This window comes from Meridianimarinicoccus sp. MJW13 (genome assembly GCF_014901205.1).
Classification (GTDB): Bacteria; Pseudomonadota; Alphaproteobacteria; order Rhodobacterales; family Rhodobacteraceae; genus Meridianimarinicoccus.
Genome location: NZ_JACNMU010000007.1, coordinates 168,828 through 222,771, shown reverse-complemented (window position 1 = coordinate 222,771; position 53,944 = coordinate 168,828). Strand labels below are relative to the sequence as shown.

The window sequence follows — 53,944 nt, the reverse complement described above, 5'->3', positions numbered from 1 at the left end:
GTCGCCTTTGCCTTCGGCCTGACCGTGCTGACCATGGCCTATGCGGTGGGCGGTATCTCGGGCGGGCATTTCAACCCTGCCGTCACCCTGGGACTGACCGTCGCTGGCCGGTTTGAATTCAGGGAACTGCCGCCTTACTGGATCGCCCAGACGCTGGGCTCGGTGGCGGCAGCAGCGGTGCTCTACCTGATCGTCTCGGGCCAGCCCGATTTCGCCGGGGTTGGCGGGTTTGCCTCAAACGGTTATGGCGAGGCCTCGCCCATGGGCTATTCGCTGACGTCCGCACTGGTCATCGAAGTGGTGCTGACCGCGGCCTTCCTGATCATCATCCTGGGGGCCACGTCGTCGAAGGTGCCAGCGGGCTTTGCGCCCATTGCCATCGGGCTGGGGCTGACCCTGATCCACCTGATCTCGATCCCGGTGACCAACACCTCGGTGAACCCGGCCCGGTCCACTGGTGTGGCCTTCTTCGCCGAAGGTCCGGCGCTGGAGCAGCTTTGGATGTTCTGGGTGGCGCCGCTGGTTGGCGGCGCACTTGGCGCGTTCATCTGGGGCGTGATGAGCGACGAAGACTGATCCCATCGGCGGTGGGGCTGGTCCTCACCGCCGCGTGTTCGCAAACTGATGCATTCCCGTGCATGGTGGGAGCGGATCACGTTCGGCAAGTCCATGCTGGTGGGGAAGCTAACGGGCACGATCGCGGGGCTTGCGGCCATCCCCCCCCGCCCGGGGCATCGTCGGCCCGGTCAAGGCACTGTTGATCGGTGCGGTGGCCGGGGTGCTGTGTCAGGACGCGGTCAACCCGATCCGCAACATCTGGAAGATCGACGACCTGCTGGGCCTGGACGCGCGCGGCGCGCGCGCCGACGACAAGCATTCTGCTTTCCTCATGACCTTGTGCTCCAATGGCGGGGCGGGTGTGCTGCCCCGGCTTGACCTCTGCTGCGCGCTCGCTCAGGGTCCGCGCGAGCAGACAGGCAGAGACGTATATGGCCCAGACACCACCCTTTTCCCGGTTCGAATGGATGATCGCCTGGCGCTATCTGCGCGCGCGGCGGGCCGAAGGTGGCGTCAGCGTGATGACATGGATTTCGCTGGTGGGCATCGCGCTGGCGGTGTTCGCCCTGATTGCCACGCTGGCCGTGCGCTCGGGCTTTCGGGCGGAATTCGTGGATACGATCCTGGGCGCCAACGCCCATGTCACCTACTACAACATCACCCGGCTGAATGACGCGGGCGAGCCCGAGCGGCTGATCCCCGATTACCTTGAGGTGGCCGACCGTCTGCGCGCCGTTCCCGGCGTCACCCGCGTGGCGCCGCTGGTCAAGGGGCAGGTTCTGGCCGGCGGGCGCGGCCGCAACGCCGGGGTGCAGGTGTACGGGATGGCGGCCGAGGATCTGGCCGCCCTGCCGCGCATTGCCGATCCCGAGATGGGCACGGGCGACCTGGCCCGCTATGGCGAGGGCGTGTCCATCGGCGCGGGCGTGGCGCGGATGCTGGGGTTGCTGCCCGGCGACCAGATCAAGCTGATCTCGCCTGACGGTGCCAAGACGCCTTTCGGCACTTCGCCGCGTGTCGGCGTCTACGAGGTGGTGCATGTGTTCAGCGCCGGCCGCTATGACATTGATTCCACGCGGGTCTACATGCCCTTTGCCGAGGCCCAGTTGTTCTTCAACCGTGACGGGGTGGCCGACGAGATCGAGATCATGCTGGCCAACCCCGAAGATGTGGCCAGGGTCATGCCGGACCTGTGGCGCGAGGCAGGCAACGACGGGCTGTTCCAGACCTGGCAGGATGCCTCGGGCGCTTTCCTGCGGGCGCTGGCGGTCGAGGACAACGTGATGTTCGTGCTGCTGTCGGTGCTGGTGCTGATCGCGGCAATGAACATCGTGTCGGGACTGATCATGCTGGTGAAGAACAAGCAGGGCGACATCGGCATCCTGCGCACCATCGGGCTGACCGAGGGCGCGGTGCTGCGGGTGTTCTTCATCTGCGGCGCTTCGGTCGGGGTCATCGGCACGCTGGCGGGCGTGGTGCTGGGCTGTCTTTTCGCAATTTATATCGATCCGATCTTCGCGCTGGTCAACGGGCTGTCGGGGGGCGGGGTCTGGGATCCGTCGATCCGGGGCATCTATTATTTGCCCGCGCAGCTGCATCTGGACGACGTGCTGACCGCCATGGGACTATCGCTGTTCCTGTCCTTCGTGGTGACGATCTTTCCGGCCCGACGTGCGGCGCGGATGAACCCGGTGGAGGCGCTGCGTCATGGCTGAGCCGATGCTGGAGCTGACCGGGATCACGCGGGTCTACAACAAGGGGCGGCCGGGCGAGGTTTCGGTTCTGCGCGGCGTAGATCTGCGCATCGCGCCGGGGGAACTGGTGGCGCTGGTGGCGCCCTCGGGGGCCGGCAAGTCAACGCTGCTGCACATCGCGGGGCTGCTGGACCGTCCCGACGCGGGCCGGGTCAGTATCGACGGGCGCGACACCGGGGCGCTGCGCGATGGCGCGCGTACCCGGATGCGGCGCGAACGGGTGGGCTTCGTTTACCAGTTTCACCACCTGCTGCCGGAATTCTCGGCGCTGGAAAACATCGTCCTGCCTCAACTGGCCAATGGGGTGGGGCAGGCAGAGGCCGCCCGTCGGGCGGAAGATCTGTTGGGGCGCGTCGGGCTGACCGCCCGGGCCGGGCATCGGCCCGCGGCCCTGTCGGGTGGCGAGCAGCAGCGCGTGGCCTTCTGCCGGGCGCTGGCCAACGCGCCGGGGCTGTTGCTGGCGGATGAACCCACCGGCAACCTTGATCCCGACACGGCGGAAACGGTGTTCGACGTCATGGTCGCCATGGCGCGGGATACCGGTCTGGCCGGTCTGGTGGCCACCCATAACCCGGATCTTGCGGCGCGCATGGACCGCGTGTTGCGGCTGGAGGGCGGGCAATTGGTGGCGGCCTGACGGCCGCGGATTTCCGCCTTCGGCGGGAGTATTTCTGCCAAGAAGAAGGGCGCGGGTCAGCCCTTGAGGGCGAGGCCGAGGCCCAGGGCCATGGTGGCGATGCCTGCCAGACGCAATGGGCTGAGGTCGGTCATCGGCGCGCCCAGCAGCCCGAACCGGTCGATCAGGGCGGCAGAGACGAGCTGTCCCAGCAGCACGAAGAACACCGCGTTGCCGACGCCGAAATGGGGCGCGGCCCAGGTGATGGTCAGCACGTAGAAGGCGACCAGCGTTCCGGCAAGATAGAGAGGCCAGGGGTGGCCGGTGAGGATCGCGGGCGCCCGGGGCGCGCCGCTGAGCAGCACCACAAGCGCTGTGGCCGAAAGCGCGACACCGAACAGCACGAGGGCCGCGGAGATCGGCGATCCGATGCGCTGCCCCAGCCCGGCGTTCAGCGCGGCCAGCACCGGGATGCCGAGACCGGCCAGGAACATGACGGCGGCGTATTTGAACATCTCGGGCATTGCGATCTCCTTCCGGGATCACAAAGCACAGGGGCCGGGGGCAGGCAATGGGGGGTCAGTCGGCCAGGGCCTGTTCGGCGACACCGGCAAACAGCGCGTCCAGTTCGGCGGCGGCGGCGGCCAGATCCGTGCCGCCTTCGTCAAGATAGGGGGCGAAGACATGGCTGGGGGTCTTGTAGGACAACAGCGCCGTGCCGTCCGGTTCCTCGGTCACATAGACGCGGATCGGGGCTTCGATCATCGCTGCGGTTGACAGGCCAAGGATGCGCACCGCGAAGACGTTGTTGAACAGCCCGATAACCTGGTTGCCGGGAATGGTGATGCCGCGCGCCTTGGCGGCCCCGGTGGGACCGGCCTGGGTGACGACGCCAAGCTGGTTTTCGGCGGCGGCGGCTTTGACCGCGTCGATCATCTGGTCATAGGTCTTGGCGCTGGCGTGGATGGCCCATCCGTTACGCGGGGCGATGCTGTCGGCAAAGGCGGGGCTGGCGAGAAGGGTAAGGGCGAGGGCGATGCGGCGCATGGGAGGATCCTTGTTGTTTGCCCCACCCTAGCGCCGATCCTGCGAGCCCCTCATCACGCTTGGGTGAAGGCGTCAGACCGACAGGGCCAGCACGCGGCAGACCTCGGTCAGGGAGCGGCCGGATTGCGCCATCCAGGTGTTGAAGGCCTCCTGCACCGCCGCCATGGCCTTTTTCGAGGTGGGCGGTTTGTCGATCACTCCTTCGGCGATCAGCCGGGCGACCACATCCTTGGACAGGATGAAACTGTCGACGCCCATCTTGCGCAGGGCGTATTGGCCGGTGGTGCCACCAATGCGGGCGCCGTGTTTTTTCATCAGCGCCAGCAGGCCGATGAAATCGGTGGCGGGCCATTCGCCGAAGACCTGTCCGGCGCCGCCCTGCGCGCGCAGGGATTGCAGGAACACCGCGTTGTCGCGCACCGAGGTGACCTTGGCGCCGTTGCGGATGATGCGGGGGTCGGACATGAGTTCATCGAACCAGCCGTCATCCATCATGGCGCAGGCGTTCACGTCGAAGCCCTTGTAGGCCGCCAGAATATCCGGCCATTTGTTTTCCACCACGCGCCAGTTCAGGCCGGTGGAGAAGATTGCGCCGGAAAAGGCGGCCAGCCAGTCGGCTTCGGGGATCTGCGCGATCTCGGCGGGTGGTTTGGGGCCGTGGACCTGGTATTTCACAGACTCGGGCGAGCCCTTGCGGGTGACGGCGATGGTGTAGATGTCGTTGAAGGCGCGCATAGAAACTCGCAGGTTAAGAGCGTTCGGTTCTACTGAAATGGATCGAGTTCTTGGCCCCGGCCTGTGCCCGCAAATGGATCTCCTGACTTTGAAACAGCGTCGTTGTACGACTTTTGGCATTCAACTACTTCTTTGAATGCGAGACCCGACCCCTTCAGAGAGAACACGCCGAGACTGTTTCCCTCAAAACTCCACGACATATTGATTTCTCTCATGAACTCGTCAACAAACAGCCCTGCGGACTCAGACATTGCATCTATTTGAAAATGTATGCCAAAAAGCGGATCGCTTTTTGTGCCAATCATGTCAAGATTCCAAGGTATTTCGTTCCCAAATTTTACATCTATCGGATATTCTTTTCCCTCTTCAAGCGACTTCCAGTTTTCGCTTACGAGATTGACATGAAATAGCAACTCATCATCCACTCTCATCAAGCCGATAGAAAACGCCGTGCCTCCGTCAAATGATGCAAATGCCGCGCAGCCGTTTGAATCAGGGTAAAAGTCGATCTCCCACCACCCAACCGACTTCCACGAAAGCGGATCCGCGTAGACCGGACCGGACCCTATACAACAAAACAAAACACATCCGAACATTGAGGATGCGACGAACTTTCTTCTAATAACGTTCTTGCAACCGTAAGACAAAGCAATCTCGACTTTTTTCGATGTGAGCATACCGTCTGTCTTACAGTCGGTCAAACATCCAGTTCCTCGACAAACCGCGCGTTGTCCTGGATGTACTCGAACCGCTTTTCGGGTTTCTTGCCCATCAGCCGTTCGACAAGATCGGCGGTTTCACCCGGTTCGTCGTCGTCCACGGACACCCGGATCAGTTTTCGGGTGGCCGGGTTCATGGTGGTGTCTTTCAGATCCTTGGCGTCCATCTCGCCCAGACCCTTGAAGCGGCTGACGTCGATCTTGCCCTTGCCGCCCAGTCCCTTGGCCAGCCATTCGTCGCGCTCGACCTCGTCCAGGCAATAGACGCGCTTGGCGCCTTGGGTCAGCCGGTACAGTGGCGGGCAGGCGAGGTAGAGGTGGCCGTTGTCGATCAGCGGGCGCATCTGGGAAAAGAAGAATGTCATCAGCAGTGCTGCGATATGGGCGCCGTCGACGTCCGCATCGGTCATGATGATGATCTTCTCATAGCGCAGGTCGTCGACGCGGAACTTGGTGCCCATCGAGACCCCCAGTGCCTGCGACAGGTCGTTGATCTCGGCGTTCTGGGTCATCTTCGACGAAGCTGCGCCCAGCACGTTCAGGATCTTGCCACGCAGGGGCAGCAGGGCCTGGGTCTTGCGGTCCCGCGCCATCTTGGCCGAGCCGCCGGCGCTATCGCCCTCGACGATGAACAACTCGGTGCCGGCGCGGTTGGCGGCCGAGCAATCCACCAGCTTGCCGGGCAGGCGCAGCTTCTTGGTGGCGGATTTGCGGGCGGTTTCCTTTTCCTGGCGGCGGCGCAGGCGTTCCTCGGCGCGCAGCACGAGGAAGTCGAGGATTGCGCCGGCGGATTTCGTGTCGGCGGCCAGCCAGTTGTCGAAGTGGTCGCGCACGGCGTTTTCCACCAGGCGGGCGGCCTCGGTGGTGGCGAGGCGATCCTTGGTCTGACCGACGAATTCCGGTTCGCTGATGAAACAGGACACCAGCGCGCAGCCGCCGGTGATCAGGTCTTCGCGGGTGATGTCCTTGGCCTTGCGGTTGCTGGCCAGTTCGCCATAGGCGCGGATGCCCTTCAGGATCGCGGCCCAGAAGCCGGCCTCGTGGGTGCCGCCTTCGGGGGTGGGGACGGTGTTACAGTAGGACTGGATGAAGCCGTCGCGGGCCGGGGTCCAGTTGATTGCCCATTCGACCAAGCCGGGTACGCCGAAACGTTCCTGGAACTGCACCTTCCCTGCGAAAGGGCGGTCGGCATAGGTGGCCGCGCTGCCCAGGGTTTCGGTCAGATAGTCCGACAGGCCGCCGGGGAAGTGGAACACCGCCTCGGCCGGGGTTTCGCCATCGTCGATGTGGGATTTCCAGCGGATCTCGACGCCCGAGTAAAGGTAAGCCTTGGAGCGGGCCATCTTGAACAATCGCGCGGGCTTTAACCTTAACTTACCGAATATCTCGGCATCAGGATGGAAGGTGACCGAGGTTCCACGGCGGTTGGGGGCCTGCCCGACCTCGGTCACCGGTCCTTGTGGGATGCCGCGGGAAAACTCCTGCGCGTAGACGGTCTTGTTGCGCGCGACCTCGACCCGGACGTGATCGGACAGGGCGTTGACGACCGACACGCCGACGCCGTGCAGACCGCCCGAGGTTTCATAGGCCTTGCCCGAGAACTTGCCGCCCGCGTGCAGGGTGCACAGGATCACTTCCAGCGCGGATTTGTCGGGGAATTTCGGATGCGGATCCACCGGGATGCCACGCCCGTTGTCCTTGATGGTGACCGAGCAATCGCCGTGCAGTTCGATCTCGATACGGCTGGCGTGGCCCGCGACGGCCTCGTCCATCGAGTTGTCCAGAACCTCGGCCACCAGATGGTGCAGGGCGCGCTCATCGGTGCCGCCGATGTACATGCCGGGCCGTTTGCGCACCGGCTCCAGCCCTTCCAGCACCTCGATCGAGGCGGCGTCATAGGCAGGCGACGGTTGCGCCCCGGTCAGAAGGTCATCGGCCATGGAACTGCTCTTTTGTTGGTATTTCGGGCCAGTCTACAGGCAGCGGGCAGGGAAGGGCAATCACTCCTGCGCCCTCACTTGCGTTGATTCGCCTCTCGTGCCACAAGATGTGGGAGGCGAACGCATGGGAAAAACACGATGCGAGCAGTAGGTTTTGGGACGGTTCTTGCCGTCCTGGCGGGCATTTCGGCGGCCCATGCACAGAACGCCGAATTCGACGCGGCGCTGAGCCACGCGGCGCGCGAAGAGGTCACCCAACCGGGCGATTCCGACAAGTCCGACAACGACATTTCCCGGCTGGCCATGGCGCTCAGTTGGGATGCGGGCGGCGACGGACGAATGCGGGCGGCGCTGGAACTGGGCGTGGGCAACGAGGATTTCGATGGCCCCTATCCGGCCCTCAACGGGTTCGAACTGGCGTTCGGGCGGCGGGTCGGCATGCAGCGCTATGCCGCCGGGGCGCGGATCCGGTCCGACGATGATTTTTCGACGACGACAGAACTGGCCTACAGCGCCGAGCATTTCGGCCGCTCCATCGACTGGCACGGGCTGTTTGGAATGCAGTTTGTCGCCGATTCCGACGATGTGCCGGGGCGGGACGGACCGGGGTTGTTCGGTCAGGTCGACGGCGATTTTTATATCAATGACAACTGGTTGCTGATGGCCGGGGCGTTGGCCGATACCGATGGCGCGGTCTACGGCTTTGGCACGGAGTACCGTTTTGACGGCGCGCCGATCAGCCTGTTCCTGGACTATGCCGAGGCCTTCAACGATTATCGCGGCCAGCAGAAATACGACTCCCTGTCGGTGGGCATCCGCATCATGCCAAAGTCCAAGTCCTTGCGATCCTTCCATCAGAGCAACCTGAGCCGTGCAATGTTCCGGCTGGTTGAAGTGCAGTAGCACGCGCTCCCACGGCCCTTGAGGGGGCACGGCAATCGGAGTAAGGGCCGGGGATGTCCCGACCCTTGACCTTTTCCGCGCATCTGAAAGCGACCCTGACCCTTGGCCTGCCGTTGATCGGCGGGCAGTTGGGTCAATTGCTGATCCATGTCACCGATACGGTGATGATGGGCTGGTACGGCATCACCGAGCTTGCGGCGCTGGTGGTGGCAACCTCGGTCATCTTCGTGTTCCTGATCCTTGGCTCCGGGTTTGCCTGGGGCGTGATGCCCCTGGTGGCCGCGGCCGCCGAAGAGGGCGACGACATCCAGGTGCGCCGGGTGACCCGCATGGGGCTCTGGGCGTCGATGGGGTACTGCGTGGTGGTTCTGCCGCCGCTGGTAATGGTGCAGGATCTGTTCGGCATGCTGGGGCAGGTGCCCGAGGTGGCGGTGCTGGCCGACCAGTATTTTGCCATCGGCCTGTGGATGATGGTGCCGGCGCTGGTGATCATGCTGTTGCGCAGTTACCTTTCAGCGCTGGAGCGCACGCAGGTGGTCCTCTGGGTCACGCTGGCGGCGGCGGCGGTGAACGCCGTGATGAACTATCTGCTGATCTTCGGCACCTTCGGATTTCCCGAAATGGGGGTGCGCGGTGCGGCCTGGGCCTCTATCGGGGCGAACGTCGCGGCGGCCATCTTGCTGATCATCTACGCGCGCTGGAAAGAGCGGCGGCGCGAGATCTTCGTGCGCTTCTGGCGGCCCGATTGGGCGGCGCTGCGGCAGGTGTTTCGCATCGGTGCACCGATCGGGCTGACCAGCCTGGCCGAGGCCGGGCTGTTTTCCTTCGCCTCTGTCCTGATGGGCTGGATCAGCGCCGAGGCCCTGGCCGCCCATGGCATTGCGATGCAATACGTCACGGCCACCTTCATGGTGCATCTGGGCCTGGCACAGGCGGCGACGGTGCGGGCCGGGCGTGCCTATGGCCGCAAGGACGCCGCTCTTCTGGTCGGCGGGGCCAAGGCGGCAATGGCATTGTCGGCGGCGGTGGCGATTGTCACCGTAATTGTCCTCGTGGCGCTGCCCGAACCCCTGGTCCGGCTGTTCCTTGATCCCGATGATCCGCAACTGCCCGCAATCGTGGCCATCGGTGTCGGCCTTCTGGCGGCTGCCGCGATCTTCCAGGTGACCGATGCGGCGCAGGTCATGGCCCTCGGGTTGCTGCGCGGGGTGCAGGATACCCGGGTGCCGATGATCTATGCGGCGGTCAGCTATTGGGGCGTTGGCGCGCCGGTGGCCTGGTTCCTGGGCTTCCACATGGGTTTTGGCGGGGTCGGCATCTGGCTGGGTCTGGCGCTGGGTCTGACCACGGCGGGCATCCTGATGATGCGCCGGTTCTGGACCCGGATCGTTCCGAAAGTGGCGGCGGCGCGCAGGGCACCGGCCGCCTGATCTGGTCGTTTACGACAGTGCCGCGCAGAACGACTTGATCCGCCCGCAGGCCTCGGTCAGCGCGTCGTCCGAGGTGGCATAGCTGACCCGGAAGCAGGGCGAGGTGCCGAAGGCCGCGCCGAAGACCACGGCAACGCCGGTTTCCTCAAGCAGGGCCGTGGCGAAGGTTTCGTCATTCTCGATGACGGTGCCTGCGCCCGACGTCTTGCCGATGCACGCCGCAATCGACGGGTAGACGTAGAAGGCGCCTTCCGGGGTCGGGCAGGTGATGCCTTCGCAGTCGTTCAGCATCGAAACCACAAGGTCGCGGCGGCGTTTGAAGGTCTGGTTGTTGACCGGAATGAAATCCTGCGTGCCGTTCAGGGCTTCGACCGCCGCCCATTGGCTGATCGAGCAGGGGTTCGAGGTGCTTTGCGACTGGATCTTCCGCATCGCGCCGATCAGCTCCTTGGGGCCGGCCGCATAGCCGATCCGCCACCCTGTCATCGCATAGGCCTTGGACACGCCGTTGACGGTCAGGGTGCGGTCGTACAGCGCCGGCTCGACCTCGGCCGGGGTGCAGAAGTCGAAGTCGTCATAGACGAGGTGTTCGTACATGTCGTCGCTCATCACCCAGACGTGGGGATGGCGCAGCAGCACATCGGTCAGGCCTTTCAGTTCGGCGCGCGAATAGGCCGCGCCCGACGGGTTCGACGGCGAGTTGAAGATCAGCCATTTGGTCTTGGGCGTGATCGCGGCCTCCAGCGCCTCGGGCGTCAGCTTGTAGGCATTCTCGGCGGTGGCTTCGGCAATCACCGGCTCTCCGCCGGCCAGCAGCACCATGTCGGGATAGCTGACCCAATAGGGGGCGGGGATCACCACCTCGTCGCCGGGGTTCAGCGTGGCCATCAGGGCGTTGTACAGGATCTGCTTGCCGCCGGTGCCGACCGAGACCTGTGCCGGTTCATAGTCCAGCCCGTTGTCGCGCTTGAACTTGGCGCAGATCGCCTGCTTCAGCTCGGGGATACCATCGGGGGCGGTGTATTTGGTCTTGCCCGCGGCGATTGCCGCGACGGCGGCATCCTTGATGTTCTGGGGCGTGTCGAAATCCGGTTCGCCCGCGCCCAGGCCGATCACGTCCTTGCCGGCGGCGCGCAGTTCCGCGGCCTTTGTGGTGACCGCGATGGTCGGGCTGGGTTTCACGCGGGCAAGGGTTTCGGACAGGAAGCTCATCGGTCTCTCCGGTTGTCATGGGGGTAGGCTATGCTTAGGGTGCGCCGCATGACGGATCAAGAGACCACGGACATGAGCGGCGCTGAAAATCCCGAAGAATGGTTCAGTTCTGAAACTTCGACCTTCGGAGACCGGCTGGCCGGCGCGCGGGAGGCCGCCGGCATGAGTCGCGGGCAACTGGCCCGTCGGCTGGGTGTCAAGGAAACCACGGTCGCCAAGTGGGAAGACGACTTCTCGGAACCGCGCGCCAACAAGCTGCAGATGCTGTCGGGCATCCTTGGCGTGTCGCTGACCTGGCTGCTGACGGCCGAGGGCGAAGGGCTGGACGGCCCCGCCGTCGAGGACACGATCTCGGACGATCTGGCCGCGATCCTGACCGAGATGCGGGTGCTGAAATCCGAGATGCAGCGTAGCGCTGACCGCGTGGGCCTGCTGGAAAAGCGCCTGCGTCAGGTGCTGAAAGAGGACAAGTGATGGCGGAAACGGCAGAGGCCCGGATCAAGCGCATGAAGATGCGCTCGATGCGGCGGGGCATCAAGGAAATGGACCTGATCCTGGGTGGCTTCGCGGATCGTGAGCTTGAAGGGCTGAACGAGGCCGATCTGTTGATCTATGACGCGCTGCTGTCGGAAAACGATCACGATCTGTACCAGTGGATCAGCGGCCAGAAACCGACCCCGCCCGAGTATCTGGAACTGATGACCCGCATCGCCGCCAGCCAATCGACCGCAGTCTCGCACGGTTCGCGCCCAGTTTAACGTGATCTTGGGAAAATGCGCTGAATGTTTTCGCCAGTTGCTTATTGGCGGAGGTTTTCAGGATGAGTGTTCACCCAGGTATCGGGGAAAAGGCGGAACAGTCGGTGATGTCCAGCTATCTGGATGTCATGTCGCTGGTCGAACGGCTGCACCGGCTGCTGCTGGATGTGATCAAGGATGAGTTCGAACGGCTCGGGATCATCGAGATCAACGCGGTGCAGGCGCTGCTGTTGTTCAACATCGGCGACAATGAGGTCACCGCAGGCGAATTGAAAAGCCGCGGCTACTATCAGGGCTCCAATGTCTCCTACAATCTCAAGAAGCTGGTCGAGATGGGGTTCATGGACCACCAGCGCTGTCAGATCGACCGCCGTTCGGTGCGGGTCAAACTGACCGAGAAGGGGCGCGAGATCCGGGCGATCATGCAGGATCTGTTCGCGCGCCATGCCGACGGTCTGGAAAGCCACGGGGTAATGGGTGCCGATGGCATGGCCCAGATCAACACCTCGCTGCGCCGGGTCGAGCGGTACTGGAGCGACCAGATCCGCTACATCTACTAAGCATCGTCCGGGCGCCGACACGCCGCCCGAACCAGGGACCAGAACGGTCCGCGCGCATCCAGATCACCAGTGACCGGTGTTCTCCATGCTCGCCCAAGGCTCCTGCGGGGGCAGAGATTTTCCCTTCTGAAGCAATTCGATCGACACGTTGTCCGGCGACCGCACAAAGGCCATGTGCCCGTCACGCGGCGGACGGTTGATCACCACGCCGTTGTCCATCAGGTGCTGGCAGGTCGCATAGATGTCGTCGACCGCATAGGCCAGGTGCCCGAAATGGCGGCTGTCCGAGGGCAATCCCTCGTCCCCATCCCAGTTATAAGTCAGTTCCAGCGGGCAGTCCGGCTGATCCGGCGGCGCCATGAAGACCAATGTGAAACGTCCGCCTTCGCTGTCCGTGCGTCGGGTCTCTTCCAGTCCCAGCAGGCGGTAGAAGGCCATAGACGCCTCAAGATCTTTCACGCGCACCATGGTGTGGAGGTATTTGATCGTCATCGGGATCCCCTGTTGTTGATGGCGCAAACATAGGCGGAGCGGCGGCGGTTGCAAATGCCCTGGCGCCTCTGCCGGGCCCGCGATCTGCTTTGCCGGTCGGGGTGGAACGGGTACACATCGGAAAACGGCATCCGGCACCCGAGTCGCGCCGGTGCAGGACAGCCCGCAGGGAGGGAAACGTGCAGGAATATCTCAACGCATTGCAAACGGTGCTGCAGAAGGGTGTCGACTCCTCGGATCGCACCGGCACCGGCACCCGGTCGTATTTCGGGCTGCAGTGCCGCTATGATCTGCGCGCGGGATTTCCGCTGGTCACCACCAAGAAGCTGCACCTGCGGTCGATCGTGCACGAACTGCTGTGGTTCCTGTCCGGCGATACCAACATCCGCTACCTGAAAGACAACGGGGTGCGCATCTGGGACGAATGGGCGGATGAAAACGGCGACCTTGGCCCGGTCTATGGCCACCAGTGGCGGCATTTCCCCAAGGTCGAGACCGGCTCCGCCGGTCCGATCATCGGCGAGGTGGACCAGATCGCCAAGCTGGTCGAGGCCATCCGCACCAGCCCCGACAGCCGCCGGCTGATCGTCTCGGCGTGGAACCCCGGCGAGGTCGACGTGATGGCGCTGCCGCCCTGTCACACGCTGTGGCAGGTTCGGGTGCAGGGTGACACCATGCATCTGCAACTCTATCAGCGCTCGGCGGACATGTTCCTGGGCGTGCCCTTCAACATCGCCTCTTACGCGCTGCTGCTGGCGATGCTGGCGCAGGTGACCGGCTACAAGCCCGGCGAGTTCATCCATTCCATTGGAGATGCCCATATCTATTCCAACCATATGGAACAGGTGGCCGAGCAGTTGTCGCGGACCCCGCGCGCCCGTCCGACCCTGATGATCACGCGCGAGGTGCCGTCGATCTTCGACTTCCGCTACGAGGACTTCGAATTCCTGAACTACGATCCGGCGCCGGTGATCCGCGCGCCGGTGGCGGTCTGACCATGATGACGCTGATCGTTGCACGGGCCAGAAACGGCGCCATCGGGCGGGACGGGGATATTCCGTGGCATGCGCCCGAGGATCTGAAGGCGTTCCAACGTGAAACCCTGGGCGGGGCGATCATCATGGGCCGCCGGACCTGGGAAAGCCTGCCGTTCCGCCCGCTGAAACGCCGCTTCAACTGCGTCGTCTCGGGGGGGCAGATCGACGGTGCCGATGCGGTCTGCACCAGTGTCGAGGCCGCGATGACCGCCTGCGCGGCGGCGGGCTATCACCGGATCTATGGCATTGGCGGTGCGGGGATCTACCAGGCGATGCTGCCGCTGGCCCATCGGCTGATGATCACCGAGGTTGATCTCGACGTGCCGGATGCCGATACCTTCTTTCCCCGCATCGATCCAGCCGACTGGACGGTGGTGGCCCGCACACCGCTGCGCAGCACCGCGCCGGTCTGCGAATTGGGCGAATGGTTGCGGCTGTAAACGCAAAAAACGGCCGCGATGGCGGCCGTTTTCTTGGTCTCATGCGGTCTGAGCCGGGTCAGCTTTCCAGCGACAATTCCGAGGCCGACGCCCGCCCGTCGCGGCCTTCGCGCAATTCATAGGAAATCTTCTGATTGTCGGCGAGGCCGGTCAGCCCGGCGCGCTCGACCGCTGAAATGTGTACGAACACATCCTTGCCGCCGTCGTCAGGGGCGATGAAGCCATAACCTTTTGTGGTGTTGAACCATTTCACGGTGCCTGTGGGCATCGCGTGTCTCCTTGTCCTCCCCGCCGGAGCGGGCCGTTTGTCTTCAGCCGAAACCGTATCGACCGTGGTGTACGGGGGCGGCGGGACCGCCCCCTGTCCCTATTGAACAAGCATGTTGGGGCAAAAAGGCAAGTCCGGAGTGCTCCATCCCCGCCCATTTTTCCCATGGTTCCTGGTGCGGCGCACTGGGCTGCCCGGAAACCGGGCAACCGACCCATGCCGGTCAGACCTCGACTTTACGGTTCAGGACAAAACGGTCGGCGGCGAAGGGACCAGCGCCTTTCAGCACCAGAACCAGAAGCAGGAAGATCCAGAACGACCGCTGATCGACGATCAGGCTGCTCGGGTCGCGGTCGAACCATGCCCCGATGTCCTTGGCCGCCAGCCCGTGCCCGGTGATGTCCACCCAGCTTTGCACGATGACGAAGCCGATCATGCCAAGGGCCGCCGCGCGGGTGAGCAGCCCGATGACGATCATCAACGGCAGCAGAAACTCGGCATAGGTGCCCAGGAGCACGACAAGCCAGTGGAAAAAGCCCAATTGGCTGGTGTCATAGCCCGCGGCCTCCATCGCCTTGGGGAAGATCTGGATGTAGGCCCCGGCCGAGGGAAACAGGAAGCCGAAGATGCCATCGCCGATTTTGGTCATCGCCGACGCCCAATAGTAGACCAGAAGGGTGCCGGCAAAGACCAGCCGGGCAAGGGTCGGGGTCAGCCAGCCATCGGTGGCGCGTTCCAGCAGGCCGAAGACGGAATTGTACAGGGAAACAAGGGTTTTCATGGGGTCAGCTTTCGGTCAGGGAATGGATCGCGCCACGGGTCAGAAGCAGGCCCAGCGTGGCGCTCAGGTCGAAGTCGGGATCGGTGCGGGTGGCCTGGTCCAGCGCGGCACCGAAACGGGTGCCGGCTTGCAGGGCCTGGCAGAAGGACGCGGCACCGGGGGTCAGCGGGTCAACCATGGGATCAAATCCGGGGCGCGAGATCAGCACCGACTCGGCCTGCGGGGTCGGGGGCGGGGCGGAGGCCTGGGTATTGGCGCGCCAGATGCCATGGACCGGGTAGGGTGAAGACAGCACGCGCATCGCCGGGGCCATGATGAAGCCGGTGGTCATCAGCACGTCGGTGGGAAGGTCTTGCAGGCGCGCGGGGTCGAGCGGTGTGCAGTCTGCAGCGTGATAGGCTTCGCGCAGGGCCAGTTCCAGCCGTGCCACATCGGCCAGATAGGGCAGATGCGCCACCGGTGGGAAGGCTTCCAGGAAGGTTGGAAACGCGGTGCCATAGGTCATCAGAAGCGGCGTTTGCGGGGGGGATTGCCGCAGGTGGATGCCGACCATGGCCTTGAAGAAGTCTTCCCCGACCAGCTTGCGGATGACCGGAAATCCGGTTTCCAAGGCTTCGGTCAGGCTGACCGCCACGTTGTTGCGGTAGACGTCGAATCGCTTGCCGGCAGGGGCGCCGTCTGGGCCCGTCAGACCGTCCGGTACCGGGGACGCAGGGTCCAGAAGGGCCTCTCCAAAGGTCGAAAGGCGCGTCATTGCGCGGGCACCAGGACAGGTGCCAGCAGGTCGGCCGCGCGGCGGGCCTCTGACACCAGCACAGGCCAGTCCGGCACATCGGTGTCCCATTCGATCAGGGTCGGGCGTGGACCGCCACGGCGCAGGGTATGGGCATACAGCGTCCAGACCGGGTCCACCACCGGGGCGCCGTGGCTGTCGATCAGCAACAGTGCGCCCGCATCATCTGTATCCTCATCATGGCCGCCAAGATGAATTTCGCCCACAAGATCCAGCGGGAAGGCGTCGATATAGGACACGGGATCGGTTTGCTGGTTGGTGGCCGACACGAACACGTTGTTCACGTCCAGCAGCAGGCCACAGCCGGTGCGGGTCGCGATCTCGCGCAGGAAGTCGACCTCGGCCATCTCGGTTTCAGAAAACGCCAGGTAGGTCGAGGGGTTTTCCAGCAGCATCCGGCGGCCCAGAGCCTCCTGAACCTGATCGATATGGGTGCAGACCCGGTCCAGCGTGGCGGCGGTATAGGGCAGCGGCAGCAGGTCGTTCAGAAAGCCGCTGTCATGGGTCGACCAGGCCAGATGTTCCGAAAAGGACGCAGGGGCAAGCCAGCCCAGCAGCGTCTTCAGGCGCGACAGATGATCGGTGTCCAGCGGGCGTTCTCCGCCGATCGACAGACCGACACCATGCACCGAGATCGGGAAGCGTTCGGCCAGCGCCCGCAACTGTGCCAGCGGGCGTCCGCCTGCCCCCATGTAGTTCTCGGCGTGAACCTCGAACCAGCGCACGGGGCCGGGGTCGGCCTCGATCGCCGCGAAATGGCTGGGCTTGTAGCCGACGCCGACGGCATCGGGCAGGGCGGTGAACGGCGGGCGGCTGAACGACATGGGAACCTCGGGCAGTCAGGGGTGGGCAGGCCGATCCCGGCCCGCCCGACAGGCCGATCAGGCGGGCAGATCGCGGTCCAGGGCTTCCAGCGAGCCCATGCGCCCGTCGGGAAGTTTCATTTCCGTGCAGGTGCCCTTGGCCACCAGTGTCCAGGCGTTGCCCTGGTAGTCCACGGTCGAGGTGCCAGCGCATGTGGTGCCGGGACCGGCTGCGCAATCGTTCTCGCCAGCCAGCGACACGCCATAGCATTTTTCCTGGGCTTGCGCGTGGGCCGGGGCGGTGGCGGCGGTGGCAACAGCGGCGGCGACGGCGCCAGCGACGGCAAGATGCTTCACGGTGTTCGACATGGGTCTATCCTTGTTGGGTTGTATGTGTTTCGGTGCCGCATCGGGCGACAGGGAAATCCTAGACGCTGGCATGAGCCGATCCCACACACGGCTCCGTGACTCACCGGGCTGTCATATCCTGTCAGGTGGCGGCCGGGGGTCGAGGTGCGCAAGGCATTGTTTTCATTTGATATGACGCCGAAGTGTTGCAATTTCCGGCATCGCTTGGGGCCGCGATGCACGAAATGTTACAGGTTTCGCGGTCGATGGCGGTACCGGCCCGCGCGGAAAAATCCAGGCCTGAAACACTTCGGCCCGCGGAAAACCGCGGGCCGTTGCATTTGGGATCGGGAGGTGGATCAGACCAGATCGGGCGGCGTGGCCTCTTGGGTCAATTGCCCGACAATCTCGTCCAGCGGCACGACGCTGGTGGTCTTTTCGCCCAGCCGGCGGACCGAGACCGAGCGGTTCTCGACCTCTTTCATGCCGATGGCCAGAATCACCGGCACCTTGCCCAGCGAGTGCTCGCGCACCTTGTAGTTGATCTTCTCGTTGCGCAGATCGGCCTCGGCGCGCACGCCGGCGGCGGTCAGCGCGTTGACGACTTCCTGACAATAGGCATCCGCGTCCGAGATGATCGAGGCCACCACCACCTGACGCGGGGCCAGCCAGAACGGCAGTTTGCCGGCGTAGTTCTCGATCAGGATGCCGAGGAACCGTTCGAACGAGCCCAGAACCGCACGGTGCAGCATGACCGGGCGATGCTTGTCGCCATCGGCGCCGATGTAATTGGCGTTCAGGCGCTCGGGCAGGTTGAAATCTGCCTGGAAGGTGCCGCACTGCCACTCGCGCCCGATGGCGTCGGTCAGCTTGAAGTCCAGCTTCGGCCCGTAGAACGCGCCTTCGCCGGGGTCGAGTTCGAAATCGTTGCGCACGCTGAGGATCGCCTTTTCAAGCGCGGCCTCGGCCTTGTCCCAGATCTCGTCCGAGCCGACACGCTGTTCCGGCCGCGTCGACAGCTTGATGTCGAATTTGCCAAAGCCGGTGTCGGTATAGACGCGGCTGAGCAGGTCGATGAACTTGGCGCATTCGCTTTCGATCTGATCCTCGGTGCAGAAGATATGCGCGTCATCCTGGGTGAAGCCGCGCACCCGCATCAGCCCGTGCAGCGCGCCATGCGCCTCGTAGCGGTGGCACGAGCCGAACTCGGCCAGCCGCATCGGCAGGTCGCGATAGGACTTCAGGCCCTGGTTGAACACCTGCACATGGCAGGGGCAGTTCATCGGCTTCAGCGCATTGGTGCGCTTTTCGTTGGCATGTTCCTCATCGATCTCGGTGGTGAACATGTTCTCGCGGTACTTGTCCCAATGGCCGGACTTTTCCCAAAGCTTGCGGTCCACCACCTGCGGGGTCTTGATTTCCTTGTAGCCGTCGCGCGTCAGCTGGCGGCGCATATAGTCTTCAAGCTCGCGGTAGATGGTCCAGCCGTTGGGATGCCAGAACACCATGCCGGGCGCTTCTTCCTGGAAGTGGAAAAGCTCCATCTCCTTGCCAAGGCGGCGGTGGTCGCGCTTTTCGGCTTCTTCAAGGAAGTTGAGGTATTTCTTCAGCCCGTCCTTGTTCTGGAAGGCGACGCCATAGATGCGCTGCAACTGTGGACGGTTGCTGTCGCCGCGCCAATAGGCGCCAGCCACCTTCATCAGCTTGAAGGCATCGGCGGGCACCTGTCCGGTATGTTGCAGATGCGGGCCGCGGCACAGATCCTGCCAGTCGCCGTGCCAATACATGCGCAGCGGCTCGTCGCCCGGAATGGCGTCGATCAGTTCGACCTTATAGGGCTCGCCCCTGTCCTTGTAGTGCTGGACGGCGCGGTCGCGTTCCCAGATCTCGGTCCGGACCGGATCGCGGGCGGCGATGATCTCGCGCATCTTCTTTTCGATGGCGCCCAGGTCTTCGGGAGTGAAGGGCTCGGCGCGGTCAAAGTCGTAGTACCAGCCGTTGTCGATCACCGGGCCAATGGTGACCTGCACGTCCGGCCACAGCTCCTGCACGGCGCGGGCCATGATGTGGGCGCAGTCGTGGCGGATCAGTTCCAGCGCCGGGGCGTCGTCCTTCAGGGTGTGAATGGCAATCTCGGCATCGGCCTCGATCGGCCATTGCAGATCCCAGTGCTGGCCTGCGACGGTGGCCGAGATGGCCTTCTTGGCCAGCGAGTTGGAAATGCCGGCGGCCACATCGGCAGGGGTCACGCCTGCGGGGTAGGAGCGGCTGTTGCCATCGGGAAAGGTGAGGGAGATGTCTGCCATGATCTGGCCTCCTCGTCGGTTTGGCGCCCACGGAACGCCCGGTTGCGGGTATGGTTTCGCGGGTCTTCTGGGCGCTTGGCGGCGGGGTGTCAAGACGGCTCGGCGGGTGCGCGGGGGCCGATGGTGTGCCGTGAGTATTTTTGCCAAGAAGAAATGGCTGGCGCGGCGCAGGGTGCGGGCGATTGCCGCCACCCCGGCGATTGCCTAGGGTTCAGGAAAACCGGCGGAGGCATGGCATGAGCGAACGGGTGGCGATTGTGACGGGGGCGGCGCGGGGCATTGGCCTGGCCACCACGCGGCTGTTCCTGGAGGAAGGGGTGCGCGTGGCCATGGTGGACCGCGATGCGCCCGCCCTGCGCGACGCCGTGGCCGGGCTGGACGGGGTACTGGCGCTGGAGCGCGACGTGTCGCGCCCCGAGGATGCAACAGCCATCATGGCCGAGACCGAGGCGGCTTTCGGGCGGATCGATCATCTGGTCAACAATGCCGGGGTCGCCGATTTCGGGCCCATCGAGGAGACCGACTTCGCGCGCTGGCGGCGGGTGATGGAGACCAACCTGTACGGGGTGTTCCTGTGTTCGCAGGCGGCGATCCCGGCGCTGAAGAAGACGCGCGGGACCATCGTGAACATCGCGTCGATCTCGGGGCTGCGGGCCTCGACCCTGCGGGTGGCCTATGGCACCTCGAAGGCCGGGGTGATCCATCTGACCCAGCAGCAGGCGGTTGAGTTGGGGGAACATGGCATCCGGGCCAATTGCGTGGCGCCGGGGCCGGTGCGGACAAAGCTGGCCATGGCGGTGCACAGCCCCGAAATCATCGCGGCCTATCACGACGCCTTGCCGCTGAATCGCTATGGCAGTGAGGAAGAGATCGCCCGTGCCATCGTCTTTCTGAGTTCGGACAAGGCCAGTTTCGTGACCGGGCAGACGTTGTCTGTCGATGGCGGCTTCGAGGCCACGGGCATCGGCCTGCCCGCGTTGCGCCAGGAATGAGCCGCAGAAAACCCTTGTTCGCGGCGGCCGCTGCGGCGAGGTTTGCGCGACATTGCAAGGAGCCGACATGACCGAGCCGAACTATCTGGACACGCCGCAGGGACGGCGCATCGCCTATCATCGCAGTGCCGGGACCGGGCCGGGCCTGGTGTTTCTGGGCGGTTTCGTGTCGGACATGGAAGGCACCAAGGCGCTGTATCTGGAAGATTGGGCGCGGGCGCAGGGCCGCGCCTTCGTGCGCTTCGACTATTCCGGGCACGGGCAGTCGTCCGAGGACTTCATCGACGGCTGTGTCGGCGATTGGACCGAGGATGCGATGGCGGTACTGGAGGCGTTGACCGAAGGGCCGCAGGTGCTGGTCGGGTCGTCCATGGGGGGCTGGATTGCGCTGCTTTGCGCGCGGGCGATGCCGGCGCGGGTGGCCGGGATGGTGACCATTGCCGCGGCACCCGATTTCATGACCACCTCGATGTGGGCGGAACTGGGCGCGGACGGGCAAAAGCGGGTCATGGAGGAGGGCATCTATGAGATCCCATCGGACTATGACGCGCCCTACCGCATCACCCGCCGGATGATCGAGGATGGCCACGACCAGACGGTGCTGGACAAGCCGCTGGCACTTGAGTTCCCGGTGCGCTTCCTGCAAGGCACCGAAGATGAAGCGGTCGAAACGGATGTGGCCCTGCGCCTTCTGGCACATGCCACCGGGCCGGATCTGCGGCTGACGCTGGTGAAGGGCGCGGATCATCGGTTTTCCACGCCGGAATGCCTGGCCCTGATCGAGAGCTCGGTGGAGCAGGTGCTGGCAGCAACAGGAGACGCGCGATGATGGGAATGATCCTGACACTGGTGAAATGGGCGGTCGGGCTGGCCATTCTGGCCTGGGGGACGCTGGCGCTGCTGGACTGGATCGGGCCGACCGAACCGGCGGATCTGGCAACCGAGTTCGATCCCGCGCAGCTGGGCGCCGATCTGGATGTCTGGCTGGCCGAGCAGGAGGCGCAGGTGGCAAACCTGCGCGACAATGCCGCCAAGGAGATTGTCTGGGCCGGGGAACCGGGGGGGCAGACGCCCCTTTCGGTGGTCTATATCCACGGGTTTTCCGCCACCAAGGCCGAATTGCGGCCGCTGCCCGATATGGTCGCCGCGTCGCTTGGGGCAAACCTTTACCTGACGCGCCTGCCGGGTCACGGTCGTGATTCAGCGGCCATGGGGGAGCCGGAAGTCAACGACTGGATGACCGATGTTGCCGAAGCGCTGGCCATCGGCGCGAGTCTGGGCGAACGGGTGATCGTCATGGGCAATTCCACCGGTGCGACGCTGGCTGTGGCGGCCGCCGCCGATCCGGCCCTGAACGCGCAGATGGCAGGTTTGGTTCTGATGTCGCCGAATTTCGGGGCTGCCGGGCTGAAGGGGCGGGCCATCGAATGGCCGCTGATCAACTCGTGGGGCAGGCTGGTGATTGGCGATACCTACAGTTTCGAGCCGCGCAACGCCGGCCATGCGGAAAACTGGACGACCTCATACCCGTTCGAGGCGGTCGCGCGTCTGGGAGCCCTGAGCCACAAGGTGCGCAACATGGATCTTGGGGCGATGACGGTTCCGGCGATCTTCTTTGTGTCGAACGAGGATCAGGTGATCGACCCCAAGCTAGCCCGCCGTGCGTCGGCGGACTGGGGCGCGCCAAGCGAGCTGGTGCCGGTCGTGCGCGTCGAGGGGGATGATCCCAGCGGGCATGTCCTGGCCGGTGATATCCTGAGCCCCAACAAGACCGCACCGATCGCCGAGCGAATCGTGGCATGGGCGCGCGGCCTGTAAACCCGGATGGCGCGGCGATTGTCATTGCCGCCGCGCCCGATCCGACCCTGGCCGAGGAACGGCTGCGGCGTCACCTGATCGCGGACAATCTGCGCGTCTCGGATATCGGCGATGAACGGTCAGTCGTGCTGGAAGCCCGCAACAGCACCGGCCGGGTTCTGGGCGGTGTTGCGGCGGTGCTTTGGGGGCAATGTCTGGAGATTGACCTGCTGTGGGTGGATCCCGAAGCACGCGGGCAAGGCATCGGATCACGCCTTCTGGCGGATCTGGAATGCCGGGCGGGGGCCGAGGGCGGGCGCCGGGCCCTTGTGAACACTTTCAGCTTTCAGGCGCCGGCTTTCTATCGCCGCGCCGGGTATCGCGAGGTCTACCGGCAGGAGGGCTTCGGAGACGGCACCGTCACCAAGGTCTTCTTCGAAAAGGATCTGGGGTAACGCCCGGCCATGAAAAAGCCCGCTCGGGTGAGCGGGCCTTTGCAATGTCGCGGCTTGTGGCTCAGACCGTCTTGAGTTGCGGTTTGGGCGACTGCGTTGCGGTCTCGATGCCGTTGGAGTCGATGAAGTCCAAAACCAGCGGGCGGATGTTGCTGCGCCAGCTTTTGCCCGCGAAAATACCGTAATGGCCAGCACCCGGTTCCAGGTGTGCGGCCTTTTTCGACTCTGGCAGGCCGGTGCAAAGCCGCAGTGCAGCAAGGCACTGGCCGGGCGCCGAGATGTCGTCCTTTTCGCCTTCGACCACCTTCACGGCGACCGTGGTGATCTTGCCGATGTCGATTTTGTGACCGGCGACGGAAAATTCATTGCGCGCGATTTCGAGATTCTTGAACACCCGCTCCACGGTGGACAGGTAGAACTCGGCCGGCATGTCCATCACCGCCAGATACTCGTCATAAAAGCGGTTGTGGTGATCGTGATCCGAGGCCTCGCCCTTGGCGACGCGCAGGATCTGGTTGAAGAAGGCCTCGCCATGGCGGTCGGCGTTCATCGACATGAAGGACGACAATTGCAGCAGGCCCGGATACACCAGTCGCCCCGCACCGATATAGTTGAAGCCGACGCGCTGGATGGCGACTTCTTCCAACTGGCCCATGGTGATGCGGGCGCCGAAATCGGTGACGTCGGTGGCTGCGGCATCGGGGTCGATCGGGCCGCCGATCAGGGTCAGGGTCTGGGGCTGGGCGTCGGGGTTCTTCTCGGCCAGATAGGCGGTGGCGGCCAGCGTCAACGGGGCTGGCTGGCAGACCGCGATGACATGCAGATCGGTGCCCAGATGCTCCATGAATTCGGCCAGATAGAGGGTGTAATCCTCAATATCAAACTTGCCTTCCGACACCGGAATGTCGCGCGCATTGTGCCAGTCGGTCAGATAGACGTCGCAGTCGGGCAGCAGCGAGATCACGGTTGACCGCAGAAGCGTGGCATAGTGACCCGACATCGGTGCCACAAGAAGCACCCGGCGGCGCTTCGGGCCACGGCCCTGAACTTCAAACTTGATGAGGTCACCGAAGGGACGTTCGACCACCGCATGAGTCGTGACCACATGGTCGCGCCCGTCCTCGCCCACCACCGAGCTGATGTTCCAGTCCGGCTTGGCGATCATGCGTGAAAAACTGCGCTCCATGACCTCGCCCCAGGCCGCCATTACCTTGAATGCAGGTGTCGGAAACAGGCCGGTTGCCGGATAGGAGCCGAAAGCGCGGGCCGTTGCACCAAGCCATTGGTTGGTGTTTCGAACCGTCTCCATCAGGTCATAAGTTGCCATATAACGCATCTGTAACTCCTGTCGGGGTTCCCCCCCGTAACAATTCGTCGCTTTGGCCCCCCACCTTAGCGGCGGTACATATATCGGGCATGAACCTACGGGGGAAATCGGGACATGACAACTGACGAAAATGCTGCAGGCGCAGAACTGGATCGGCTGAACGAGAATCTGAGCAAGATGGAAGAGCTGTCCCAGCGTCTGGTCACTGCAATGGCGCACAAGCGCGCTGTCGACCCGGGCCTGCACGGACCCAAGAAGGAATTGTTTGCCAAGGCGGCAACAGCTTACGTGCAGGAGGCCTTTCAGAACCCGGCCAAGCTGATGGAACATCAGGTCGGCTATTGGGGATCAATGCTGAAACATTATTTCGAGGTCCAGAAAGCACTGGCATCCGGGCGTCTTGTCGCGCCCGAACCGGAAGGGGGGCAGCCGACCGACAAACGCTTCTCGAACCCGCTGTGGAATACCCATCCGTTCTTCAGCTACATCAAGAACAACTACCAGCTGACCTCCGAGGCCATCGAGAACGCCATCAAGGATATCGACGGGCTGGACGAGGACGAGAAGAAGAAGGTCGAATTCTTCACCCAGCAGATCGTCGACATGCTGTCGCCGACCAACTTCCTGGGCACCAACCCGGACGCGCTGGAACGCGCCGTGGAAACGCAGGGTGAGTCGCTGGTCACCGGGCTTGAGAACCTCGTGGCGGATATCGAGGCCAACGACGGCGAGCTTCTGGTCACCCTGTCCGATCCCAAGGCCTTCAAGGTGGGCGAGAACCTGGCCACCACCGAAGGTTCGGTCGTGTTCCGCAACCGCCTGTTCGAACTGATCCAGTACAAGCCCACCACCGAGACCGTCCACGCGACCCCGCTGATCATCTTCCCGCCGTGGATCAACAAGTTCTACATCATGGACCTGAAGGAGAAGAACAGCCTGATCAAATGGATTGTCGATCAGGGCTACACGCTGTTCGTGGTCAGCTGGAAGAACCCCGACGGAAGCTATGGCGATGTCGGCATGGACGACTATATCGAAAGCGGTTTCCTGACCGCCATCGACGAAGTCAAGAAACTCACCCGCCAGAAAGAAGTCAACGCGGTGGGCTACTGCATCGCCGGGACGACGCTCAGCCTGACTTTGGCGCTGATGGCCAAGCGCGGTGACAAGTCGGTCAAGTCGGCAACCTTCTTTACCACCATGACCGATTTTTCGGATCCCGGCGAAGTGGGGGTGTTCCTGGACAACAGCTTTATCGACGGTGTCGAACGCGAAGTGGCGGAAACCGGCATCTTGAACAGTTTCTTCATGTCGCGGACGTTCTCGTTCCTGCGGGCCAACGATCTGATCTACGCGCCCGCCACCCGCCGCTACATGATGGGCGAGGCGCCGCCGGCCTTCGATCTGCTGCACTGGAACGGCGACAGCACCAACCTGCCGGCGCGCATGGCGGTCGAATACCTGCGCGGGCTGTGTCAGAACAACGAATTCGCCGAAGAGGGCTTCAAGGTCTGCGGCGAGGTGCTGAAATCTTCTGACGTGAAGACCACTTTCTGCGCCATCGCCTGTGAAACCGATCACATCGCGGCGTGGAAGGCCTGCTACAACGGGTTCCAGAAGTTCGGCAGCCGGTCGAAGACTTTCATCGTGTCGGAATCCGGCCATATCGCCGGGATCATCAACCCGCCCTCGAAGAAGAAATACGGCCACTACACCAACCCGGACATGAAGCTTCCGGCGGATGAATGGCTGTCGGGGGCCGATTTCAACGAAGGCTCGTGGTGGCCGCGTTGGGAAGAATGGCTGAAGAAGAAATCCGGACGCATGGTTGAGGCCCGCGAACCCGGCGATTCGGATCATCCGGTTTTGGGTCCGGCACCCGGAACCTATGTGGTTCAGCGTTCAACTGGTTGAATTTGCTGACAAAAAAATAATGCTGCAACGCAGAAAAAATGCTTGAAATGCTGCGTTGCAGCAGCCATATTGTGTCTCAGGAACAGCACGGTGCACCGCGCAGTGGACACCGACAACTCAGGAGAGATACCATGGCTGCTACCAAAGCAAACGACGTGACCAAGATGATGCAGGAAATGATGGGTTCGTTCCCTGTTGACACCAAAGCCATCCAGGACGCCTTCAAGACCCAGGCGACCCTGAGCGAGAAGATGTCGAAAGTGGCTCTGGAAGCCGCCGAGAAGTCGACCGAGATCTCCTCGAAGTGGACCAAAGAGACCCTGGCCAAGCTGGCCGCTGTCACCGCCGTCAAGGACGAGCCCGCCGACTACGGCAAGGCCGTGACCGATTTCGCTTCGGCCCAGGCCGAAATGACCTCGGAAGCCCTGGCTGCCTTCGCTGAAGTCGCCAAGAAAGTTCAGATGGAAACCGTCGAACTGATGCTGGCCGCTGGCAAGGACATCTCGGAAGACGCGACTGCCGCCGTCAAGAAAGCCACTGCGGACGTGACCGCAGCTGCCAAGAAAGCGACCACCGTCGCCAAGTAAGCAACGTCTGTCGCAAGGACAGGTGTCGTATTGTAGAAAACTCTGTGTTTTTGGGGTTTTCTGAAGAGCGGGCGTCAAGCCCGCTCTTTTCTTTTGTGAAGAACCCGTCATACTCTGCATTGCAGCAAACCCAGTCGGAGGATGACCGTGGCAGACAGTGACAAGCCGTTGTTGATCAAGCGCTATGCAAGTCGGCGTCTCTACAACACGGAAACAAGTGATTACGTAACCCTGGACGATATTGCCCGCTTCATCCGCGAAGGACGCGAGGTTCAGATTGTCGATCTGAAAAGCGGCGACGACCTGACCCGCCAGTATCTTCTGCAGATCGTGGCAGAGCACGAAAGCAAGGGCGAAAGCGTCCTGCCGATCGCGGTGTTGACCGATCTTGTGCGCAGCTACACGACCCAGGCCAACAGCGTTGTGCCGCAGTTTCTGGCCATGTCCTTCGAGATGCTGCGCGACAGCCAGTCGAAGATGATGGAAAACTTCACCCATATGCCCACCCCGATAAACCCGATGTCGGGGATCGAGGCCATGCAGCGGCAGCAGAAAGCCTTTCTGGCGTCGATGATGCCGGGTTGGAAGGGCGGGCCGGGCGGCACCATGCCAACGCCCGAAGCCACCGAAGGCCAAAGCCCCGTCGAAGAGGCAACCCCGGTCCCGGAAGACCTCAGCAACGACGAGCGTCAGGAACTGGAAGACATCAAGTCCCAGCTGGCGGAACTCAAAGAGAAGATGACGAAGCTGGGCAAATGATGGCCCGCACGTCGCGACCGGGTTGTGATCCCGCCGGGACACGGGCCTGATGGCTGACAGCCCCGGTCGCATTTCCTTGTGGATGGTGGAAGTCTTTGCCGCCATCTCCGAAGAGCGATCGATCTCCTCGGCAGCGCGTCGGCTGGAGGCCAGCCCCTCGGCGGTCAGCCAGCAGCTCAGCAACCTTGAGGCCGGGCTTTCGACCCGGCTGGTGGACCGCAGCGCACGGCCCCTGACACTGACCCCCGAAGGCCACATCTTCCTGCGCCGCGCGCGCAACATCCTGGACGAGGCGGATCTGGCCCGTGCCGAATTGGCCAGCCGCGACATGGCCAATCTGGCGCGCTTTCGTCTGGGCATGATCGAGGATTTCGATGCCGATGTGACGCCGCGCCTGCTGACCGAGATGGCCGAAGATCTGCGCGCCTGCCGCTTCCTGCTGGAGACCGGCGCCAGTCACCGTTTGGTCACGCAGTTGGAAGAACGCGCGCTGGATGTGATCGTGGCGGCGGATACCTCGGTTGCGGCGGACTGGATGGAAGTGCATCCGCTGCTGATGGAACCCTTCGTCGCCGCACTGCCCAAGGGCGGGGCCGAGCCTGTTACACTGGCCGATCTGCGGGATCTGCCCTTCGTCCAATACACCCAGCGGCATCACATGGGCCGCCAGATCGCCGCGCATCTGTCGCGCCAGAACGTTTCGCTTCTGCATCGGTTCGAGATGGACAGCTATCACGCCATTCTGGCGATGGTGGCGCAGGGGGCGGGATGGACCATCCTCACACCGCTGGGATTTCTGCGGGCGCATCGGTTCTTTGAAGACGTGCGGATCTGTCCGCTGCCGATGGAGCCGCTGTCGCGCAGGATCTCGCTGCATGCCCGGCGCGAGGTCATGGGCCGGGTGCCGGCTCAGACCGCCGCGCGGTTGCGGGCCATCCTTCAGGATATGATCGTCGCGCCCTCCATCCGGCAGATGCCGTGGCTGGCAGGACAGTTGAAGGTGCTGGACAGCGGCCCGGGCGCGACGGCGCCCTAGGTGCCGTAGGCGCGGGTGTCCTTGACGTCGGCCACCGCCATCAGAATTGCCCCGGCAATGAAATCCAGTTCGGGCCGGGTCAGCCGTGCGGGCAGGCGCGTGTCGCAGGCGCGCATCAGCATTTCGCGGGTTTGGGGCAATTCGGGCCGGTCATCCAGGAACTGCCAGTTCCAGAAGGCGCGGGCATTGTCGGTGGACAGGCCGAAGATCTGGATCGAGACACCCCGCGCGGCGGCGGCGGCCTGAAAATCGCGGGCCTCTTCATCGGTAAAGCCCTGAAGGTTGAATTGCAGAGAATCCGGCGCCCGAACCTCGGGCGGCAGCGCGTCGGGAACTTCCAGCCAGGGCGAGGTGTTCAGTTGCGCGGCCACATGGTCATGATTGGCACGGCCATCGCGCACCCGGCGTGGCAGTTCGGCAAGCTGGGCCCGGATCAGCGCCGCCGACAGGTTGTTGAGCCGGGTGTTGTACAACGGCAGCTTGTTCTGCCAGTGCGCGACTCGCCCCGAGATGGCTGCGTGCTTCTTCCAATTGTGCTCGTAAGCGCCGGACATGATGACGGCGCGGGCGGCGATGTCATCGTCATCGGTGATCAGGATGCCCCCTTCGCCCGCGTTCAGCAGCTTGTAGGACTGGAACGAGAAGCAGCCGACCCGGCCCAGCGTGCCGATCTTGCGGCCATGCCATTCGGTGCCCAGCGAATGCGCCGCATCCTCGATCACGGGCAGGCCGCGCGCTTCGGCCAGGCGCAGGATCGCATCCATATCCGATGTATGGCCACGCATGTGCGAGATCAGGATGGCCTGCACGTCATCGGTCAACTTGGCTTCGAAATCGGCCATGTCGACCCGATAATCGCGCCCGACCTCGACCAGCACCGGCGTGCAATCCGCATGCACCACGGCCGAGGGGACGGCGGCAAAGGTGAAGGCCGGGACCAGAACCTTGGCACCGCGCGGCAGATCCAGCGCCTTGAGCGTCAGGAACAGCGCAGCCGAGCAGGAGGCCACGGCCAGTGCGTAACGGCTGCCCATCATTTCAGCGAATTCCGCTTCCAGCAGCGCCACCGGAGACGCCTCGGACGTGTAGCGGAACAGATCGCCGCTGCTCAGCAGGCGGGCCACCTCGGCGCGGGCGGCTTCGGGGATCGGTTCGGCATCATAGACGTTCGGGGCAGAGGCTTGCGGCATGTTCGGATTTCCTGAAAATCATCTTTCGAAAATCCGTATAACATGGCTGGCGCAAATTGCATGCCCTTGTTTCCCGAAAAACCGGGGCGGTGTGACATGACGAAAAGCCGGGCGGGGTCAGATGCCTAGGCGGTCGCGCAGGGAAAACCATGTCATGGCCAGCGCCAGCAACGGGCTGCGCATTGCCGGGCCGCCGGGAAAGGCGGGTGTGGGCAGGCGCGCCATCAGGTCAAAACGCTCTTCCGTGCCGGCGACGGTTTCGGCCAGGATCTGCCCGGCCAGCGTTGCCAGCGCCACGCCGTGCCCGGAATAGCCCGAGGCTGACAGCACGTTGCGCTCGGGCCGATGGAAATGCGGCAGGCGCGAGCGGGTGATCGCCAGCGTGCCGCCCCAGGCATAGGTGATGCGGGCATCGGCCAGTTGCGGATAGATCTCCAGCATCGGCTTGCGCACCAGCGCCGCAATGTCACGCGGGAACCGGTAGCCATAGCTTTCGCCGCCGCCGAACAGCAGCCGTCCGTCGCCGCCACGCCGCCAGTAGTTGACCACGAAGCGGCTGTCGGCCACCGCTATGTCGCGCGGCAGGATCTCGGGGGCGATCTCGCCCAGGGGTTCGGTGGCCACGATGAAATTGTTGATCGGCATCACCCGCCGCGCCACCTGGGGCGACAGTTTGCCAAGGTAGCCGTTGCAGGCCAGGATCACCTGCCGGGCCCGGACGCTGCCCTGGGACGTGCGCACCACGACCTGCTCGCCGGGGTCCAGTTCCGTTACCTCGCTTTGCTCGTGCAGCTTGACCCCAAGATGCTGCGCGGCGCGGCCCAGACCGATGGCAAAGCGCAGCGGGTGCAGGTGTCCGGCGCTCCAGTCGATCACCCCGCCGCGAAACAGTTGCGAGCCGGTTTCGGCCTCGACCTCGCGCGGGCCGAGGATCTCCAGCTTGTCGTGGCCATAGGTGCGGCGCAGATGCTCGGCCTCGGTGCAGGCGTGCTGCCAGCCGGCCCGGTTGTGGCAGACATGGGCCACCCCGTCGCGCCAGTTGCAGTCGATCTTGAGGTCGTCGATCAGGCTGCGCACCAGGGCCTTGGCGTCTTCGCCCATGTCCCACAGCAGGCGCGCGTCCGCGTCGCCCATCAGCTTTTCAAGGTCCGGCTGTTCCACCCGCTGGCCCGAGCCGACCTGGCCGCCGTTGCGCCCCGAGGCACCAAAGCCGATGCGTTGTGCTTCCAGCAGCCGCACGTCAAACCCCCGCCGCGCCAGATGCAGCGCCGCCGACAGCCCGGTGTAGCCGCCGCCGATCACGCAGATATCGGTGCGCACCTCATCCTTCAGCGCCGGGAAGGGGCCAATCGGGCCCGAGGTCGCCGCGTACCAACTGTCGGGATAGACGCCGGGCCGGTCATTTTCATGCAGCAGGTTCATACGTTCATCAGCAGGTGTTCACGTTCCCACGGAGAGATGACTTGCAGGAACTCATTGTATTCGGCGTCTTTCACGATCTCATAGACCCGTGCGAAATCCTCGCCCAACAGGTCGCGCAGGCCACGGGCATCGGCGAACAGTTCCAGCGCCGAGAACAGCCCCCAGGGCATGTCCGCCTCGCCGCTGTAGGCGTCGCCGTTGAACATGGCGCGCGGCTCGACCTTGTGCTCCAGCCCCAGCAACCCGCAGGCCAGCGACACGGCGATGCCCAGATAGGGGTTGCAATCCATGCCCGCCAACCGGTTCTCCACACGGCGCGAGGCCGCGTCCGAGATCGGCACCCGGATGCCGGTGGTGCGGTTGTCGCGTCCCCATTCCAGGTTGATCGGTGCCGCGTGGTCGCGCACGTAGCGGCGGTAGGAGTTCACATAGGGCGCAAAGATCGCCACCGCTTCGGGCAGATGGGACTGCAATCCGCCGATGAAATGGCGGAAAGCCGGGGCTTCGCTGCCATCGGCCTGTGAAAAGATGTTCTGGCCGGTGGCCCTGTCCAGCACCGAATGGTGGATGTGCATGGCCGATCCCGGCTCCTGCTCGATCGGTTTGGCCATGAAGGTGGCGAAACAATCGTGGCGCAGGGCGGCCTCTCGGATCAGCCGCTTGAAGTAGAACACTTCGTCGGCCAGTTTCACCGGATCGCCGTGACGCAGGTTGATCTCGACCTGACCGGCGCCGCCTTCCTGGGTGATGCCGTCGATCTCGAAGCCCTGCGCTTCGGCGAAATCATAGATGTCGTCGATCACCGGCCCGTATTCATCGACCGCCGACATGGAATAGGCCTGCCGCGCCGCCGCCGGGCGGCCGCTGCGGCCCAGCATCGGTTCGATGGCACGGGCGGGGTCAAGGTTGCGGGCGACAAGGTAGAATTCCATTTCCGGCGCCACCACCGGTTCCAGGCCGCGATCGCGATAGGCCTGCACCACCCGTTTCAGCACGTTGCGCGGGGCGAAGGGGATCGGATCGCCCTTGGCATTCACCGCGTCATGGATGACCTGAAGGGTCCAGTCGCCGGTCCAGGGCGCGGCGCTGGTGGTAGAGTAATCCGGCACCAGCACCATGTCGGGTTCGGTGAAGCCCGAAGGCCCCGCAGCTTCGCCCCAACCGCCGGCGATGGTCTGGAAGAAGATCGACTCGGGCAGGTAGAAATGCTTCTGGCGGGCGAATTTCCCGGCTGGCACGGCCTTGCCGCGCGCGATGCCGGGCAGGTCCGAGATGATGCATTCGACCTCGTCCAGCCGATGGCCCTCCAGAAAGCTGCGGGCGGCTTCGGGGGCCTCGGAGAGCCAGGCGGGCGGAGCTTTGGTCATGGTCTTCCATCTGTGTTGCGGTCGGCCTGGCCGGACCTGCGGCTTCGGGGCAACGTGGCACGGTCAGCACGATCTTTTGCGCGTGCAGCGACGCTAGCCCCGTGCGGTGCAAGCGTCCAGTGTTCAGACGGCCTCGAAGGTTTCCAGCGCCAGCCGTTCGGGCGACAGGCCCTCGCACAGCCGCTGTTCCTGACGTTTCAGCCGTTGCAGCATGTCGATCAGCAGGCCGGGAAAGATCCGGGCCATCTTGGGCGAGGATTCCCAGCGGGCGATGGCCTCGTCCCAGTCGGTGGGGATCATCAACACGCGCTGGCCATAGGCATTGCCCATGATCGGCTCGGGCGGGGTCAACTCGTCTTCCAGCCCCATGAAGGCCGCGCCCAGGATGGCGGCCATCACCAGATAGGGATTGGTGTCGCTGCCGGCCATGCGATGCTCGATCCGGCGATGGGCGTTGGCGCCGCCGGGAATGCGGATGGCGGTGGTGCGGTTCTCGTAGCCCCAGCTGGCGCCGGTGGGGGCATGGCTGTAGGGCGCGAACCGGTCATAGCTGTGGGCGTGGGGCGCGAAGATCAGCGTGGCGCCCGGCATGCCCGCGATCAGCCCGGCCACCGCGTGATGCAGCAGTGCGGTGCCGGTCATCACGCCGTTGTCGAACAGGTTGCGGCCCTTGCTGTCGGTGATCGAGAAATGCACATGCAGCCCGTTGCCCGCGTCGCCGTCGAAGGGCTTGGCCAGGAAGGTTGCGGCCATGCCGTGCTTGCGTGCCATGCCGCGCACCAAAGTCTTGAACAGCCAGGTGTCATCGGCCATGCGCATGGCGGGTCCGTGCTGCAGGCTGACCTCGAACTGCCCGATCCCGCCCTCGGAAGACGCCGCCAGCGGGCGTAGCCCCATGGCCTCGGCGCCGTCGTACAGGTCATCGAAGAAGGCGGCGAAGCGGTCCATCTCGGCCACGCCGGTGATCTCGCCCGCGAACAGGGGCCGTCCGACGCCGGGCGCATGCACCGGGGCCAGCTTGCCGGTGCGGTCGTCCACCAGGGTGAATTCGATCTCGGTGCCCGCCACCACCTTCCAGCCCTTGCGGTCGAAGCGCTTCAGCACGCGGGCCAGCGCGTGGCGCGGATCGGCCTGAAACGGATTGCCGTCTTCGGTATACATCCACATGGGGATCAGGGTGGCGGGCTGGTCCAGCCAGGGCATCAGCACCGGGCCGCGCTCGGTGCAGCGCAACTGCCCGTCGGCATCGCCCGAGGCAAAGACCAGCGGGCTGTCTTCGACATCGCGGCCCCAGATGTCCAGCGACAGTGCCGACAGCGGCATCCGCTGGCCACCGTATTCCAGCATCGCCGCCTGAGAGCCCGGCAGACGCTTGCCGCGCATCTGGCCGTTGAGATCGGCACAGGCGGTGCGCAGGCTTTTGGTCTCGATCTCCATGGCGTTACCGGATGACTTGCGGGCGGATGCGCAGGCGGCGCCGTTGCGTGGCCGGAAGGTGCCGGTTCAGGCGCCGGTTGATATAGCCGAACAGCGCGATAACGCAGAGGGTCAGCACGATGAAATAGCCCGCGAAGATGGGGTAGGGCACGAAGGGGTTGAAGGTCTTGTCGGCGAAGTAATTCGCGTAATACAGCGCGTCGCCCATCTGTTGCCAGGCCGGAAAGCCCGAAAAGAACACCAGCGCCGTGGCATGGAACAGGAAGATCGCCTCGTTGGTGTAGGATGGCCAGGCCAGCCGCAGCATGGTGGGCCAGGTGATGCGCCGGAACTTGGCCCAGCCCGACAGGCCGTAAGCGTCGGCGGCCTCAAGCTCTCCCTTCGGGACCGAGCGCAGGGCGCCATAGAAGATTTCCCCGGCATAGGCCGACGTGTTCAGGAACAGCACGATCAGCGCCCCGGCCCAGGCCTTGGTCAACCAGCGGGTCTGGGCGGTCAGTTCGACAATGCCCAGATTGATCTCGATCCCGTTGCGCGGCAGCATCACGAAGGCCTGGTAGGCCAGGAAGAACTGGATGAACAGGGGCGAGCCACGGAACAGGAAGATGAACCATTCTGACGGCTTGCGGATCAGCGGGTTGGGCGCAGCCTTGCCAAGAGCCACGGCAGTGGCCAGGAAAAACCCCAGCAACAGCGCCAGCAGCCCGAAATAGATATTCCACAGCATGCCCGAGCCGATCAGCGTGAACTGCTGGCACAGGGTGAAGTCGGATTTCGGCAACAGGCGTTCGCCAATGCCAATGGACCGCAGGCCATAGTCCTGAATGGTGTCCCAGCAGCTCATGCCTCGGCCTTTCGCTGGGCGTCGCCGCCCATGGTGGCCTGCCCACGGGACAGGCGGGTCGTCATGCCCGAGAAGAACCGTTCCGACAGCGAGGTCAGGGTCAGGTAGAAGACCAGTAGCGCCGTGAAGTAATACAGCCGCCAGTCGGGATGCGGATAGGCGTAGGTCGAGGTTTTCGAACCGCCCAGTTCCCGCGCCCAATAGACGATATCCTCGACCCCCAGCAGGAACAGCAGCGGTGTCGCCTTGATCAGGATCTGCCAGAGGTTCGACAGGCCGGGCAGGGCATAGACCCACATCTGCGGCACCACGATGCGCCAGAAAGTCTGATGCCGGGACATGCCATAGGCCTCGGCGGTTTCCACCTGTCCGCGCGGCACCGCGTTCATGGCGCCATACAACACGTTGGCCGCAAAGGCGCCGAACACCACCGCGAAGGCCAGCACCGCCAGCGTGAAGCCATAAGCCTCATGCACCCATTGGGCCGAGCTTGATTGCGGCAGCTTGGCGATATCGCAGACCACGAAGTCGCTGCCCTGGCGCACCGGGAATTCCCAGTCGGGGCATTTGGTCTTGTGCCGCAGCCATTCGAACCCCTGATCCATGGCGATCGGTACGAACAGGAAAAACGCGATGTCCGGCACGCCGCGCACCATGGCGGTATAGCCCTTGCCCAGCCAACGCAGCGGCGCAATCTGCGACCGGGCTGCAACAGCACCGAAAAAGCCGAACAGCAGCGCGATGGGGGCCGTGATCGCAAGCAACAGCAGCACCGTCCCGAAGGAGGTGTAGAACGCCATGTGCTTGCCCGTGGTCAGGTAACAGGCAAGCCAGGTCATTCCTTCAATCGCGTCGGGGTCTGTGCAGAAGTCGAACACTGAGAGCGGAACCGATCATCGTCGTGGGACAGTCGGTGCAGTATGGCGGCGGTCTTGGGGCTTGTCACCCGGCAACCAACGCCATTTGCAGCCGTGCCCTGTCATGGAGCGGCCCGGTCGAGGGATCAACCGGGCCGCCTGGCAATCTCACGTCTGGTCGCGTGACCGGATCAGAACAAGGCGCTGGCGGGCAGCCATTTCTGGATCAGCTCGTTCAGCGTGCCGTCGTCCTTCATGGACTGGATCGCGGCGTCCAGCGTGGCTTTCAAATCGCCGTCGCTTTCACGCAGGCCGATGCCCAGGCCGCCGCCCAGGATCACGTCTTCGCTGACGAACATCAGGTCGGCATCTTCGGCCACGAAGGGCTCAAGAAACCCCTTGTCGGCAATCACCGCGTCCACTTCGCCGTTCTTCACCGCGGCGATGGTTTCGTCTGGCGTGGAAAATTCCACCAGCGTCGCCCCGCTTTCGGCCACATGGCTGGCCTGGATCGTGCCGGTCTGGGCCGCGATCACGCCAGCGTTCAGGTCCACGTCCTCGGACATGGCAACATAGGCCGAGGGATCCGGCGGCGCATAGTTCTGGGTGAAATCGATGACCTCGTCGCGTTCGGCGGTGATCGACATGCCCGCGACGATGGTGTCGTAGTTGCCCGACACGAGGTTGGGGATGATGCTGTCCCATTCGTTGGTGACCCATTCACAGGTCAGGTTGGCGCGGGCGCAGGCTTCGTTGCCGACGTCAACGTCGAAGCCGTCGACGTTGCCCGCATCATTGATGAAGTTGTACGGAGGGTAGGCGCCTTCGGTGCCCATGCGCACCACATCCGCTGTGGCAACAGTTGCGGTCAGCGCCAGGGCGGCGGTGCCAAGTAGCAGTTTTTTCATAGAAAACTCCCGTGTTGGTTTGGTTGGACCCGGTCTACGCCGGTTGAGAATGGGACAGGAACTGGCGCAGCCGGTCCGAGCCCGGTGCATCGAACAACGTCTCGGGCGGCCCCTGTTCCTCGATCAGCCCATGGTGCAGGAACACCACGTGGCTGGAGATGTCGCGGGCCATGCGCATGTCGTGGGTCACGATCAGCATGGTGCGGCCTTCAGCGGCCAGATCCTTGATAACCTTGATGACTTCCTGTTCAAGCTCGGGGTCGAGCGCCGAGGTCGGCTCGTCGAACAGAAGCGCCTGCGGCTCCATGCAGAGCGCGCGGGCGATGGCGGCGCGCTGTTGCTGGCCGCCGGACATCTGCGCCGGGTAGACATCGCATTTGTCGCCGATGCCGACCTTGTCGAGCAACCCGCGCGCGCGCGCCTCGACCTCGGCCTTGTCCTGGCGCAGCACCGTGACGGGGGCTTCCATGACGTTTTCTAGAACCGTCAGATGCGCCCAAAGGTTGAATTGCTGAAACACCATCGACAGGTTGGTGCGCACCCGCAGCACCTGCTTGGCATCGGCGGGGCGGCGATTGTGGCCCTCGCCCTTCCAGGTGATGGGTTCGCCATCGAACAGGATCTCGCCGCGCTGGCTGTCTTCCAGCAGGTTAAGGCAGCGCAGGATGGTGGATTTCCCGGACCCGGACGAGCCGATCAGCGAGACCACATCGCCCTTGTGGGCATTGATCGACACGCCCTTGAGAACCTCCAACTGACCATAGGCCTTGTGAAGCTCTCGGATTTCGATGACCGGTTCTGTCGCCACGCTTGCCCACCCCTTGCGCGATTCATCCGGGGATTACGGTGTAAAAAGGGCAGGAATACAAGGCTTGCCGGGCTGGTACGGCGGAAAAACCCGCGTGTGAACAGTATGACGCCGCGTCAGAGCTTCGATTGTACGCGCTGGCGCGCAAGGTTGCTGTCGCGATCGTTGACGCCCAGGAAGCTGGCGACCATGCGCAACACGCTGTCCTCTTCGCCGTCGCGGGCGCCATCGGCCAGCACCACGGCCCAGAGGGCTTCCAGCACTGCGGTGCGGTCCTCGTAGGGCACGGCCTCCTTGATCGCCTGGGTGAAACGCACGGTGTCGGGGGCCTGGGCCTCCAGCGCCTCGCCCTTTGCGCGCAGATCCGTGGCCTCGAAGGGCGACAGGCCATAGCGGGTGGCAAGGATACGGTCGATGCGGTCGATCTCGGCATCGGCATAATCGCCGTCCGAGCGTGCCACGCGCACCAGAAGCGCCGCCAGCGCCAGCCTTGCGTCGGCATCGGGCAGCGGCTTGGGATCGGGGGCCATCAGGCCTTTCAGAAGCGTTCCAAACATGGCCGCAGGCTAGGCCGGTGAGCGGCGCGGGCCAAGCCCTGAAATGGCAAAACCCGCGTCTGGAAAGCGTCTGGAAAAGGTATGGCGGACGTATGGCTGCCCGCCGGATCCGGGCGGCGGCCTCAGTCGAGGCAGAGGAACAGGAATTCGGTGCCGCCGTAGCCGGGCAGCGCCTTGGACGACGCCAGTTGCGAGGTGCCCTTGCCGCCGCGCTGACAGGTTTGCGTCGCCATCGTATAGGCCGACCCCACGGCGCCGCCCGCCGGCAGGGTCACGGTCACGCTGTCGCCGTTATAGGCCGAAACGAAGGGGGCCGGCACGACACAGGCGGCCAACAGCGGCAGGGCGGCAAACAGGGCGAAACGGGTGGGGGTCATGGCAAGGTCTCCTGAGTGTTTTGGTTACCCTAGCGGGAAATTCGGACCGGTCCATGCGGGAATCACCCCAGTGGGCTCTCTGCTGCGGGGCGAAACTGTGCTAAAATGACGCAAGGTCAATCAAGGGGAGAAACGACCGATGCCAACATTCATCATGACCGCCAATCTGACGCAGCAGAGCATTCAGGGGATGATCGACAAGCCCGAGGATCGCCGCGCGGCGCTGGGCGCGCTGTTCACCGCCACCGGTGCCACGCTGAAGGATCTGTATTTTACGGCCGGCGAGCGCGACATCCTGATGATCGTCGAGTCGGACGATCCCAACGCGGCGGTGGCCGCGGCGATGGTGGCCGGCGCGTCGGGGGCCGGGACCGGCATGCAGACCGTGCGCGCCTGGACCCCGGCGGAATTCGCCGAGATCGCGAAGGCCGCCGGAGCGGCGGCGGCGAGCTATCGCAAGCCGGGGGATTGAGGGGGGTCTTGGGGACGGTATGAAACAGTTTTGGTGATGTTTCTTGATAAATGTCGGACACCCAGTCGGACGCGGAGAGTTGACCGAGGTTCAATCGCTTCCGGGCGAATTCTGCCGGGGACTGTCCCCTTGGATGTCCGGCGTTTGCATACGTCTCGCTTCGCTGGATTCCAAAGTCTGCAACAATTTATGACCGTAGCGTGTGCCGAAAATGATACCGGGGCCCACGGCGCCCAAGATCAAGATCGCAGACATTCCGGCCATAAAGTAGAACAACTGGTCGTCGTGTTTGAAATCCGTGTCTGCCAAGCGCTTTGCCTCGGCCACAAGCAACTCTGTTCGGGCGAGAATCTCGGTCTGTTTTGTCAAAATTTTTTCAATATCTTCGTTAGATATATTGAAATCAAACTGGCCTTCGGTGCTGGAACTGTGACTGCCGAGCCGCGTGTCTAGGTCTGCCACTTCTGTTCGCAAAAAGACCGCTTCATTCTCAAGTTTTGAAGAATATAGCGGAGCTGTGCCAAATGCGCGTGCGAGGATCAAAAGGACAAGAAGAATAACCCCGCATAGGAACATGACGCGCCTTTGCCGGTGATAACTGGTCACGTCTTCTAAAAATCCGTCGACGAGCTTGCGGATTCCGTCTTGCGGGTCAAATTGCGTCATTGTTCGTTCCCTGCAGCTTTGGATATCAGTTCAGAAAGCTGTTGGTCAATTAGACGAGCTTGACTTAGGCCACTTGCCGAGGCTGCGAAGTCCTCAGAAATAGCTAGCGGCCCATTTAACCGGTGAAGAAACTCGCGGGCTTGTCCAACGATCTTTTTTCGCTGAGCATCCAGTTCACGATCTTTGAATTTTACCCCATCTTGGGTCAAGATTTCAACCAAATGTTGCGTTCGTTGGCGCGCTGTATCTGTAGAGAGGACCGGGACGAAAGGATGCAAAGGGTCAGCCAATGATAGTGGGGATTTGTTTCGGATCTGTGCCGCAATGCGACGATCAGGTTCCGGTCGTTCTTCCTGCGTGGATTCGGGAGGTTTCTGCGCTGAAGAGAAATAGTGCAGAAAGTACACGAATATGCCTATTCCAATCAGGACAAGGCCTTGTTCGAAATTTGACGCACTATCGGGTTCGACATCGAAATGCTTTTGAAAAAGGGGTTCAATGAATGGAATCCACCAAACAACCGTCATCTTTGCAACGCCAGCAGAAACAAGTAGGGCCGCAGCTTTCACTGGCCATGGTCGGCGAATGATTTCGCGGATCAGTTCGAAAACTGATTGGAGAAAATCACCTATGTTCCGCAATGGTGATCCTTGGTCTAGGCTCAGGACCCATTGATTTCCGGCGATCAGCGTGATTCACCGTTCGAAAAACGAGCGGTGACATGTCTGATCTCTTCTGGCTTAGCGACGCGCAGATGGCGCGGCTTGCGCCTTTCTTTCCCAAGTCTCACGGCAAGCCCCGCGTCGATGATCGTCGCGTGTTGAGCGGAATTATCTTCATCAACCGCAATGGCTTACGTTGGCGGGATGCGCCTGCCGCATACGGTCCGCACAAGACCTTGTACAACCGCTGGAAGCGGTGGAGTGACAAAGGTGTTTTCGCGAGGATGATGGCTGGGCTGGCCGCCGAACACAGTGAAGAAAAGACCGTGATGATCGACGCGACGTATCTGAAGGCACACCGCACCGCGTCCAGCCTGGGCGTTAAAAAGGGGGGCGTGGCCGCCTGATCGGCCGAACCAAGGGCGGTATGAATACAAAGCTGCACGCCGTCTGCGACAGCCTGGGGCGACCAATCAATCTCTTCGTCACCGCCGGGCAGGTGAGCGATTACATCGGCGCACGGGCATTGGTGAGCAGCCTGCCGAATGCCGAGTGGCTGCTCGGGGACCGGGGCTATGACGCAGACTGGTTCAGAGAAGCATTGAAAGACAAGGGGATACGAGCCTGTATCCCCGGCCGAAAGCAGCGCAAGACAGCCATCAAGTATGACAAGCGTCGATACAAGCGCCGCAACCGCATCGAGATCATGTTCGGAAGACTGAAAGACTGGCGGCGTGTGGCCACTCGCTACGACCGGTGCCCAAAAGTCTTCCTCTCAGCCATCGCATTGGCCGCAACCGTCATGTTCTGGCTTTGAGACAAGAACGAGTCCTGACCCTAGACTAGCCTGCTCACATCCTTCGCCGCCCGCACGAAATCCGCAAACAGCGGATGGGGGGCGAAGGGTTTGCTTTTCAGCTCGGGGTGGAACTGGACGCCGATGAACCAGGGGTGGTCCTTGACCTCGACGATCTCGGGCAGGCGGCCGTCGGGCGAGACGCCCGAGAACACCAGCCCGTGGTCTTCCAGTGCGGCGCGGAAGCTCATGTCCACCTCGTAACGGTGGCGGTGGCGTTCCTCGATCACCGTGGTGCCATAGGCCTTGGCCACGGTGGAGCCTTCTTTCAGATGCGCGGTATAGGCGCCCAGCCGCATGGTGCCGCCCTTGGCGTCGGTCTTCTTGCGCGCGACCGTGTGGTTGCCCTGGATCCATTCCTTCAGGTGATAGACCACCGGGGTGAAGCGGGCCTCGCCGGCCTCGTCGTCGAATTCTTCCGATCCGGCGTCGGGGATGCCGGCCAGGTTGCGCGCCGCCTCGATCACCGCCATCTGCATGCCCAGGCAGATGCCGAAATAGGGGATCTTGCGGGTGCGGGCGAATTCGACGGCCTTGATCTTGCCCTCGGTGCCGCGCTCGCCGAAGCCGCCGGGGACGAGGATGGCGTGGAAGCCTTCCAGATGCGGGGCCGGGTCTTCCTTTTCGAAGATCTCGGCGTCGATCCATTCGGCGCGGACCCTGACGCGGTTGGCCATGCCGGCATGGGTCAGGGCCTCGGCGATGGATTTATAGGCGTCTTCCAGCTGGATGTACTTGCCGACGATGGCGACGCGGACCTCGCCTTCGGCATGGACGATGCGGTCGTGCACGTCGTCCCAGCGGGCCATGTTGGGGCGCGGCGCGGGCGAGATCATGAAGGCGTCCAGAACCGCCTGGTCCAGCCCCTCGGCGTGATAGGCCAGCGGCGCGTCGTAGATCGAGGTCAGGTCCTGTGCGGCGATCACCGCCTCGGGGCGGACGTTGCAGAACAGGGCCAGCTTCTCGCGTTCTTTCGCCGGGATCGGCCCTTCGGAGCGGCACACCAGGATGTCGGGGGCCAGACCGATGGAGCGCAACTCCTTGACGCTGTGCTGGGTCGGCTTGGTCTTCAGCTCGCCGCTGGCCTTGATGAAGGGCAGCAGGGTGAGGTGCATGAACAGGCATTGGCCACGCGCCTTGTCCTGGCTGAACTGGCGGATGGCTTCGAAGAAGGGCAGGCCTTCGATGTCGCCGACGGTGCCGCCGATCTCGCAGAGCATGAAATCGACCTCGCCGTCGCCGATGTCGATGAACTCCTTGATCTCGTTGGTGACATGCGGGATCACCTGGATGGTCTTGCCGAGGTAGTCGCCGCGGCGTTCCTTCTCCAGCACGTTGGAATAGATGCGGCCCGAGCTGACGCTGTCGGTGGCGCGGGCGGCGACGCCGGTGAAGCGTTCATAGTGGCCAAGGTCGAGGTCGGTTTCGGCGCCGTCGTCGGTGACGAAGACCTCGCCGTGTTCGAAGGGCGACATGGTGCCGGGATCGACGTTCAGATAGGGATCGAGCTTGCGCAGCCGGACGGTGAAGCCGCGGGCCTGCAGGAGCGCGCCAAGGGCCGCCGAGGCCAGTCCCTTGCCAAGCGAAGAAACCACACCGCCGGTGATGAAGATGTAACGTGTCATGTTTGGCTGCTCCCCCGCGACGAGCTCGATTCGGCAAAAGCGCTTCGCTGCTGCGAAACGCTGCATCACGGGATTCAAGAAGTACAAGATTTAGGGGTGATCCGCAACATCCTGTGAATGTTGCGGTGTCGATTTCAGTGGATAGGGGCCGGAAGGGCCGTCCGGATCACTCGGCGCGCGGCGGCAGGGCCGGGGCATCGCCGGTGCTGGGCGGCAGCAGGCCGCCTTCGGCGCCGGGCAGGGTCGGCGGCGGCGCGGTCTCGTCAACGGCCGGTGCGGTCACCTCGGGCTGGGCGGTCACGCGGTCCAGAACCGAGCTGCCGGCGGAATTCTTGGCCGCGACGATGGTCAGGGTGATCGAGGTCGCGATGAAGGCGATGGCAAAGGCCCATGTCAGCTTGCCAAGGGCCGTGGCCGCGCCGCGGCTGGACATCACGCCGCCGCCGCCGCCGCTGCTGCCCATGCCCAGACCGCCCCCTTCGGAGCGTTGCAGAAGCACCACGCCGATCAGGCTGAGTGCCAGAATGAGATGGACGATGAGCAGGACGTTTTCCATGAACCGGGCCTTCGTTGGATCAGGTGGCTACTTATGGGATGTACCGCAATACCGCAAGCCCGGTCTGGCGACTTGCGGGCCAGTTTCCGACCTTGGGGGGCTGAATGCGGCGCGGTATCATTCGGCCGGGCGCGGCTGTCGGGTGCTGTTGCGGTCGAAATGGTCCAGCAGCGCCGAGGTGAGCAGCGCGCCCACCCACATGCTGAACACCGCCAGCCAGGCGGTCAGCGCGAAGATTGCGCCGCCCGAAACGCCCGCACCCACCGCACAGCCGCCCGCCAGCATCGAGCCGAAGCCCATCAAAACCGCGCCCACGAGGTAGCGTTCCATGCGGGTGCTGGAGTCGAACCGCTGCAGCTTGAATTCTCCGGTCAGCAAGGCGGTCAGGGCCGAGCCCAGAAACACCCCCGGCACCAGCCCCAGCGAGAACGACAGGGTCAGGCCGCGTTCGTTGATCAGCGCCATCAGCGTGTCGGTGGAAGGGCCGGTGAAGGTGACGCTTGAGACCGAGACGGGTTCGAACGACAGTTGTGCCACCGCGTATGTGCCGACCCAGCCCAGAGCCACCGCAAGCCCCACGCCGAAGGCCGCAAGGAGGCGCGAGGCACCCATGGGGCTGCGCAGCACCAGCCAGACCCCCAGCGCCAGCAGCATCGCCCCCAGCGCCAGCCCCAGGCCACGGTCCAGCCCCAGCACCGCCAGCAGGTCACGGGCAGGACCGCCGTCCACGGTCCAGATGTTGAACAGCGCTTCGCGGCTTGGCGACAGGATCCCGCGATAGGCGGCCTGCGCCACGATGGTCAGCACCAGCCCGGTGACCAGCGCCCGCATGTTGCCGGTGGCCGAGAGCACCAGCAGACGCGAGGCGCAACCGCGCGCCAGGATCATGCCCGCGCCGAACATCAGCCCGCCGATGATGGCGCCCGACAGGCTGCCCAATGCGGCGATCTGCCGGGACTGCCCGGTGTCCAGCCAGCCCAGCAGCACCGCGCCCTGGGTCAGCAGCAGGGCGGCGGCGAAGACGATCAGCCAGACCCCCAGACGCGGCCCGGCCTGACCGCTGCCGACCTCGATGGTGGCGGCGCGCAGGCAGAACCGGGAATGCTGGGCCGACGCGCCGAACAGCAGGCCGACGATCAGGCCGAGCGTCGCCAGAACCTCGGCGTCGCCATAGGTGTTGAGCAGCTCTTCAAGCATCCGGGGCATCCCTGCGGTGTGATGCGGCCAGCCTGCGGCCCGCCGCGGTCCTTTGCCATGACATGCGTCAAGGCCTCGGGGTCAGAAGGCGGCGGCCTCGGTCGCGATGTCGTCCAGCAGGCTTTGAACCTCCTGCATGGCGCCGTCGGGATAGTGGCGGTAGCCGATCACGACGTCGCCGTCGCGATCGGCCACGAAGATGCCATAGGGGCAATGGGCGATGTTCATCGGGTCGGCCTCCATCACCGTGCGCGAGGTCACGGCCGAGCAGAACAGGAACACATCCGCCGCCGCGAACAGCGTCACCTCGGAACCGACATCGGCGCCGGTGCGGGCCAGCATCTCGCCCACGTGGCTGACATAGTCGATCACCAGCCCCTTGCCGACGATGGCGGTTTCCACCGCGAAAGTGGCGTCTTCGAAACTGCCGTCGAAAGGATAGGTGGTGACACCGTCGGCTTGCGCGGCAAGGGGGGCGGCCAGCAGGGCGAGAGGGGCGAGGGCTTTGGTCAACCGCATGAGGGGTTTCCTTTGAAGAGGGGCCTTCGGGGCCGGACCCCGAAGGCGGGGACGTTCAGCCGAACATGTCGGCGGTGATACCGGCGTACCAGCCGAGGCTTTCCTCGTAGGTGGCCTTGCGCAGGTTGGCGTCTTCGCCGGTCTGGCTGATGAAGCCGTCCACCTTGGCGATTTTCTCATCGGTGGCCTGATAGGAGGCGCCGACCTTGACGCCGTCGTCGGTGGCGATCAGCGACCAGCAGGTGTTGGAGAACCGCGCCGGGAACACCTTGGAGCCGGTCAGCGCCCCGCGCACGGCCATGGCTGCGACCTTGGCCTGGCTGTTGGCGGAAAAGCCCGATTTCGGCATGTCGCCCTGCTGGCTGGCATCGCCCAGGACGTGAATGTTCTCGTCCATCCGGCTTTGCATGGTGGCGGGGATCACCGGCGCCCAGCCGGCGTCATTGGTGATCCCGGCCAGTTCCGCGATGCGGCCGGCCTTCTGGGCGGGGATGACATTGGCCACATCGACCTTCTCGACCTCGCCGTCGATGACGATCTCCATGCTGTCGGGGCGCACCTCGACCACGTCGCCGCCGAAATCGGGGCCGATTCGCGAGATCATGCCGGGGTAGTGATGTTCCCAGCCTTCCTCGAACAGCCCCTGTTTCGAGAAGTTCTCCTTGGGATCGACGATCAGGATTTTCGCGGTGGGATTGGACTGCGACAGCACATGGGCGACCATCGACACCCGTTCGTAAGGGCCGGGGGGGCAGCGGTAGGGGTTGGGCGGGGCGATCATCGCAAAGGTGCCGCCTTCGGGCATCGCCGCGATCTGGGCTTTCAGAAGCTGGGTTTGCGACCCGGCCTTGTAGGCGTGCGGCATGGCATTCTGGGCGGCCACCGACCAGCCGGGCACCGCACCCTCGACAAAGTCGATGCCGGGCGAAAGGATCAGCCGGTCGTAGGGCAGCACGGCACCGCTGGCCAGTGTCACCATCCGGGTGTCACGGTCGACGCCGGTGGCCCAGTCGTGGACCACGTTGACCCCCCCCACAGCCAGCCCGCCATAGGTATGGGCGATGTCCTCAAGCCCGGTGAACCCGGCCATGTAGAGGTTCGAGAAGAAGCAGGTGAAATAGGTGCGCGAGGGTTCGACCAGCGTCACGTCGATGGCGCCCTGGCTGTCCTTGGCGATATAGCGCGCGGCGGTGGCCCCGCCGGCGCCGCCGCCGATCACCACCACGCGTGGCTTGCCCTGGGCGCGCAGCATCGGCGCGGACAGGCTGGCGGTTGCGGTGGCCGCGGCGGTCGCGGCCAGGAAATGGCGTCTGTTCAGGGTCATCGGGGTCTCCTCCTTGCGGGAATGGGGCCGGTCACTCCTCCAGCCGGGCGAAATAGGCGGCCAGCGCGGCGATCTCTTCATCCGACAGCCGTCCGGCCATCATCTGCATCACCGGGTGCGGGCGCAGCTTCTGCTTGTAGGCGTGCATGGCGACCACGAAGTCCTCTTCGGGCCAGAGCGTGATCGCCGGGATGCCGGCGTCGCCGCCGTCGCGCTGATGGCAGGTGCTGCATTCGCTGGACAGATAGGCACCGTAGTCCGGGTCGCCCTCGATCGCCAGGATCGCCGGATCGAGATCGGGCAAATCGGCGCGGGCGGTCGGTTCGGCCTCGGGGATGTCCTGCGGGCTGGCGGTAAAGCGGCGCAGGTAGGCCATCACGTCGGCCCGGTCCTGGGGATCGGAAAAGCCGCGAAAGCTCATCCGGGTGCGGCTGACCAGCGCGCGGGGGTTTTCCAGATAGGCATCGATGGTGTCGAGATGCCAGACCAGCCCGTCGGCCCCGGCGCGCACCATGCTTTTGGAATAGGCAAAGCCGTCCAGCCCGGCGGCAGGACGGCCATAGATGTTGTTCAGATGGGGGCCGACGCGGTTGATCGCCCCGGCACCGACCTGATGGCAGCCGCTGCACTGGGAGAACAGCGTCTGGCCGCGGGAGGCGTCGCCGATCTGACCGGCGGCATGGGCGCCCGGAGCCAGCAGGCCCAGGGTGAAACCCAGCAACAGGCAGAGCCGCGCCATCGGCCTAGGGGGCCGCTTGCAGGTAGGCGATCACCGCGTCGATGTCGGCTTCCTTGCGCAGCCCGGCAAAGGACATCTTGGTGCCCTTCATGTAGCCCTTGGGATCGGCCAGAAAGGCGGCCAGTTCGGCGTCGGTCCAGACCAACCCGTCCTCGGCGGCGACTTGCAGGGGCTTGGAATACTTGAAGTCCGGCACGGCCCCGGCCGCACCGCCAACGATGCCGGTCAGCACCGGGCCGACGCGGTTGGTGGCGCCGTCGCCAACCTGGTGGCAGGCCTTGCACTTCTTGAACACCTTCTCGCCGGCGGCGACCAGTTTGGGATCGGGCGCCATGACCTCCGGCTCCTGGGTCTCGGCGGCTTCGGCCAACTCGACAGCCTCTTCGACCTCGGCTTCCGTATCCTCGGCAGCGGCGGTTTCGTCCGGGGTCACATCCAGCACCATGGCGCGCATGGTGACTTCGACGCTGTCCTTGCAGGCCTCCATGCAGGGGGTCTCGGTCCAGAAATGCGCTTCGGCGCTGTCGCGGTCGTCGATGATGAAGCCGTCGGCGTTGGGCATCTCGACATCGAAGAACGTGTCTTTCGACAGGACGAAGTCATCGTCCACCAGATCGTTGGAATACAGGATATAGGCGACAATGGCATAGACATCATCCGCCGACAGGGTCTGCGCCGCGCCGAAGGGCATCGAACGGTTCACATAGTCCCATGTGGTCGACAGGTAGGGCCAATAGGAACCGACGGTCTTGAGCGGGTCGTCGTGGTCGAGCGTGTTGGCACCCCCGGCCAGCTTGGGCCAGTTGTCGATGCCTTCGGCAAAGTCGCCGTGGCAGACGGCGCAATAGTCGGCGAAAACTTCCTCTCCGGTCCAGACATCGCCCGAGCCGTCGGGCAGGCCGGTGCCATCGGGGCGCACGTCCAGATCCCAGGCGGCGATTTCCTCGGGCAGGGCCGGGCGGCCCAGTCCCAGCTTGTCGGCCAGCGCCGGGGTCGTCAGGGTTGCGGAAAGCAGGGCAGAGCCGATCAGCAGATTACGAGACTTCGACATTTTCCGCCTCTCCGTTCGCATTTACGTGCCAGGTCTGGATGCAGTTGTTGTGGTAGATCGAGTTCAGCCCGCGCACCTCGCGCAGTTGCGCCTTGGTGGGCTGGACATAGCCGGTGCTGTCCATGGCGCGCGATTGCAGCAGCATTTCTTCGCCTTGCCAGTCCACGTCGAGGTAAAAGCGGGTCAGCGCCATGGGCTTGCCGTCTTCGGCCAGCCGCGCGGTTTCCCAGGTGACGCCGCCATCGCGGGAAACATCGACGCGGGTGATCGCGCCGCGCCCGGACCAGGCCAGACCGGTGATGACCAGCGGGCCGGGGCCGTGGGTGATCGGAGACTGCGGACTGGGGGAGGTGACCACCGACTTGGCGTCCATCACCCAGGTCCACTTGCGCGAGGTGCCATCGGCCAGCGTGTCGGTGTATTTCGAGGTTTCCTCGCGGCTTTCCACGGGCGCGTCGGCAACTTCCATGCGGCGCAGCCATTTCACCCACATGTTGCCTTCCCAGCCGGGCACGATCAGGCGCACGGGATAGCCATGCTCCTTGCGCAGGGCCTCGCCATTGGCCTTGAAGGCGATCATGCAATCGTCCAGCGCCTTTTCCATCGGGATCGAGCGGCCGTTGGAGGACGCGTCGGCCCCTTCGACATACAGCCATGTGCCCTCGGGCTGGATGCCCGCTTCGTTCAGCAAGGTGCGAAGCGAGACGCCGGTGTATTCCATGTTGTGGATCATGCCGTGGGTGAACTGCGCGCCGTTGAGTTGCGCGCCGGCCCATTCCATCCCGGTGTTGGCGGCGCACTCCAGAAAGAAGGTGCGCTGTTCGCGGGGAAAGCGTTCAAGATCGGCATAGGTGAAGACCAGCGGCGTATCGACCAGCCCGTTGATCATCAGCCGGTAGTCTTCCTTGCGCAGCTCGATCGCGCCCGAATGATGACGCTCGAACGCGCAGCCCTGCGGGGTGATGGTGCCGTCCAGCGCGTGGATCGGAGTGAAGTTGATCGAGCTGATGGTGTCGGCGGTCAGCCATTCCACGTTGCGGCGGATCACGTCGCTTTCGTACTGGATCGGCAGGCCGTAGGGCGTGGCATCCACCCCGTCGCCCAACCCCGAGGCCCATTCCTGCACCTCGGTGATCAGCGGGTCTGGCGTGGCGCCGCGCGCCATCGACGCGCCCGCAACGGCACCCCCGGCGGCCAGGGCGCCGCCCAGAAACTGCCGGCGGGAGGTTCCGGGGTCCTTGGTCTTGTCGGTCATGGGAGAGGGTCCTCCTTGCTGATCTGTCCAGCGTTGGGCCGGGCGCTCAGGCGCCGCTGACCTTGACGCTGGTGTTCGGGGTGACGGTGACGGTGCCCTTGCGGCGGATGTAGCTTTCGACCACGTCCCAGATCTGCGGGCCCTCGGTGCCTTCGTTGACCGAGGCCCAGCCGGCCACCACATAGGATTTCGCCGGATCGATCTTCTCGCCGGTTTTCAGCAGGGTCATGTCGCTGATGCGTTCGCCCTGCGGCTTGGTGATGTCGATGGCGTAGCCCATGCCGCCGATGCGCACCATGTCGCCGCCCTGCTGGTAATAGGGGTCGGGGTTGAACAGGTTGTCGCCCACGTCTTCCAGGATGGTGTGGATGAATTCGCCGGTCATCTCGGTCCGGTAGGCCTTGCCGTAGGTCATCGAGGTGACATTCCACAGATCCTCGCGGGTGATGTCCTGACCGGGCAGCACCGACGGCCCCCAGCGCACGCCGGGCGACATCGAGATATCGGCCTCGCGTTCCTCGATCAGGGCGTCGCAGATCAGGTCGTCCCATGTGCCGTTGAAATTGCCCCGGCGGTACAGCAGGCTGTCGGTCTGGCCCAGCACCTCGGACAACTGGCTTTCGAAGGGGGCGCGCTGGGCGTCGATCACGCTGGCCATTTCGGCATCGGGGGTGATGACATCCGAGAAGATCGGGATCAGCTTGTGGCGGAAGCCCATCATCCGGCCATCGCGCACGTCCAGATCGACGCGGCTGACAAATTTGCCGTTGGAGCCGGAAGCGACGATGATGGTTTCGCCCACCAGCACCGGTTCGGGCAGGGCGTCATGGGTGTGGCCCGACAGGATCACGTCGATGCCCTGCACGCGGCCGGCCATCTTCTTGTCCACGTCGAAGCCATTGTGCGACAGCATCACCACCAGATCGGCCCCGGCCGCGCGCACTTCGTCGACCATTTCCTGCATCCGGTCTTCGCGGATGCCGAAAGAGTATTCGGGGAACATCCAGCGCGGATTGGCGATGGGCATGTAGGGGAAGGCCTGGCCGATGACAGCGATCTTGGCACCGCCGCGTTCAAAGATCTTGTAGGGCGGGAATTCCTCGGTCGGCTCGTCCCATTCCTGATCGAAGATGTTCTGCCCCAGTGCCGCGAAAGGCAGGCCCTCGACCAGTTCGCGCACGCGCTCGGACCCCAGGGTGAATTCCCAGTGGAAGGTCATGGCGTCGGGGGCCAGCGCGTTCATCACGTTGACCATGTCCTGGCCCGCGGTCTGATAGCAGGTGTAGGAGCCATGCCACGTGTCGCCGCCGTCCAGCAGCAGCGCGTCGGGGCGGGCGCTTCGGATCGCCTTGACCACGGTGGCCACGCGGTCCATCCCGCCGACCCGGCCATAGCTGCGCGCCAGCACGTCGAAATCGTTGTAGGTCAGCGCATAGGCCGAGGGTGAGCCATCCTCGATGCCATAAAGCTTGCGAAAGTCCGCGCCGGTGATGTGCGGCACATGTCCGCGCGCCGCACCGACGCCAAGATTGATCTCGGGCTCGCGGAAATAGATCGGTTTGAGTTGGGCATGGATGTCGGTGACATGGATCAGCGTCACGTTTCCGAAGGTGTCGAATTCAAGAAGCTGGTCCTGGGTCAGGCTTTGCTGGGCCGCGAGCCGGGCCCAGTTGCCGAAGCCGGAAGCGCCCAGCACGGCCGAGGCGGCCATGCCGACCTGAAGGAAATCACGGCGGGAAATCATGAGGCGGAGACTCCGAAATCAGACAAAGTTTGGGTGTCCCCTCCCGCAGGGCGGAAGGGGGGAAAGCGGCACGCGGCCCGTTTTTCAGATCAGTTGCGAACCGCGGGGGTTTCGACCGAAAGCCCGTTGCCGCGCGAGGCGACATAAAGTTCCAGCGCCACGAATTCCGGCGAGCCTTCCGAATAGGTCTCGGCGCGGGTGTCGCGGATGCAGCCCTTGAAGCGGTTGTGCGCCGCGATCAGGTTGGCCTGTTTCAGGCGGTAAACCGGGAAGCCGTTGGTCTGGCCCTGGCTCAGGTGATCGGCGCGGATGTAGTTGTCATAATTGTCTTCATGACAATTCGCGCAGGACAGCTCCAGCTGGCCATAACGGGTGTAATACATCTCTTTGCCCTGTTCCCAGGTTGCCTGGGCCGGGCCGTCGATCTCGACCGCCATGGGCAGGCCGCGCGACTGGTTGCCGATCAGGGCTGTCATGTTCAGCATCGGCTGGGATTTCCATCCCCAGGGCTCCGCCTCCATGCGCTCTGTCCGGCAGGCGTTGATGTACATCTCCATGGTCCAGACTTCGCCGGCGGCCTCGTTCCACTTGGGCAGCTTGGTGCGCAGGCCGGTCATGGATTCGGGGTCTTCGTGGCAATCGGCACAGGATTTGCCGGCGGCGCCATCCGCGGCGTTCCAGCTGTCGATGCCCTGATCGACGAAGATCATCGCCGGGTTGTCGAAATCATCCATCTGCAAGGACTGGGTTTCCACGGTGCGGAAGGTCCAGCCCGACCGGATGGTGTCGAGCCCCTCGACATGTGCCGGGGCGTCGGTCTTGGTGATGATCTCGGTCTCGCCGTTGATGACCAGGATGTCATCCTCGTCCGCCCAGGCCGTCGTGCCGGCGGCGACGCCGCCTGCCAGGGCCAGGCCCAGGGCGATCTTTGTTGATGTGGCCAGAGCCATCGCGTTCCTCCCTATTTCCTGCTGCCGGTTCAGACGGTGATCGGCTTGGCTTCTTCGTAGACCGAGCCGTCATCGTCGTACCACGTGAACTTGAACTCCCCGGCTTCGGGCACCACGGCCTCGAATTGCAGGTAGGGGTTCGTCGAGATCGACGGCTCCAGCGTCACGTCGATGACGTTCTCGCCGTTGAAGTCGCAGGTGAAGCGATTGATGATCGAACGCGGGACAAGGTTGCCGTCGCTGTCCTTGCGCTGACCGCTTTCCATGGGGTGACTGATCAGGGTCTTGATCGTGATCGTGTCGCCAGCCGAGGCGGTCTTCGGGACCTTGACGCGGGGTTTTACACCAGATGCCATTTCTTGGTTCTCCTGTCTTAGCCGCCGCAGCCGCCGATGGTGACTTTGACGTTGGCTTGCGCCCGCTTGAAGCTGCCGTCTTCCATCCGGGCGATGGCGATGACATCCTGGGTGCCGGCAAGGCGGATGCGGGTCGAGGCCGACCCGGCACCGGCGAGCTTGCCGAAATTGAAGGTGGCGACCGAAGGCGTCGGGTTGCCCGCGGCCAGCAACATGATCGCCGCGGCCCCGTCAGCGCCGACTTCGATCGGCACGGTGTTGCCGTTCTCGGCAATTTCGGGGGCGTTCAGATCGACACCGCCGTCGGAAACGGCGGCCCCGCCGGTAAAGGCGGCGATGGCGTCGTCAACGGCGGCATTGGCCCGCAACGGCAGCGCGGCCAGGCTGACCGCGCCAATGCCGAGCGCAAGCGTGTCGCGTCGTGTCAGGGACATGGCATTCTCCTTGAATGGGAAAGGTCTGGGATCACTCATCCTTGAGCGTTGCAAGGTAGGCGACCACATCTTCGATTTCCTGAGCGGTCAGGATCGGTGGCAGGTCGGCCGGAGCCGCTTTGCCGGTATAGGCATCGCCGGGGCGGATGAAGCCGGTGGTCTTGTAGAAGGCCGGCATCACGGTGCCATCGAAGGTCATCTTCGAATTGGCCACCAGACCGCGCAATTCAGCCTCGGTCCAGCGCGATCCCGCGCCGTCCAGAATGGGGCCGACCTCGCCGTGGAAGGGCGCATCCTTCAGCGCGGTGACTTCGTGGCAGGCGATGCAATTGCCCTTGGATCGGGCGGTGATGATCTCGGCGCCGCGTTGAGGATCACCGGCCGCGCCGGTCAAGGAGACCTCTACCGCCCCGTATTCGTCAAAGACGACATCTCCCGGTGCGGTTTCGCTGGCTAGGGCTGCCCCTGCCGCAAGCGTTGCCGCTACCGCCGTGGTCGCAAATGGCTTCATGTCTCCTCCCAAAGTCGAAGCTGGAACTGGCGTTATCACATTCAGATGTATGTTATTGATTTACCCTAGCGCAAGATTAAAATTCCGGTGCGTCGCTTTGTGCAGGATTATGAGCCTGACTAGGGCGCCTTGGTGGACTTTCTTTCTTCGATCCTGCGGGCGTGATACCGCTGGAAATCTTCTCCATCGGTAGTGTCATAGCGGTTCTCGTGCACCCAGACCAGGAGGTCGAGCGTGGTCGCCGCCTCGAAAGCCCCCGGCATGATCGCGACGGCGGCCTGCTGTGCCGACAGTCCTTCGGGCACGTCCTCGGGCAAAAACAGAATCGTCGGGGTGAACAGCAGGCCCCATTTTCGGGCCATCTGCTTTTCGCTCAGAACCTCGCCGTCGAAGTCGGTGACCTCAAGATCGCCGTGCAGGTTCAGTTGCAACACGAAATAATTCTGAGAAATGAATTCGGCGATTTCCGGACGCGGGAACACCTCGGTGTGCATCTTGGTGCAATAGATGCAGCCGCGCTGTTCGAAGATCAGGGCCAGGCGTTTGCCTTCGGCGTTGGCCTCGTCCAGATCCTCGCGCAGATCCTTGAAGGTGTCGCGCATCCAGTCGGTCTTGTGCAGCCCGTCGTCGCCCAGTTCTGCGGCGGTGGTGGTCCCGGCGGCAAGGCCAAGAAGCAGCGCAAGGGTGGTCAGCAGGCGGGGCATGGGGATCCTCCTCAGGTCAGGGCTTGGAAAACGGGGAAGGTCTGCAGCATCCAGTTGGCGATCTGGTTGACGGAATCGGTGGCGATCAGCACGGCAAACAGGATCAGCACCCCGCCCATGGCCTTTTCGACCGTGCCAAGGTGGCGCCGGAAGCGGCTGGCAAAGCGCAGGAACGGGCCGATGAAACCC

61 protein-coding genes and 1 pseudogene (2 of these 62 only partly in view) are annotated in these 53,944 nt (G+C 63.8%); 21 read left to right on the top strand and 41 right to left on the bottom strand.

Annotation, left to right across the window (positions count from 1 at the left end; translation table 11 throughout):
- From aqpZ to H8B03_RS14250, 4 genes and pseudogenes are all read left to right on the top strand, one after another.
- Positions 1 to 576 carry the 3' portion of an aquaporin Z gene (gene aqpZ, locus H8B03_RS14260; RefSeq protein WP_193142544.1) on the top strand. 114 nt of this gene lie to the left of the window's left edge, so 576 of the gene's 690 nt are visible here — the last part of the coding sequence; the start codon falls outside the window, past its left edge; it ends in the stop codon at positions 574 to 576.
- Between the two features lie 60 nt (positions 577 to 636).
- Positions 637 to 850, top strand: a pseudogene (locus H8B03_RS19005) (ammonia channel protein); the annotation flags it as partial.
- Between the two features lie 139 nt (positions 851 to 989).
- A complete protein-coding gene (locus tag H8B03_RS14255; RefSeq protein WP_193142543.1) occupies positions 990 to 2,273 on the top strand; it encodes an ABC transporter permease in 1,284 nt (427 codons plus the stop codon).
- A complete protein-coding gene (locus tag H8B03_RS14250; protein ID WP_193142542.1) occupies positions 2,266 to 2,949 on the top strand; it encodes an ABC transporter ATP-binding protein in 684 nt (227 codons plus the stop codon). Before H8B03_RS14255 ends, H8B03_RS14250 begins: the two co-directional genes overlap by 8 nt.
- 56 nt (positions 2,950 to 3,005) lie before the next feature.
- Here the strand turns inward: H8B03_RS14250 and H8B03_RS14245 are convergent, their stop codons facing one another.
- The 5 genes from H8B03_RS14245 to parE all read right to left on the bottom strand — a co-directional run bounded on the left by H8B03_RS14245 (position 3,006) and on the right by parE (position 7,369).
- A complete protein-coding gene (locus H8B03_RS14245; protein ID WP_193142652.1) occupies positions 3,006 to 3,443 on the bottom strand; it encodes a DMT family transporter in 438 nt (145 codons plus the stop codon).
- 64 nt (positions 3,444 to 3,507) lie between these two features.
- Positions 3,508 to 3,975 (bottom strand): DUF302 domain-containing protein, encoded by a 468-nt coding sequence (locus tag H8B03_RS14240; RefSeq protein WP_193142541.1) that lies wholly within the window; start codon positions 3,973 to 3,975, stop codon positions 3,508 to 3,510.
- Between the two features lie 72 nt (positions 3,976 to 4,047).
- The gene (locus H8B03_RS14235; protein WP_193142540.1) at positions 4,048 to 4,710 is read right to left on the bottom strand and encodes a DNA-3-methyladenine glycosylase I; all 663 of its coding nucleotides are present in this window, start codon (positions 4,708 to 4,710) and stop codon (positions 4,048 to 4,050) included.
- Between the two features lie 29 nt (positions 4,711 to 4,739).
- Positions 4,740 to 5,387, bottom strand: coding sequence for a hypothetical protein (locus H8B03_RS14230; protein WP_193142539.1), 648 nt, complete (start codon positions 5,385 to 5,387; stop codon positions 4,740 to 4,742).
- A 20-nt stretch (positions 5,388 to 5,407) separates the two neighbouring features.
- Positions 5,408 to 7,369: a DNA topoisomerase IV subunit B gene (parE, locus tag H8B03_RS14225; protein WP_193142538.1), complete on the bottom strand. Its 1,962-nt coding sequence runs from the start codon at positions 7,367 to 7,369 to the stop codon at positions 5,408 to 5,410.
- Positions 7,370 to 7,507: 138 nt separating this feature from the next.
- Here parE and H8B03_RS14220 point away from each other — a divergent pair, with 138 nt between their 5' ends.
- Positions 7,508 to 8,272, top strand: coding sequence for a hypothetical protein (locus H8B03_RS14220; protein ID WP_193142537.1), 765 nt, complete (start codon positions 7,508 to 7,510; stop codon positions 8,270 to 8,272).
- 53 nt (positions 8,273 to 8,325) lie between these two features.
- Positions 8,326 to 9,702: an MATE family efflux transporter gene (locus H8B03_RS14215; protein WP_193142536.1), complete on the top strand. Its 1,377-nt coding sequence runs from the start codon at positions 8,326 to 8,328 to the stop codon at positions 9,700 to 9,702.
- Between the two features lie 9 nt (positions 9,703 to 9,711).
- Here the strand turns inward: H8B03_RS14215 and H8B03_RS14210 are convergent, their stop codons facing one another.
- Entirely contained in the window at positions 9,712 to 10,914 is a 1,203-nt protein-coding gene (locus H8B03_RS14210) for a pyridoxal phosphate-dependent aminotransferase (RefSeq protein WP_193142535.1), read from the bottom strand.
- A 48-nt stretch (positions 10,915 to 10,962) separates the two neighbouring features.
- On the opposite strand from H8B03_RS14210, the gene H8B03_RS14205 reads away from it, so the two are divergent.
- From H8B03_RS14205 to H8B03_RS14195, 3 genes are all read left to right on the top strand, one after another.
- Positions 10,963 to 11,388, top strand: a complete 426-nt coding sequence (locus H8B03_RS14205; protein WP_226925941.1) for a helix-turn-helix transcriptional regulator — start codon at positions 10,963 to 10,965, stop codon at positions 11,386 to 11,388.
- Positions 11,388 to 11,672 (top strand): succinate dehydrogenase assembly factor 2, encoded by a 285-nt coding sequence (locus tag H8B03_RS14200; protein WP_193142534.1) that lies wholly within the window; start codon positions 11,388 to 11,390, stop codon positions 11,670 to 11,672. The genes H8B03_RS14205 and H8B03_RS14200 overlap by 1 nt, the downstream gene beginning before the upstream one ends.
- Positions 11,673 to 11,779: 107 nt before the next feature.
- Positions 11,780 to 12,232, top strand: coding sequence for a MarR family winged helix-turn-helix transcriptional regulator (locus H8B03_RS14195; RefSeq protein ID WP_394355479.1), 453 nt, complete (start codon positions 11,780 to 11,782; stop codon positions 12,230 to 12,232).
- A 63-nt stretch (positions 12,233 to 12,295) separates the two neighbouring features.
- On the opposite strand, the gene H8B03_RS14190 is transcribed toward H8B03_RS14195, so the two are convergent.
- Positions 12,296 to 12,724 (bottom strand): VOC family protein, encoded by a 429-nt coding sequence (locus H8B03_RS14190; protein WP_193142532.1) that lies wholly within the window; start codon positions 12,722 to 12,724, stop codon positions 12,296 to 12,298.
- A 179-nt stretch (positions 12,725 to 12,903) separates the two neighbouring features.
- Here H8B03_RS14190 and H8B03_RS14185 point away from each other — a divergent pair, with 179 nt between their 5' ends.
- On the top strand, positions 12,904 to 13,719 hold the full coding sequence (locus H8B03_RS14185; RefSeq protein WP_193142531.1) for a thymidylate synthase: 816 nt from the start codon (positions 12,904 to 12,906) through the stop codon (positions 13,717 to 13,719).
- Positions 13,720 to 13,721: 2 nt separating this feature from the next.
- Complete coding sequence (locus H8B03_RS14180) at positions 13,722 to 14,201, top strand: dihydrofolate reductase (protein ID WP_193142530.1); 480 nt, start codon at positions 13,722 to 13,724, stop codon at positions 14,199 to 14,201.
- Positions 14,202 to 14,259: 58 nt separating this feature from the next.
- Here H8B03_RS14180 and H8B03_RS14175 read toward each other — a convergent pair whose 3' ends face one another.
- From H8B03_RS14175 to thrS, 6 genes are all read right to left on the bottom strand, one after another.
- Positions 14,260 to 14,469, bottom strand: a complete 210-nt coding sequence (locus H8B03_RS14175) for a cold-shock protein (protein WP_193142529.1) — start codon at positions 14,467 to 14,469, stop codon at positions 14,260 to 14,262.
- Between the two features lie 223 nt (positions 14,470 to 14,692).
- On the bottom strand, positions 14,693 to 15,250 hold the full coding sequence (locus tag H8B03_RS14170; protein WP_193142528.1) for a DoxX family protein: 558 nt from the start codon (positions 15,248 to 15,250) through the stop codon (positions 14,693 to 14,695).
- 4 nt (positions 15,251 to 15,254) lie between these two features.
- Positions 15,255 to 16,004 (bottom strand): DUF2063 domain-containing protein, encoded by a 750-nt coding sequence (locus H8B03_RS14165; protein ID WP_193142527.1) that lies wholly within the window; start codon positions 16,002 to 16,004, stop codon positions 15,255 to 15,257.
- The gene (locus tag H8B03_RS14160) at positions 16,001 to 16,867 is read right to left on the bottom strand and encodes a DUF692 domain-containing protein (RefSeq protein ID WP_193142526.1); all 867 of its coding nucleotides are present in this window, start codon (positions 16,865 to 16,867) and stop codon (positions 16,001 to 16,003) included. The genes H8B03_RS14165 and H8B03_RS14160 overlap by 4 nt, the downstream gene beginning before the upstream one ends.
- Before the next feature lie 57 nt (positions 16,868 to 16,924).
- Positions 16,925 to 17,215 (bottom strand): DUF2282 domain-containing protein, encoded by a 291-nt coding sequence (locus tag H8B03_RS14155; RefSeq protein ID WP_193142525.1) that lies wholly within the window; start codon positions 17,213 to 17,215, stop codon positions 16,925 to 16,927.
- Positions 17,216 to 17,553: 338 nt separating this feature from the next.
- Positions 17,554 to 19,500: a threonine--tRNA ligase gene (thrS, locus tag H8B03_RS14150; protein ID WP_193142524.1), complete on the bottom strand. Its 1,947-nt coding sequence runs from the start codon at positions 19,498 to 19,500 to the stop codon at positions 17,554 to 17,556.
- A 236-nt stretch (positions 19,501 to 19,736) separates the two neighbouring features.
- On the opposite strand from thrS, the gene H8B03_RS14145 reads away from it, so the two are divergent.
- The 4 genes from H8B03_RS14145 (at position 19,737) to H8B03_RS14130 (ending at position 22,744) form a co-directional block, all read left to right on the top strand.
- A complete protein-coding gene (locus tag H8B03_RS14145) occupies positions 19,737 to 20,492 on the top strand; it encodes an SDR family NAD(P)-dependent oxidoreductase (protein WP_193142523.1) in 756 nt (251 codons plus the stop codon).
- A 67-nt stretch (positions 20,493 to 20,559) separates the two neighbouring features.
- Positions 20,560 to 21,321: an alpha/beta fold hydrolase gene (locus H8B03_RS14140; RefSeq protein WP_193142522.1), complete on the top strand. Its 762-nt coding sequence runs from the start codon at positions 20,560 to 20,562 to the stop codon at positions 21,319 to 21,321.
- On the top strand, positions 21,318 to 22,310 hold the full coding sequence (locus H8B03_RS14135) for a carboxylesterase (RefSeq protein ID WP_226925939.1): 993 nt from the start codon (positions 21,318 to 21,320) through the stop codon (positions 22,308 to 22,310). The genes H8B03_RS14140 and H8B03_RS14135 overlap by 4 nt, the downstream gene beginning before the upstream one ends.
- Positions 22,292 to 22,744 (top strand): GNAT family N-acetyltransferase, encoded by a 453-nt coding sequence (locus tag H8B03_RS14130; protein WP_193142521.1) that lies wholly within the window; start codon positions 22,292 to 22,294, stop codon positions 22,742 to 22,744. The genes H8B03_RS14135 and H8B03_RS14130 overlap by 19 nt, the downstream gene beginning before the upstream one ends.
- 61 nt (positions 22,745 to 22,805) lie before the next feature.
- Here H8B03_RS14130 and phaZ read toward each other — a convergent pair whose 3' ends face one another.
- The gene (gene phaZ, locus H8B03_RS14125) at positions 22,806 to 24,080 is read right to left on the bottom strand and encodes a polyhydroxyalkanoate depolymerase (RefSeq protein ID WP_193142520.1); all 1,275 of its coding nucleotides are present in this window, start codon (positions 24,078 to 24,080) and stop codon (positions 22,806 to 22,808) included.
- A 105-nt stretch (positions 24,081 to 24,185) separates the two neighbouring features.
- Between phaZ and H8B03_RS14120 the strand changes: the two genes are divergently transcribed.
- From H8B03_RS14120 to H8B03_RS14105, 4 genes are all read left to right on the top strand, one after another.
- On the top strand, positions 24,186 to 25,985 hold the full coding sequence (locus H8B03_RS14120) for an alpha/beta hydrolase (RefSeq protein WP_193142519.1): 1,800 nt from the start codon (positions 24,186 to 24,188) through the stop codon (positions 25,983 to 25,985).
- Between the two features lie 131 nt (positions 25,986 to 26,116).
- Positions 26,117 to 26,572, top strand: a complete 456-nt coding sequence (locus H8B03_RS14115) for a phasin, PhaP (protein WP_193142518.1) — start codon at positions 26,117 to 26,119, stop codon at positions 26,570 to 26,572.
- Between the two features lie 147 nt (positions 26,573 to 26,719).
- A complete protein-coding gene (phaR, locus tag H8B03_RS14110; protein ID WP_193142517.1) occupies positions 26,720 to 27,331 on the top strand; it encodes a polyhydroxyalkanoate synthesis repressor PhaR in 612 nt (203 codons plus the stop codon).
- A gap of 49 nt (positions 27,332 to 27,380) precedes the next feature.
- Entirely contained in the window at positions 27,381 to 28,367 is a 987-nt protein-coding gene (locus H8B03_RS14105; protein ID WP_193142516.1) for a LysR family transcriptional regulator, read from the top strand.
- Here H8B03_RS14105 and H8B03_RS14100 read toward each other — a convergent pair.
- The 10 genes from H8B03_RS14100 to H8B03_RS14055 all read right to left on the bottom strand — a co-directional run bounded on the left by H8B03_RS14100 (position 28,364) and on the right by H8B03_RS14055 (position 38,134).
- On the bottom strand, positions 28,364 to 29,557 hold the full coding sequence (locus H8B03_RS14100) for a DegT/DnrJ/EryC1/StrS aminotransferase family protein (protein ID WP_193142515.1): 1,194 nt from the start codon (positions 29,555 to 29,557) through the stop codon (positions 28,364 to 28,366). The two genes, H8B03_RS14105 and H8B03_RS14100, sit on opposite strands and share 4 nt — an antisense overlap.
- Before the next feature lie 117 nt (positions 29,558 to 29,674).
- Entirely contained in the window at positions 29,675 to 30,979 is a 1,305-nt protein-coding gene (locus H8B03_RS14095; protein WP_193142514.1) for an FAD-binding oxidoreductase, read from the bottom strand.
- Positions 30,976 to 32,346: a glutamine synthetase family protein gene (locus H8B03_RS14090; protein ID WP_193142513.1), complete on the bottom strand. Its 1,371-nt coding sequence runs from the start codon at positions 32,344 to 32,346 to the stop codon at positions 30,976 to 30,978. The genes H8B03_RS14095 and H8B03_RS14090 overlap by 4 nt, the downstream gene beginning before the upstream one ends.
- 123 nt (positions 32,347 to 32,469) lie before the next feature.
- Positions 32,470 to 33,783: a glutamine synthetase family protein gene (locus tag H8B03_RS14085; protein ID WP_193142512.1), complete on the bottom strand. Its 1,314-nt coding sequence runs from the start codon at positions 33,781 to 33,783 to the stop codon at positions 32,470 to 32,472.
- A 4-nt stretch (positions 33,784 to 33,787) separates the two neighbouring features.
- The gene (locus tag H8B03_RS14080; RefSeq protein ID WP_193142511.1) at positions 33,788 to 34,627 is read right to left on the bottom strand and encodes an ABC transporter permease; all 840 of its coding nucleotides are present in this window, start codon (positions 34,625 to 34,627) and stop codon (positions 33,788 to 33,790) included.
- Positions 34,624 to 35,505, bottom strand: a complete 882-nt coding sequence (locus H8B03_RS14075; protein WP_193142510.1) for an ABC transporter permease — start codon at positions 35,503 to 35,505, stop codon at positions 34,624 to 34,626. Before H8B03_RS14075 ends, H8B03_RS14080 begins: the two co-directional genes overlap by 4 nt.
- Before the next feature lie 170 nt (positions 35,506 to 35,675).
- Positions 35,676 to 36,392, bottom strand: coding sequence for a transporter substrate-binding domain-containing protein (locus H8B03_RS14070; RefSeq protein ID WP_193142509.1), 717 nt, complete (start codon positions 36,390 to 36,392; stop codon positions 35,676 to 35,678).
- A gap of 34 nt (positions 36,393 to 36,426) precedes the next feature.
- Positions 36,427 to 37,200: an ABC transporter ATP-binding protein gene (locus H8B03_RS14065; protein ID WP_193142508.1), complete on the bottom strand. Its 774-nt coding sequence runs from the start codon at positions 37,198 to 37,200 to the stop codon at positions 36,427 to 36,429.
- Between the two features lie 116 nt (positions 37,201 to 37,316).
- A complete protein-coding gene (locus H8B03_RS14060; RefSeq protein WP_193142507.1) occupies positions 37,317 to 37,757 on the bottom strand; it encodes a TerB family tellurite resistance protein in 441 nt (146 codons plus the stop codon).
- A 122-nt stretch (positions 37,758 to 37,879) separates the two neighbouring features.
- The gene (locus H8B03_RS14055) at positions 37,880 to 38,134 is read right to left on the bottom strand and encodes a hypothetical protein (protein ID WP_193142506.1); all 255 of its coding nucleotides are present in this window, start codon (positions 38,132 to 38,134) and stop codon (positions 37,880 to 37,882) included.
- A 139-nt stretch (positions 38,135 to 38,273) separates the two neighbouring features.
- On the opposite strand from H8B03_RS14055, the gene H8B03_RS14050 reads away from it, so the two are divergent.
- Positions 38,274 to 38,606 (top strand): GYD domain-containing protein, encoded by a 333-nt coding sequence (locus tag H8B03_RS14050; RefSeq protein ID WP_193142505.1) that lies wholly within the window; start codon positions 38,274 to 38,276, stop codon positions 38,604 to 38,606.
- A 90-nt stretch (positions 38,607 to 38,696) separates the two neighbouring features.
- Here the strand turns inward: H8B03_RS14050 and H8B03_RS14045 are convergent, their stop codons facing one another.
- Both H8B03_RS14045 and H8B03_RS14040 read right to left on the bottom strand, forming a co-directional pair.
- A complete protein-coding gene (locus H8B03_RS14045; protein ID WP_193142504.1) occupies positions 38,697 to 39,272 on the bottom strand; it encodes a hypothetical protein in 576 nt (191 codons plus the stop codon).
- The gene (locus tag H8B03_RS14040; RefSeq protein WP_193142503.1) at positions 39,269 to 39,913 is read right to left on the bottom strand and encodes a hypothetical protein; all 645 of its coding nucleotides are present in this window, start codon (positions 39,911 to 39,913) and stop codon (positions 39,269 to 39,271) included. The genes H8B03_RS14045 and H8B03_RS14040 overlap by 4 nt, the downstream gene beginning before the upstream one ends.
- An 80-nt stretch (positions 39,914 to 39,993) precedes the next feature.
- On the opposite strand from H8B03_RS14040, the gene H8B03_RS14035 reads away from it, so the two are divergent.
- Positions 39,994 to 40,751, top strand: a protein-coding gene (locus H8B03_RS14035; protein WP_193142502.1) for an IS5 family transposase whose coding sequence is annotated in 2 segments (ribosomal slippage) — positions 39,994 to 40,318 and positions 40,318 to 40,751 — 759 coding nt in all. Because the reading frame shifts where the segments join, the coding sequence is not laid out codon by codon here.
- A 20-nt stretch (positions 40,752 to 40,771) separates the two neighbouring features.
- Here H8B03_RS14035 and H8B03_RS14030 read toward each other — a convergent pair.
- From H8B03_RS14030 to H8B03_RS13960, 15 genes are all read right to left on the bottom strand, one after another.
- On the bottom strand, positions 40,772 to 42,415 hold the full coding sequence (locus H8B03_RS14030; RefSeq protein WP_193142501.1) for a CTP synthase: 1,644 nt from the start codon (positions 42,413 to 42,415) through the stop codon (positions 40,772 to 40,774).
- Positions 42,416 to 42,581: 166 nt separating this feature from the next.
- Positions 42,582 to 42,971, bottom strand: coding sequence for a preprotein translocase subunit SecG (gene secG / locus H8B03_RS14025; RefSeq protein WP_193142500.1), 390 nt, complete (start codon positions 42,969 to 42,971; stop codon positions 42,582 to 42,584).
- 117 nt (positions 42,972 to 43,088) lie between these two features.
- Complete coding sequence (locus tag H8B03_RS14020; RefSeq protein ID WP_193142499.1) at positions 43,089 to 44,168, bottom strand: YeeE/YedE family protein; 1,080 nt, start codon at positions 44,166 to 44,168, stop codon at positions 43,089 to 43,091.
- Positions 44,169 to 44,249: 81 nt separating this feature from the next.
- Positions 44,250 to 44,687: a DUF302 domain-containing protein gene (locus tag H8B03_RS14015; RefSeq protein WP_193142498.1), complete on the bottom strand. Its 438-nt coding sequence runs from the start codon at positions 44,685 to 44,687 to the stop codon at positions 44,250 to 44,252.
- Between the two features lie 55 nt (positions 44,688 to 44,742).
- Positions 44,743 to 46,011, bottom strand: coding sequence for an NAD(P)/FAD-dependent oxidoreductase (locus tag H8B03_RS14010; RefSeq protein WP_193142497.1), 1,269 nt, complete (start codon positions 46,009 to 46,011; stop codon positions 44,743 to 44,745).
- Positions 46,012 to 46,042: 31 nt separating this feature from the next.
- Positions 46,043 to 46,750 (bottom strand): c-type cytochrome, encoded by a 708-nt coding sequence (locus H8B03_RS14005; RefSeq protein WP_193142496.1) that lies wholly within the window; start codon positions 46,748 to 46,750, stop codon positions 46,043 to 46,045.
- Between the two features lie 4 nt (positions 46,751 to 46,754).
- Positions 46,755 to 47,801, bottom strand: a complete 1,047-nt coding sequence (locus H8B03_RS14000) for a c-type cytochrome (RefSeq protein ID WP_193142495.1) — start codon at positions 47,799 to 47,801, stop codon at positions 46,755 to 46,757.
- Positions 47,785 to 49,056 carry a sulfite dehydrogenase gene (gene soxC, locus H8B03_RS13995; protein WP_193142494.1) on the bottom strand — a complete coding sequence of 424 codons (1,272 nt, stop codon included), beginning with the start codon at positions 49,054 to 49,056 and terminating at the stop codon, positions 47,785 to 47,787. Before soxC ends, H8B03_RS14000 begins: the two co-directional genes overlap by 17 nt.
- Positions 49,057 to 49,102: 46 nt before the next feature.
- Positions 49,103 to 50,800, bottom strand: coding sequence for a thiosulfohydrolase SoxB (soxB, locus tag H8B03_RS13990; RefSeq protein ID WP_193142493.1), 1,698 nt, complete (start codon positions 50,798 to 50,800; stop codon positions 49,103 to 49,105).
- Positions 50,801 to 50,889: 89 nt separating this feature from the next.
- The gene (gene soxA / locus H8B03_RS13985; RefSeq protein WP_193142492.1) at positions 50,890 to 51,750 is read right to left on the bottom strand and encodes a sulfur oxidation c-type cytochrome SoxA; all 861 of its coding nucleotides are present in this window, start codon (positions 51,748 to 51,750) and stop codon (positions 50,890 to 50,892) included.
- Positions 51,751 to 51,779: 29 nt separating this feature from the next.
- Positions 51,780 to 52,106, bottom strand: a complete 327-nt coding sequence (soxZ, locus tag H8B03_RS13980) for a thiosulfate oxidation carrier complex protein SoxZ (RefSeq protein WP_193142491.1) — start codon at positions 52,104 to 52,106, stop codon at positions 51,780 to 51,782.
- Positions 52,107 to 52,123: 17 nt separating this feature from the next.
- Positions 52,124 to 52,540, bottom strand: coding sequence for a thiosulfate oxidation carrier protein SoxY (gene soxY / locus H8B03_RS13975; protein ID WP_193142490.1), 417 nt, complete (start codon positions 52,538 to 52,540; stop codon positions 52,124 to 52,126).
- Between the two features lie 31 nt (positions 52,541 to 52,571).
- Positions 52,572 to 53,051 carry a sulfur oxidation c-type cytochrome SoxX gene (gene soxX, locus H8B03_RS13970; RefSeq protein ID WP_193142489.1) on the bottom strand — a complete coding sequence of 160 codons (480 nt, stop codon included), beginning with the start codon at positions 53,049 to 53,051 and terminating at the stop codon, positions 52,572 to 52,574.
- Positions 53,052 to 53,170: 119 nt separating this feature from the next.
- The gene (locus H8B03_RS13965; RefSeq protein WP_193142488.1) at positions 53,171 to 53,755 is read right to left on the bottom strand and encodes a thioredoxin family protein; all 585 of its coding nucleotides are present in this window, start codon (positions 53,753 to 53,755) and stop codon (positions 53,171 to 53,173) included.
- Positions 53,756 to 53,766: 11 nt separating this feature from the next.
- Positions 53,767 to 53,944: the end of a cytochrome c biogenesis CcdA family protein gene (locus H8B03_RS13960; protein ID WP_193142487.1), read on the bottom strand. It continues 563 nt past the right edge of the window; 178 of the gene's 741 nt are visible here — the last part of the coding sequence; its start codon lies off the right edge, out of view; its stop codon occupies positions 53,767 to 53,769.

Bases quoted from the DNA above. Each gene is read 5' to 3' on its own strand.
- H8B03_RS14000 (WP_193142495.1), bottom strand. From the start codon at position 47,801: ATGTCGAAGTCTCGTAATCTGCTGATCGGCTCTGCCCTGCTTTCCGCA.
- H8B03_RS14200 (WP_193142534.1), top strand. From the start codon at position 11,388: ATGGCGGAAACGGCAGAGGCCCGGATCAAGCGCATGAAGATGCGCTCG.
- thrS (WP_193142524.1), bottom strand. From the start codon at position 19,500: ATGGCAGACATCTCCCTCACCTTTCCCGATGGCAACAGCCGCTCCTAC.
- phaZ (WP_193142520.1), bottom strand. From the start codon at position 24,080: ATGCGTTATATGGCAACTTATGACCTGATGGAGACGGTTCGAAACACC.
- H8B03_RS14095 (WP_193142514.1), bottom strand. From the start codon at position 30,979: ATGAACCTGCTGCATGAAAATGACCGGCCCGGCGTCTATCCCGACAGT.
- H8B03_RS14115 (WP_193142518.1), top strand. From the start codon at position 26,117: ATGGCTGCTACCAAAGCAAACGACGTGACCAAGATGATGCAGGAAATG.
- H8B03_RS14140 (WP_193142522.1), top strand. From the start codon at position 20,560: ATGACCGAGCCGAACTATCTGGACACGCCGCAGGGACGGCGCATCGCC.
- H8B03_RS14085 (WP_193142512.1), bottom strand. From the start codon at position 33,783: ATGGAGATCGAGACCAAAAGCCTGCGCACCGCCTGTGCCGATCTCAAC.
- H8B03_RS14145 (WP_193142523.1), top strand. From the start codon at position 19,737: ATGAGCGAACGGGTGGCGATTGTGACGGGGGCGGCGCGGGGCATTGGC.
- H8B03_RS14090 (WP_193142513.1), bottom strand. From the start codon at position 32,346: ATGACCAAAGCTCCGCCCGCCTGGCTCTCCGAGGCCCCCGAAGCCGCC.
- H8B03_RS14080 (WP_193142511.1), bottom strand. From the start codon at position 34,627: ATGAGCTGCTGGGACACCATTCAGGACTATGGCCTGCGGTCCATTGGC.
- H8B03_RS14050 (WP_193142505.1), top strand. From the start codon at position 38,274: ATGCCAACATTCATCATGACCGCCAATCTGACGCAGCAGAGCATTCAG.
- H8B03_RS14100 (WP_193142515.1), bottom strand. From the start codon at position 29,557: ATGCCGCAAGCCTCTGCCCCGAACGTCTATGATGCCGAACCGATCCCC.
- soxB (WP_193142493.1), bottom strand. From the start codon at position 50,800: ATGATTTCCCGCCGTGATTTCCTTCAGGTCGGCATGGCCGCCTCGGCC.
- H8B03_RS14245 (WP_193142652.1), bottom strand. From the start codon at position 3,443: ATGTTCAAATACGCCGCCGTCATGTTCCTGGCCGGTCTCGGCATCCCG.
- H8B03_RS14070 (WP_193142509.1), bottom strand. From the start codon at position 36,392: ATGAAAAAACTGCTACTTGGCACCGCCGCCCTGGCGCTGACCGCAACT.
- H8B03_RS14155 (WP_193142525.1), bottom strand. From the start codon at position 17,215: ATGTCGAACACCGTGAAGCATCTTGCCGTCGCTGGCGCCGTCGCCGCC.
- soxZ (WP_193142491.1), bottom strand. From the start codon at position 52,106: ATGGCATCTGGTGTAAAACCCCGCGTCAAGGTCCCGAAGACCGCCTCG.
- H8B03_RS13965 (WP_193142488.1), bottom strand. From the start codon at position 53,755: ATGCCCCGCCTGCTGACCACCCTTGCGCTGCTTCTTGGCCTTGCCGCC.
- H8B03_RS14045 (WP_193142504.1), bottom strand. From the start codon at position 39,272: ATGACGCAATTTGACCCGCAAGACGGAATCCGCAAGCTCGTCGACGGA.
- H8B03_RS14250 (WP_193142542.1), top strand. From the start codon at position 2,266: ATGGCTGAGCCGATGCTGGAGCTGACCGGGATCACGCGGGTCTACAAC.
- soxY (WP_193142490.1), bottom strand. From the start codon at position 52,540: ATGTCCCTGACACGACGCGACACGCTTGCGCTCGGCATTGGCGCGGTC.
- H8B03_RS14135 (WP_226925939.1), top strand. From the start codon at position 21,318: ATGATGGGAATGATCCTGACACTGGTGAAATGGGCGGTCGGGCTGGCC.
- H8B03_RS14205 (WP_226925941.1), top strand. From the start codon at position 10,963: ATGACGGATCAAGAGACCACGGACATGAGCGGCGCTGAAAATCCCGAA.
- H8B03_RS14165 (WP_193142527.1), bottom strand. From the start codon at position 16,004: ATGACGCGCCTTTCGACCTTTGGAGAGGCCCTTCTGGACCCTGCGTCC.
- H8B03_RS14015 (WP_193142498.1), bottom strand. From the start codon at position 44,687: ATGCGGTTGACCAAAGCCCTCGCCCCTCTCGCCCTGCTGGCCGCCCCC.
- H8B03_RS14105 (WP_193142516.1), top strand. From the start codon at position 27,381: ATGGCTGACAGCCCCGGTCGCATTTCCTTGTGGATGGTGGAAGTCTTT.
- H8B03_RS14020 (WP_193142499.1), bottom strand. From the start codon at position 44,168: ATGCTTGAAGAGCTGCTCAACACCTATGGCGACGCCGAGGTTCTGGCG.
- H8B03_RS14230 (WP_193142539.1), bottom strand. From the start codon at position 5,387: ATGCTCACATCGAAAAAAGTCGAGATTGCTTTGTCTTACGGTTGCAAG.
- secG (WP_193142500.1), bottom strand. From the start codon at position 42,971: ATGGAAAACGTCCTGCTCATCGTCCATCTCATTCTGGCACTCAGCCTG.
- soxA (WP_193142492.1), bottom strand. From the start codon at position 51,750: ATGGCTCTGGCCACATCAACAAAGATCGCCCTGGGCCTGGCCCTGGCA.
- H8B03_RS14060 (WP_193142507.1), bottom strand. From the start codon at position 37,757: ATGTTTGGAACGCTTCTGAAAGGCCTGATGGCCCCCGATCCCAAGCCG.
- H8B03_RS14030 (WP_193142501.1), bottom strand. From the start codon at position 42,415: ATGACACGTTACATCTTCATCACCGGCGGTGTGGTTTCTTCGCTTGGC.
- H8B03_RS14220 (WP_193142537.1), top strand. From the start codon at position 7,508: ATGCGAGCAGTAGGTTTTGGGACGGTTCTTGCCGTCCTGGCGGGCATT.
- H8B03_RS14130 (WP_193142521.1), top strand. From the start codon at position 22,292: ATGGGCGCGCGGCCTGTAAACCCGGATGGCGCGGCGATTGTCATTGCC.
- H8B03_RS14120 (WP_193142519.1), top strand. From the start codon at position 24,186: ATGACAACTGACGAAAATGCTGCAGGCGCAGAACTGGATCGGCTGAAC.
- soxC (WP_193142494.1), bottom strand. From the start codon at position 49,056: ATGACCGACAAGACCAAGGACCCCGGAACCTCCCGCCGGCAGTTTCTG.
- soxX (WP_193142489.1), bottom strand. From the start codon at position 53,051: ATGAAGCCATTTGCGACCACGGCGGTAGCGGCAACGCTTGCGGCAGGG.
- H8B03_RS14010 (WP_193142497.1), bottom strand. From the start codon at position 46,011: ATGACCCTGAACAGACGCCATTTCCTGGCCGCGACCGCCGCGGCCACC.
- H8B03_RS14235 (WP_193142540.1), bottom strand. From the start codon at position 4,710: ATGCGCGCCTTCAACGACATCTACACCATCGCCGTCACCCGCAAGGGC.
- H8B03_RS14190 (WP_193142532.1), bottom strand. From the start codon at position 12,724: ATGACGATCAAATACCTCCACACCATGGTGCGCGTGAAAGATCTTGAG.
- H8B03_RS14160 (WP_193142526.1), bottom strand. From the start codon at position 16,867: ATGTCGTTCAGCCGCCCGCCGTTCACCGCCCTGCCCGATGCCGTCGGC.
- H8B03_RS14255 (WP_193142543.1), top strand. From the start codon at position 990: ATGGCCCAGACACCACCCTTTTCCCGGTTCGAATGGATGATCGCCTGG.
- H8B03_RS14175 (WP_193142529.1), bottom strand. From the start codon at position 14,469: ATGCCCACAGGCACCGTGAAATGGTTCAACACCACAAAAGGTTATGGC.
- H8B03_RS14170 (WP_193142528.1), bottom strand. From the start codon at position 15,250: ATGAAAACCCTTGTTTCCCTGTACAATTCCGTCTTCGGCCTGCTGGAA.
- H8B03_RS14240 (WP_193142541.1), bottom strand. From the start codon at position 3,975: ATGCGCCGCATCGCCCTCGCCCTTACCCTTCTCGCCAGCCCCGCCTTT.
- H8B03_RS14210 (WP_193142535.1), bottom strand. From the start codon at position 10,914: ATGAGCTTCCTGTCCGAAACCCTTGCCCGCGTGAAACCCAGCCCGACC.
- H8B03_RS14215 (WP_193142536.1), top strand. From the start codon at position 8,326: ATGTCCCGACCCTTGACCTTTTCCGCGCATCTGAAAGCGACCCTGACC.
- H8B03_RS14180 (WP_193142530.1), top strand. From the start codon at position 13,722: ATGATGACGCTGATCGTTGCACGGGCCAGAAACGGCGCCATCGGGCGG.
- H8B03_RS14195 (WP_394355479.1), top strand. From the start codon at position 11,780: ATGTCCAGCTATCTGGATGTCATGTCGCTGGTCGAACGGCTGCACCGG.
- H8B03_RS14055 (WP_193142506.1), bottom strand. From the start codon at position 38,134: ATGACCCCCACCCGTTTCGCCCTGTTTGCCGCCCTGCCGCTGTTGGCC.
- H8B03_RS14005 (WP_193142496.1), bottom strand. From the start codon at position 46,750: ATGGCGCGGCTCTGCCTGTTGCTGGGTTTCACCCTGGGCCTGCTGGCT.
- parE (WP_193142538.1), bottom strand. From the start codon at position 7,369: ATGGCCGATGACCTTCTGACCGGGGCGCAACCGTCGCCTGCCTATGAC.